Source organism: Flavobacterium gawalongense (assembly GCF_007097265.1).
Taxonomy (GTDB): Bacteria; Bacteroidota; Bacteroidia; order Flavobacteriales; family Flavobacteriaceae; genus Flavobacterium; species Flavobacterium gawalongense.
Window position 1 is genome coordinate 1 of sequence record NZ_VJZP01000008.1, and the last position, 57671, is coordinate 57671.

Annotated in this window: 53 protein-coding genes (1 of these 53 running past the window's edge); 20 read left to right on the plus strand and 33 right to left on the minus strand. The window is 32.9% G+C overall.

Annotated features, from left to right (window positions below; all coding sequences use genetic code 11):
• Positions 1 to 629: 629 nt before the first annotated feature.
• The 4 genes from FNW38_RS06175 to FNW38_RS06190 all read left to right on the plus strand — a co-directional run bounded on the left by FNW38_RS06175 (position 630) and on the right by FNW38_RS06190 (position 2886).
• Positions 630 to 1049: a hypothetical protein gene (locus tag FNW38_RS06175; protein WP_144064728.1), complete on the plus strand. Its 420-nt coding sequence runs from the start codon at positions 630 to 632 to the stop codon at positions 1047 to 1049.
• A gap of 157 nt (positions 1050 to 1206) precedes the next feature.
• The gene (locus FNW38_RS06180) at positions 1207 to 2148 is read left to right on the plus strand and encodes a phosphoadenosine phosphosulfate reductase domain-containing protein (RefSeq protein ID WP_144064729.1); all 942 of its coding nucleotides are present in this window, start codon (positions 1207 to 1209) and stop codon (positions 2146 to 2148) included.
• A gap of 181 nt (positions 2149 to 2329) precedes the next feature.
• Positions 2330 to 2545: a hypothetical protein gene (locus FNW38_RS06185; protein WP_144064730.1), complete on the plus strand. Its 216-nt coding sequence runs from the start codon at positions 2330 to 2332 to the stop codon at positions 2543 to 2545.
• Positions 2546 to 2706: 161 nt separating this feature from the next.
• Positions 2707 to 2886 (plus strand): hypothetical protein, encoded by a 180-nt coding sequence (locus FNW38_RS06190; RefSeq protein ID WP_144064731.1) that lies wholly within the window; start codon positions 2707 to 2709, stop codon positions 2884 to 2886.
• Positions 2887 to 3027: 141 nt separating this feature from the next.
• Here FNW38_RS06190 and FNW38_RS06195 read toward each other — a convergent pair whose 3' ends face one another.
• A complete protein-coding gene (locus tag FNW38_RS06195; RefSeq protein ID WP_144066641.1) occupies positions 3028 to 3519 on the minus strand; it encodes a thermonuclease family protein in 492 nt (163 codons plus the stop codon).
• Between the two features lie 97 nt (positions 3520 to 3616).
• Between FNW38_RS06195 and FNW38_RS06200 the strand changes: the two genes are divergently transcribed.
• The 4 genes from FNW38_RS06200 to FNW38_RS06215 all read left to right on the plus strand — a co-directional run bounded on the left by FNW38_RS06200 (position 3617) and on the right by FNW38_RS06215 (position 5449).
• Positions 3617 to 4420 (plus strand): hypothetical protein, encoded by an 804-nt coding sequence (locus FNW38_RS06200; RefSeq protein WP_144066642.1) that lies wholly within the window; start codon positions 3617 to 3619, stop codon positions 4418 to 4420.
• Between the two features lie 68 nt (positions 4421 to 4488).
• Positions 4489 to 4941 carry a DUF5675 family protein gene (locus FNW38_RS06205; protein WP_144066643.1) on the plus strand — a complete coding sequence of 151 codons (453 nt, stop codon included), beginning with the start codon at positions 4489 to 4491 and terminating at the stop codon, positions 4939 to 4941.
• A gap of 12 nt (positions 4942 to 4953) precedes the next feature.
• Positions 4954 to 5217 (plus strand): hypothetical protein, encoded by a 264-nt coding sequence (locus FNW38_RS06210; RefSeq protein WP_144066644.1) that lies wholly within the window; start codon positions 4954 to 4956, stop codon positions 5215 to 5217.
• Entirely contained in the window at positions 5207 to 5449 is a 243-nt protein-coding gene (locus FNW38_RS06215) for a hypothetical protein (RefSeq protein ID WP_144066645.1), read from the plus strand. Before FNW38_RS06210 ends, FNW38_RS06215 begins: the two co-directional genes overlap by 11 nt.
• Positions 5450 to 5634: 185 nt before the next feature.
• Here FNW38_RS06215 and FNW38_RS17970 read toward each other — a convergent pair whose 3' ends face one another.
• The 16 genes from FNW38_RS17970 to FNW38_RS06290 all read right to left on the minus strand — a co-directional run bounded on the left by FNW38_RS17970 (position 5635) and on the right by FNW38_RS06290 (position 29012).
• Complete coding sequence (locus tag FNW38_RS17970; RefSeq protein ID WP_394344748.1) at positions 5635 to 5844, minus strand: DUF6943 family protein; 210 nt, start codon at positions 5842 to 5844, stop codon at positions 5635 to 5637.
• Positions 5792 to 6058 (minus strand): DUF6943 family protein, encoded by a 267-nt coding sequence (locus tag FNW38_RS17730; RefSeq protein ID WP_235890159.1) that lies wholly within the window; start codon positions 6056 to 6058, stop codon positions 5792 to 5794. Before FNW38_RS17730 ends, FNW38_RS17970 begins: the two co-directional genes overlap by 53 nt.
• 1443 nt (positions 6059 to 7501) lie before the next feature.
• Positions 7502 to 9466, minus strand: a complete 1965-nt coding sequence (locus tag FNW38_RS06225) for a DUF2779 domain-containing protein (protein ID WP_144066646.1) — start codon at positions 9464 to 9466, stop codon at positions 7502 to 7504.
• Positions 9467 to 9758: 292 nt separating this feature from the next.
• Positions 9759 to 11951, minus strand: coding sequence for an antiviral reverse transcriptase Drt3b (drt3b, locus tag FNW38_RS06230; protein ID WP_144066647.1), 2193 nt, complete (start codon positions 11949 to 11951; stop codon positions 9759 to 9761).
• Complete coding sequence (drt3a, locus tag FNW38_RS06235) at positions 11951 to 13399, minus strand: antiviral reverse transcriptase Drt3a (RefSeq protein WP_185963096.1); 1449 nt, start codon at positions 13397 to 13399, stop codon at positions 11951 to 11953. Before drt3a ends, drt3b begins: the two co-directional genes overlap by 1 nt.
• 38 nt (positions 13400 to 13437) lie before the next feature.
• The gene (locus FNW38_RS06240) at positions 13438 to 14286 is read right to left on the minus strand and encodes a hypothetical protein (RefSeq protein WP_144066649.1); all 849 of its coding nucleotides are present in this window, start codon (positions 14284 to 14286) and stop codon (positions 13438 to 13440) included.
• Between the two features lie 43 nt (positions 14287 to 14329).
• Complete coding sequence (locus tag FNW38_RS06245; protein ID WP_144066650.1) at positions 14330 to 15529, minus strand: GIY-YIG nuclease family protein; 1200 nt, start codon at positions 15527 to 15529, stop codon at positions 14330 to 14332.
• Positions 15522 to 17459 carry a DEAD/DEAH box helicase gene (locus FNW38_RS06250; RefSeq protein WP_144066651.1) on the minus strand — a complete coding sequence of 646 codons (1938 nt, stop codon included), beginning with the start codon at positions 17457 to 17459 and terminating at the stop codon, positions 15522 to 15524. The genes FNW38_RS06245 and FNW38_RS06250 overlap by 8 nt, the downstream gene beginning before the upstream one ends.
• Before the next feature lie 85 nt (positions 17460 to 17544).
• On the minus strand, positions 17545 to 17739 hold the full coding sequence (locus FNW38_RS06255) for a hypothetical protein (protein WP_144066652.1): 195 nt from the start codon (positions 17737 to 17739) through the stop codon (positions 17545 to 17547).
• 76 nt (positions 17740 to 17815) lie between these two features.
• Complete coding sequence (locus FNW38_RS06260; protein ID WP_144066653.1) at positions 17816 to 19477, minus strand: RNA-binding domain-containing protein; 1662 nt, start codon at positions 19475 to 19477, stop codon at positions 17816 to 17818.
• A complete protein-coding gene (locus FNW38_RS06265; protein WP_144066654.1) occupies positions 19474 to 22173 on the minus strand; it encodes a class I SAM-dependent DNA methyltransferase in 2700 nt (899 codons plus the stop codon). Before FNW38_RS06265 ends, FNW38_RS06260 begins: the two co-directional genes overlap by 4 nt.
• A 483-nt stretch (positions 22174 to 22656) precedes the next feature.
• Positions 22657 to 24750 carry a VapE domain-containing protein gene (locus FNW38_RS06270; protein WP_144066655.1) on the minus strand — a complete coding sequence of 698 codons (2094 nt, stop codon included), beginning with the start codon at positions 24748 to 24750 and terminating at the stop codon, positions 22657 to 22659.
• Positions 24751 to 24847: 97 nt separating this feature from the next.
• The gene (locus FNW38_RS06275; protein WP_011964270.1) at positions 24848 to 25129 is read right to left on the minus strand and encodes a helix-turn-helix domain-containing protein; all 282 of its coding nucleotides are present in this window, start codon (positions 25127 to 25129) and stop codon (positions 24848 to 24850) included.
• A gap of 89 nt (positions 25130 to 25218) precedes the next feature.
• Positions 25219 to 26118 carry a hypothetical protein gene (locus FNW38_RS17450; RefSeq protein WP_185963097.1) on the minus strand — a complete coding sequence of 300 codons (900 nt, stop codon included), beginning with the start codon at positions 26116 to 26118 and terminating at the stop codon, positions 25219 to 25221.
• Between the two features lie 291 nt (positions 26119 to 26409).
• The gene (locus tag FNW38_RS06285) at positions 26410 to 27627 is read right to left on the minus strand and encodes a site-specific integrase (protein WP_144066656.1); all 1218 of its coding nucleotides are present in this window, start codon (positions 27625 to 27627) and stop codon (positions 26410 to 26412) included.
• 341 nt (positions 27628 to 27968) lie between these two features.
• Positions 27969 to 29012 (minus strand): tyrosine-type recombinase/integrase, encoded by a 1044-nt coding sequence (locus FNW38_RS06290; RefSeq protein ID WP_144064732.1) that lies wholly within the window; start codon positions 29010 to 29012, stop codon positions 27969 to 27971.
• A 312-nt stretch (positions 29013 to 29324) separates the two neighbouring features.
• Between FNW38_RS06290 and FNW38_RS06295 the strand changes: the two genes are divergently transcribed.
• Positions 29325 to 30746, plus strand: coding sequence for an APC family permease (locus FNW38_RS06295; protein ID WP_144064733.1), 1422 nt, complete (start codon positions 29325 to 29327; stop codon positions 30744 to 30746).
• 838 nt (positions 30747 to 31584) lie between these two features.
• On the opposite strand, the gene ald is transcribed toward FNW38_RS06295, so the two are convergent.
• A complete protein-coding gene (gene ald / locus FNW38_RS06300; protein WP_143388973.1) occupies positions 31585 to 32709 on the minus strand; it encodes an alanine dehydrogenase in 1125 nt (374 codons plus the stop codon).
• A gap of 200 nt (positions 32710 to 32909) precedes the next feature.
• On the opposite strand from ald, the gene FNW38_RS06305 reads away from it, so the two are divergent.
• Positions 32910 to 33368, plus strand: coding sequence for an Lrp/AsnC family transcriptional regulator (locus FNW38_RS06305; protein WP_143388972.1), 459 nt, complete (start codon positions 32910 to 32912; stop codon positions 33366 to 33368).
• Between the two features lie 699 nt (positions 33369 to 34067).
• Here FNW38_RS06305 and FNW38_RS06310 read toward each other — a convergent pair.
• Positions 34068 to 35510 carry a glyceraldehyde-3-phosphate dehydrogenase gene (locus FNW38_RS06310; RefSeq protein ID WP_143388428.1) on the minus strand — a complete coding sequence of 481 codons (1443 nt, stop codon included), beginning with the start codon at positions 35508 to 35510 and terminating at the stop codon, positions 34068 to 34070.
• A gap of 154 nt (positions 35511 to 35664) precedes the next feature.
• Positions 35665 to 37065, minus strand: coding sequence for a S1C family serine protease (locus FNW38_RS06315; RefSeq protein ID WP_144064734.1), 1401 nt, complete (start codon positions 37063 to 37065; stop codon positions 35665 to 35667).
• A 135-nt stretch (positions 37066 to 37200) separates the two neighbouring features.
• Here FNW38_RS06315 and dapF point away from each other — a divergent pair, with 135 nt between their 5' ends.
• From dapF to FNW38_RS06340, 5 genes are all read left to right on the plus strand, one after another.
• Positions 37201 to 37983 carry a diaminopimelate epimerase gene (gene dapF / locus FNW38_RS06320; RefSeq protein WP_143388429.1) on the plus strand — a complete coding sequence of 261 codons (783 nt, stop codon included), beginning with the start codon at positions 37201 to 37203 and terminating at the stop codon, positions 37981 to 37983.
• A gap of 171 nt (positions 37984 to 38154) precedes the next feature.
• Positions 38155 to 38706 carry a GNAT family N-acetyltransferase gene (locus FNW38_RS06325; protein ID WP_144064735.1) on the plus strand — a complete coding sequence of 184 codons (552 nt, stop codon included), beginning with the start codon at positions 38155 to 38157 and terminating at the stop codon, positions 38704 to 38706.
• 22 nt (positions 38707 to 38728) lie between these two features.
• Complete coding sequence (gene mltG / locus FNW38_RS06330; RefSeq protein ID WP_144064736.1) at positions 38729 to 39769, plus strand: endolytic transglycosylase MltG; 1041 nt, start codon at positions 38729 to 38731, stop codon at positions 39767 to 39769.
• Between the two features lie 2 nt (positions 39770 to 39771).
• Positions 39772 to 40689: a DUF2279 domain-containing protein gene (locus FNW38_RS06335; protein ID WP_144064737.1), complete on the plus strand. Its 918-nt coding sequence runs from the start codon at positions 39772 to 39774 to the stop codon at positions 40687 to 40689.
• Between the two features lie 97 nt (positions 40690 to 40786).
• Positions 40787 to 41428, plus strand: a complete 642-nt coding sequence (locus FNW38_RS06340; RefSeq protein ID WP_143388433.1) for a peptidoglycan-binding protein LysM — start codon at positions 40787 to 40789, stop codon at positions 41426 to 41428.
• Positions 41429 to 41506: 78 nt separating this feature from the next.
• On the opposite strand, the gene FNW38_RS06345 is transcribed toward FNW38_RS06340, so the two are convergent.
• The 5 genes from FNW38_RS06345 to udk form a co-directional block, all read right to left on the minus strand.
• Complete coding sequence (locus tag FNW38_RS06345) at positions 41507 to 42022, minus strand: hypothetical protein (protein ID WP_143388434.1); 516 nt, start codon at positions 42020 to 42022, stop codon at positions 41507 to 41509.
• 360 nt (positions 42023 to 42382) lie between these two features.
• Entirely contained in the window at positions 42383 to 44521 is a 2139-nt protein-coding gene (scpA, locus tag FNW38_RS06350; RefSeq protein ID WP_144064738.1) for a methylmalonyl-CoA mutase, read from the minus strand.
• 57 nt (positions 44522 to 44578) lie between these two features.
• A complete protein-coding gene (locus FNW38_RS06355) occupies positions 44579 to 45946 on the minus strand; it encodes a methylmalonyl-CoA mutase subunit beta (protein WP_144064739.1) in 1368 nt (455 codons plus the stop codon).
• Positions 45947 to 46072: 126 nt separating this feature from the next.
• Positions 46073 to 46393 carry an FtsB family cell division protein gene (locus FNW38_RS06360; protein ID WP_185963098.1) on the minus strand — a complete coding sequence of 107 codons (321 nt, stop codon included), beginning with the start codon at positions 46391 to 46393 and terminating at the stop codon, positions 46073 to 46075.
• Between the two features lie 172 nt (positions 46394 to 46565).
• Positions 46566 to 47174, minus strand: coding sequence for a uridine kinase (gene udk, locus FNW38_RS06365; RefSeq protein WP_143388438.1), 609 nt, complete (start codon positions 47172 to 47174; stop codon positions 46566 to 46568).
• Positions 47175 to 47327: 153 nt separating this feature from the next.
• Here udk and FNW38_RS06370 point away from each other — a divergent pair, with 153 nt between their 5' ends.
• From FNW38_RS06370 to FNW38_RS06385, 4 genes are all read left to right on the plus strand, one after another.
• Positions 47328 to 47909: a Crp/Fnr family transcriptional regulator gene (locus FNW38_RS06370; protein WP_143388439.1), complete on the plus strand. Its 582-nt coding sequence runs from the start codon at positions 47328 to 47330 to the stop codon at positions 47907 to 47909.
• Positions 47910 to 47999: 90 nt separating this feature from the next.
• Positions 48000 to 48752: a pirin family protein gene (locus FNW38_RS06375; RefSeq protein WP_143388440.1), complete on the plus strand. Its 753-nt coding sequence runs from the start codon at positions 48000 to 48002 to the stop codon at positions 48750 to 48752.
• 36 nt (positions 48753 to 48788) lie between these two features.
• Complete coding sequence (locus tag FNW38_RS06380; RefSeq protein WP_143388441.1) at positions 48789 to 49319, plus strand: YceI family protein; 531 nt, start codon at positions 48789 to 48791, stop codon at positions 49317 to 49319.
• A gap of 76 nt (positions 49320 to 49395) precedes the next feature.
• Entirely contained in the window at positions 49396 to 49707 is a 312-nt protein-coding gene (locus FNW38_RS06385) for a hypothetical protein (RefSeq protein WP_235890160.1), read from the plus strand.
• Between the two features lie 239 nt (positions 49708 to 49946).
• Here the strand turns inward: FNW38_RS06385 and FNW38_RS06390 are convergent, their stop codons facing one another.
• The 6 genes from FNW38_RS06390 to dnaA form a co-directional block, all read right to left on the minus strand.
• Positions 49947 to 50828, minus strand: coding sequence for an SDR family oxidoreductase (locus FNW38_RS06390; RefSeq protein WP_185963099.1), 882 nt, complete (start codon positions 50826 to 50828; stop codon positions 49947 to 49949).
• Between the two features lie 78 nt (positions 50829 to 50906).
• A complete protein-coding gene (locus tag FNW38_RS06395; protein WP_143388443.1) occupies positions 50907 to 52034 on the minus strand; it encodes a methionine aminotransferase in 1128 nt (375 codons plus the stop codon).
• A gap of 198 nt (positions 52035 to 52232) precedes the next feature.
• Entirely contained in the window at positions 52233 to 52751 is a 519-nt protein-coding gene (locus FNW38_RS06400; RefSeq protein ID WP_143388444.1) for a hypothetical protein, read from the minus strand.
• A gap of 518 nt (positions 52752 to 53269) precedes the next feature.
• Positions 53270 to 53992 carry an SAM-dependent methyltransferase gene (locus FNW38_RS06405; RefSeq protein ID WP_143388445.1) on the minus strand — a complete coding sequence of 241 codons (723 nt, stop codon included), beginning with the start codon at positions 53990 to 53992 and terminating at the stop codon, positions 53270 to 53272.
• 114 nt (positions 53993 to 54106) lie between these two features.
• Complete coding sequence (locus tag FNW38_RS06410) at positions 54107 to 54574, minus strand: low molecular weight protein-tyrosine-phosphatase (protein WP_143388446.1); 468 nt, start codon at positions 54572 to 54574, stop codon at positions 54107 to 54109.
• A gap of 8 nt (positions 54575 to 54582) precedes the next feature.
• Positions 54583 to 56010, minus strand: a complete 1428-nt coding sequence (gene dnaA / locus FNW38_RS06415) for a chromosomal replication initiator protein DnaA (RefSeq protein WP_035674283.1) — start codon at positions 56008 to 56010, stop codon at positions 54583 to 54585.
• A gap of 184 nt (positions 56011 to 56194) precedes the next feature.
• Here dnaA and FNW38_RS06420 point away from each other — a divergent pair, with 184 nt between their 5' ends.
• Entirely contained in the window at positions 56195 to 56599 is a 405-nt protein-coding gene (locus FNW38_RS06420) for an acyl-CoA thioesterase (protein ID WP_143388447.1), read from the plus strand.
• Between the two features lie 29 nt (positions 56600 to 56628).
• Here FNW38_RS06420 and FNW38_RS06425 read toward each other — a convergent pair whose 3' ends face one another.
• The gene (locus tag FNW38_RS06425; protein WP_143388448.1) at positions 56629 to 57258 is read right to left on the minus strand and encodes an IMPACT family protein; all 630 of its coding nucleotides are present in this window, start codon (positions 57256 to 57258) and stop codon (positions 56629 to 56631) included.
• Between the two features lie 6 nt (positions 57259 to 57264).
• On the minus strand, positions 57265 to 57671 hold the 3' portion of the coding sequence (locus FNW38_RS06430; RefSeq protein WP_143388449.1) for an HAD family hydrolase. Its footprint extends 196 nt past the window's final position; only the last 407 of its 603 coding nucleotides appear in the window; its start codon lies off the right edge, out of view; it ends in the stop codon at positions 57265 to 57267.

Below are 57671 nucleotides of genomic sequence, written 5' to 3' on the forward strand. Positions count from 1 at the left end.
GCCGTATACGAGACCCGTACGTACGGTGGTGTGAGAGGCGCACTCCGTTAGTTTCTGGCGGAGCCGTCTACTCGATTATGCTGGGTTGTGACACACATGCTGAGCACGAATGTATATCGATTTCAATTATCTATTCCAATTGCGAACGCCATTCCGCCTTCCAATTATCGATTCCAATTGCGAATGAATTTCCGCCCTCCAATTTTCCGCTTCAAATAGTTTCCGTATTACAAGTCCAACTTTGAAAAGCTTCAATTAAACCTCAAAAAAATCGACAAAAAAATTCCGCCCTCGGTTGTCCGAAAAGCGGTTTACGTTTGTTTGTCCGCAACAATTAAACATCGAGTTTCGGTTCAGATTTCGGTCAGCACGGTTTCTGCTTCGTTAAATCATTTTTCCGCTAAAACGCCCGATTAAAATCAGCTGTTTCTCGTTAACGGAACAATCCGGCATAACGTCTCGCAGCTACAAGAAGTGGCAAATTTCGTAACTGGATATTTTCGGTTACTACAAAAGTTATTGCGAAACGTAAACGTGAATTTACCACATATTTTGCCACTTCTTGTAGCTGCTGTTATGCGATGGTGCTTATTTTTCAAAGTAATATTAATCAATTAAAAATAAATGAAATGAAAATACAAGAAAATTACTTCTACAAATTAGATAACTCAAAAGAGGTAAAAGTTATTTGGAAAAAATACGACAAAGCTTGTATTTTAGAAATTGGAATTGATTACCCAACAGCAATAGTTGATATTGATAGATTGACTGGTATAGAATTAACCGAAAAACATTTAGAAAATTTAGGATTCAAAAAAGAAGATGATGCTTTTTGGTTAAAACTAAATGAATCGTGGCAATATTTAGAACTTAATCATAATGCTGATGATACTGATAATTTATTTGTTGGATATATCACAACAGAACAAATTGAAAAAAACAAAATAGATCCTATATTTTTAAATCATATAAATTTCATACACGAAATTCAAAGTTTATTTTATTCTTTGAGAGGAAATGATTTAGTATTTTCTTATGCGGTTTTATAGCATCTCGCATAACGTATGGTGCTATGTGCAGTATTGCCATAGAAAAAAGTTGTCGTGTAGCACTAAACGTTATTGGCAATATTGCTCATAGCACGTGTTAGCGATAGTTGTGGTTTGATACCGAAAAATTTGTTTTAATCCTATAGCCAATAAAATAATGAGTAAATATTTAAGTGATGATAGACGTGTTGGATTAATATCATTTTCAGGTGGAGAAACTTCTGCTTTTATGCTTTGGTGGTTGCTTAATAACAAAAAAAGTGAGTATAGATTTAAAATAGTTTTTGCAAATACAGGACGTGAAAATAATGAAACATTAGATTTTATTAAAAAATGTGCTGAACATTTTGGAGTTGAAATAATTTGGATTGAAAGCAATATTTGGGGTAACGTAAGAGAAAAAACAAAACACGTTGTTGTAAATTACGAAACTGCAACACGGAACCAAGACTGGAAAAAAAGAGATAATACGCCTTATGAAGAAATGGTTAAAAAATACGGACTTCCAAACATTGCAAATCGTTTTTCTACTCGTGAATTAAAAGATAGACCAATTCAAAGCTATATGCGAAGTTTAGGCTTTAAAGATTTAGACTATGATATTTTCATTGGAATACGTTACGATGAATTAGATAGAATGATTGATGAAACTAAAAATCCAAGAAACTTTATTTATCCATTAATAAAATGGATGAAATGGACAAAAAAACACATTAATTTTTGGTGGTCACAAATGCCATTTAGATTACCATTAAAAGGATGGGAAGGAAATTGTTGTGATTGCTACAAAAAAGTTCTTGAAAAATTAATGCAGATAATGATTGATGATGCTTGGAAATTTGAGTTTCCTGAATATTTGGAATGGAAATATGAATATTATATTCCTGAAAGCAGAATTGAAAAAATGGTTTCAAACTTAAAACCTATTCCATCTGGACCATTCCGATTATTTCGAGATAATCATTCAGTAAATGATATACGTCAAAAAGCAAAAAAACTAAAAAAGAAAATTAAAGATGATACAGTTGATGTTTCATTTCAGATTAAATTATTTGAAGAATCCGAAAGTTGCGAGGTTTTTTCAAAATGTGGCTCTTAAAGTTCTTATGAAAAGGATTCGAGCAATTATCGCTAACGTTTCGCTACTACAAGCTGAACGGGACAAGAAAGCATATTTTTTCGGTTGTCACGGAACAACCAAACACAAAACAATAATAACCAAAAGACCGATGCCCGATTAGCTTGTAGTAGCTGTTATGTGAGGTTTAAATTTAGACAAAATGAGCTTATTAAAAGAAATTATTGAAAAAAGAAGCGAATTAGAAATTTTAGAAAGACAGTATCTTGAAGAAACGCCACCTTGTTGCAATAAAAAATGTGGATTTTGGAGAGAGAAGCAAACTGGGAATTGTTCTTGGTCTGTTTTATTAGAAGATTGCCGAGATTATAAATATGAGTTTGAAAATGCAGATTCCGAAGACGGTAGTTCTGAATAAATCTCACATAACGTTCATTATTGTATCAGTTAAGGAAAAACACACCTTATGCTTCGGATAATAAAAATTTTTAAAAGTACAAAACAGTAAATAAATTAATAACTAAAGCCTTAATTGCTACAATATATTGTTGTAGGTAGGTTTTTTAAACATCACGAATTATGATAGTATCAGACCAAAATTTTCATTTAATTCAGAATAATAAGCCTGTTTGTTTAGTAGGTATTTATCGTTTTCAAGATGGAGTTTTTACAAATAAAAACGCACCAAACATTAAGGTAAAAGTAAGATGTACTAGCACTTGGGGCAATATGAGCAGTTTTGAAAAAATAAAAAACTAAAAACTACCTGCGTAACTTTGGCTACAAAGTTGAGCAAACTTACCTACAACTTGTTTATATCCTCCTAACGCCTGTAAGGTATTATATTTATTGGTACTACCTAATTTTTAAAATCCTATAGTACAACATAAGTACAACAAATCAAAACCTTTTTACAAAGCTATAAATCCCTACTTCATTAAGCTGCGCTTGGCGATTCAAATCTTGGAACTCTGCCAACCTTCCACAATAGTATTGGTGTGTTGCTTTTGCATAACCATTTTGTAAAAGTAATTCATTTAAGCATTCACCACTTGGCAAAATCACATATCCTAGTTGCCTGTTCCAGTAGTCAAAGTAATTTTCTTGTTCTGTAATAATGGTTACAGTCGTTTTTGGCGGTGCAACCGATAAAACGAAGTGCAACGATTGTAAACCAAATTGCATCAATAATTGAGCAGGTAAATGGCTTTTCTCCTCGTCCTCTTTCATCTTTCTATTAATCTTCACTTCTGGCGCATCTAAACCATAAAGACGAATCTCTTTTCTCATTTTAGTGAAACGATGGCGAATGATGATGCTATCTCCATCAAGGACTTCTTCAATTTGCCAATGGGTTTCCACTGTGTACGGTGCTTTTGCGTTGTATTGCATTGTCTTTCAGTTTTTTAGGTTAGTGTTATTCAAAGATAATATTTGAACTTTGTTTAAGCAATTGCAAGCAATTATTAACTTTTAAAAATTAGAAAAAATGGCAAGACAGAAAGGTGTTATTAAGTATGTTGGAACTCTTGGAGATATCCGACATTTTAAAATTAAAGGACAGGAAGGCTACTTCGCCGGTATGGTTGGCGGACCAACAGGCGACCAAGTTTTAACTGCTCCTGAATTTGAGAGAACCCGTGAGAATATGAACGAATTTGGCGCTTGTGCCAAAGCCGGAAAAGCGGTTCGTACTGGTTTATCTCAAGTGATGAAACAAATGTCGGATTCCCAAGTAACAGGAAGATTAACTTCTATTATGAAGAAAATCAACTTGGAAGACCAAACCGAAGCGAGAGGGTATCGAAAAATTGAAATCACTACACAACGTAGTTACCTAAAAGGTTTTGAGTTTAACAAAAACACTTCTTTCAATGGGATTTTCAACGCTCCTTACTCCTTAACTCATACGGTTGATAGAGAAAGTGGTGATTTAGTAGTTCCTGATTTTAACCCTGCGAATTTGGTGAATGCTCCCGCTGGTGCAACGCATTTTCGATTGATTACTTCGCTTTCAGTTGTGAGTGATTTTGAATACAACGCTACCACAAACAGCTATGATCCAATGGATGCCGATTTGAATGAGGTAAACAACATTCAATACAGTGACTTTTTAGACTTGTACGCTCCAGTTCCTGCCACTACAATTACTGCTACTTTACCTGGTGGAGTTCTTCCAACAGTTAATACTTCAGTATTGCAATGCATCGGAATTGAGTTTTACCAACAAGTTGGTGCAAATTTCTACTTGTTTTCAAGTGGTAACTGCTTGAAAGTTGAGGATGTTTTTTAGAAAAGCATTTTACAAATCCCTCAACTCGTTTGGGGGATTTTTTGTTTAACCTCAAATCTATTAATCCAATGGAAACCAAAATAATCAGAGTTGCCCAGGGCAAAGAAAGCACATTAAGCCAGTTATACATTAACGGAATTTTCCAATGTTATTTGTTAGAAGACAAAATTAGAGAAGTGAAAATTGCTTCGGAAACTGCCATTCCAAAAGGTGTTTTTAGTTTGAAGTTGAACACTTACGGAACTAAAAATGTACAATACAAAAAAGCATTAGGAAAGCTGCACGAGGGAATGATTGAAATTACCGGAATACCCAATTTCAATTTTGTGTATATCCATACCGGAAACACCAAAAAAGAAACTGCCGGCTGTCCGCTTTGCGGTTTTGGATTTGTTTTTATTGATGGTGATTATGAAGTTTCTCAAAGTGTTGCTGCTTACAAAATGATTTATCCAAAATTGGTTGCATTGGCAAAAGAAGCTTCAAACAAAATTAGCATTGAAAATAATTTTCAATTTTAAAAACTCCTATCAATGGAAAACATCAATAATATAACAGTCCTTTTTGGCACACTAATCACTTTATTACTCTCGGTTGTGGCTTATTTTATCAAGCAATTACACACTGATTTTAAGAGTATGGAGAAAGATTTGATTGAAGTCAAAACAATGGCTCTAATCATCAAAACCGAATTCAAAAGCGGTAACGATTTACTGAACCAAAAAGTGGAATACATAGAAAAAAGGGTACACAATTTAGAATTAACAATCATTAAAAATCAAGATTATGAAAAATAACAATTTGAATTTAGCAGAAAGAGTGTTGGCACCAACTCCGAAATGGTTTAAAATCCTTCGGACTGTCGGAATTGCTTTGGCATCCGTTGGCGGAATTATCATTGCTTCGCCTGTTGCGTTGCCTGTCGGATTGGTTTCGGCTGCTGGATATTTGGTTTTAGGCGGTAGTATTATTTCGGTGGTTTCTCAAACTGCTGTAAAATCGGAAGAAGTACCAGAACCAAGCAAGTAAAAAAACTCAAAATCAGTTTTGAATGCTCCGTATTTCGGGGCATTTTTTGTTTATAACAGTTGATTAAAGTGAATTGCTTTGCTTTTCTTCTATTTATTTAAGTGGGGCAATCGTATTGCCCTTATGTATTGGTTTGCTTGGGAATGAGGTGCAAACAATCCTAGTCCATTTGGACCAGGTTTGATTTATTTTCTGCAATAACGGTATAAAATTACTCTTCGTAAGTCGTTTATGAGGTTGATATTTTCGTGAAATTGCTTTTCCTTTTGTTCCAAAAGTTTGAGAGCCGCAACATTTTTTTGGTGCTGCTCGTGTTCCTCCATCATCAAATTGACCTTTGGATTAAACTCTTTTTTGAAATCTGGAAGGCGTAAAAACGGAATAACCGAACCCACCTAAATACTGATGCCAGAATTTTGTTTGCCAAAGGCTGTACGCCACAAAATAAATGTTTTCGCAATCTTGTTCTCTTTCAAAAATGATTACAAAGCTGTTTGTGAATGGCTCTTTTTGTGGTTTACCGCTGTTCATTCCCTTGTTAAGCAGGAATAAATGGGGTTTTATGTAAACCGTGTCTTTTCGGTGGGTTTTGATGATGAAATTTAACATACTTTCGGTTTTAAGATGATGTGGCTCGTCGAACTCGCCTCACATATAATTTTTTAAAAGAAAAAAAAGAAAAAAAAAGAAAGTCGTCTATCAAGTGGAGGTTTCAAAAAAAGCAAGTTTTTTAAAAAAAATACTACCCGAGTGTTTCTTCAAAATCGGAAACATCATCGTATAATCAAAAGTTGTTATGGAACGATAAGGGTGGAGATTTTTTTTAAAACCGAAGGCTTGAACTTTCTTTTTTTGAAACTGGAGCTTACCTTTACTTTCTTTTTATTTATTTTTTTATTTTTCTTTTAACCGAAATAGTCCTTGATAAGAAAATTTTAAAAAGTGTTGATGAGATAGATAATGTTCTTGGAAAGGGTATGAAATTTTAAAGCAGGAACAATGACAGCATCCATTCAATAAAAATGCTTTGTTCCTGCTTTAAAATTTTATACTCTTTCTTGGATTTGATTTTGTGTGTGCTTCAAATATGATTGAAATCAGCTATTTCAATTTTATTCCGATGTTCATTGAAACTGCAAAAGCACTCACAAAAATAATGAAAAAACTTTCGTAGTGCGGTGGCAGTCGCTCGGGTAAGTGTATAGTTTTTTTATTTGCTTACCGGAATGTTTCTGATTGCTTTCGTGATGGCTTGATGCTTTTATTCAGTCGAAAGTCGGAATGTCGAATGTCCGAAAGTGGGTTGTTATGAAAACGCCAAAGCATCTGGCCATCGTGGAAGCAATGACTACTATGTTACTGGCAAATGAAAAAAAAATACTCTTGCCGGCTCTTTTGGTTTTGTGGGTGCTGAAAATAGCTTGTACCGATGCTTGTGAATTTTAGAAATAGTTTCTCAAGCTATTTACAGCACTTACAAAAGCAATGCAACTACTTTCTATGTCAACGCAACACTGATAAAACCATTGTAAAGTTTCTGCGAAACCAATACTTTGTTTTAAAGAAAAAGCTTCTTACGGAGCAGTATTAGTGGTTTGTGAAGGACGGTTTTTTGAGCGGCTGGGTGATGCGATGGGAGCTGCTCAAAAAGTTGTCCTGGAACAAACCACAAGCGCGTTGGCAGGAGCGGCTGTTTTACATAAATGATATTATAGCTTCATTGCAAAAACCAAAAAAACAATATTAACGCTTTGTGATGAACTATAATACTCAATTATGTAACACAGCTTTGGGAAAAGTTTTTGTTACCCTTATCGGATATTTTCTTTTGAAACGGAAACGTTCTAGGGCATACAAAAACTTTTGGAGCATTGGCAAGGAGTGGCAATTGGAATGTAAAACGTCCTTTTTAAACGAAATTAGCGAAATGAAGCAAACAAAGATGTGAGTTTAGGAATACTTGGACTAAACGAGGATTTTGTGCAGCTGAATGAGATAATTACAAATTATTATTGATAAATAAATCAAGCTTTATAATAGAAAATATAATATTTATTTTTCAATTATATCAAATTTAAAATGCTCATAAATCATAACCATTGCTAGGGTATCTAATTCACAATATTTTAGTAGTCCTTGTGTGATTTCATTTCGTTCTTTGGGTGTCATATCAACGTATTGCAATTTTGCATAAGCTGTTAATGCCGATCCGCCATCTGCAATATTTTCTATATCGGAAATATTTTCTTCCAGGTCTGTTTCGCTCCAATTGTCAAATAATGTAGGTAGGGTTTTGTATGGATTAATTACTTTATCTCCATCCATTTGTAACCAAATATGATTTGTTGGAAAGTTCTGACTGCTCAATAATATATTACCAATTGGTTGACTGTATTTCTTTTTTAAGAATTCACTTGAGTTTAAACTTGCTGGTAAAACCGCCTTGATGGAGTTGGATCCATTTGTATATGGATTGTAATAATAGTCTTTGACCACTTTACATAAATCAACCATATTTCTATGACCTTCCCATTGTTTTACTTGGTTTTTGGTAGATTTAGAGATTGTTTTCAGGAAAGCAATTAAATTTTCTTTGTCTGCTTCATCACTTTCTTCCAATTGAGTAATTATAGCATTGATAATAGTATTTTCGTGGGTAGCAAATTTGAAAACTGTGCCGTCATCATTTCCAATAGCTGCTTGTAAAGCTCTGGCAAAAATAAAATTAGGAAATTCACCTGCTGTATTATTAATATATTGGCTTTGGTGTTGTATAGTGCCATCTTCATTGTATCTATGATGTGAAAACTGGAATGCTACTTGCTCATAAGGTTTACGACCAGCAGTAAAAGGTAAGGCTACTGTACTTGTTTCAAAGTCTATAAAATGTAGAGGAAACATCCATTGATTCATTTCCTGTTTTAATGCTTCTTTTTCTACATAAATTGAATTGTCGTTTTTTACAGCTTTTTCTACTTGAATCCATTGTCTTTCTGATGGAGCTATCCTTCCTGTTTCGGTTTTAATATTGAAATCTTCCTCTGTTAATTGTTCCATCAGCATACGGTTTTCTACCATAATATTTTTGCTTCTGAAGTTCCATATTTGTAAAGCGTTGGGTTTGTTAAAATCTGAAGGAGACCAATTTAATTGTTTGGTAAAGCAATGTTTAAAACCGGAAAGCAACCCCTCTTCTTCTTGTTCGGAACTTGCTTTAAATTCACAATTTTTACAAGCACTGAATTGTGTTGGCCAATTTAGATATTTGTCTTCTTGATAGGCTTTCTTGAAGGTGGTTATGGCTTCTTCAAAATTGAGATTTTCGTAATACTTATATTTGTCGTTGATAATTTCATTTATGATAGCATCAACATTTGCTTCTGACAACACTGAATTACCAATTTCCTTAAGAGAATGCACTCTTTTTATAATATCTGTTCTTGGATTGCCATTATTTGGAATTCGGAATAATTGATTTAAACCATCAATACTTGCTTTCTTAGTTTTATCTGCCATTAACAAATAGGCATCAAACTTGAATTGAGGAAACATTTTTTGAGCCACATATTTTTGAAAAGCTAAATCAAATAAGTAAGGCTTCCACGAACTTACTAAACCACCGCGAGTACCTACAAAATTATTTTCTTCGTTTGGATTAAAAGACTTAGCTTTTACTTCAATTAATTTAATAATATTTCCGTTTTTAACAATAATATCTGTTCTTATAAAAAGTCCATCAAACTGAAAAGCAGCTTCATAAATTACCACATTGTCATTCTGTAACGCTTCTTGTGTTAGTTGAGCTGCTTTTTCATATTCATAGTTTTCTGTATTTATGAAAATACCGTTTGGATAATGAAGTCTTGCTAATTCTTCTACTTGGAAGCCACCATTTGCTAATGCTTTCAAAAAAGGGTCTTCATTTTTATTATTTGCATATTCTTTTTTGGAAGTATAAAAAAGTTTGTTAGAACACTCTAACGCTATTTTGAAACGGGATTTTGTTAGTAGTTTCATTGTTATTGGGTTGCTATTAATTAGATTATAAATCAAACCTTTACATATCGATTCAAACAAAAAAGGCAGCCCAGTCAGACTACCTTTAATTCTTCATTAAAACGGACAAGTCCATTTCAAATTAGATCACCTTTTAAAGTGTAATTGTTTTGCTTGTGTGTGGCGGTTAAAAATTATCCTTCAAACAAAAAAACTTATCATAATCGACAAAAAGCCAAATAATTAAAATTCCAATATTTAATTTTTAAACTTAAATCCGCATTCAATTTGACTGGTTGCAAAACTTTATATTTTAGTCGTAAACTTCTAACGATTTTTTTGCTGTTAATTCTTTTGATAAATTAAAATTATCCCATTTTGTGAACCAATACTTTTTTTCTTTTTTAAAATTAAGTATATCAAAATGTAAATGTACTGGAATATCGAATAAATCCATAATATCTCTTTTAAATTTATTATCAACGAATGGACAAACCAGCATATCAAAAAAAAGCAAAACTAACTCTGCCGATTTCTTTCTTTTATCTTCATCAACATTTTTAATCTTATTTATAATTGCAGTTTTGATTGCTTTTTTAACTTCTTCAAAACCGTGTGTATTTCTTATGTAAAACAACAATACTGTAATTACAAAATAATTTGGCTCAAAGTCAAATTCTAAAGAATTTGTGTTTTTGCTCCTTTTTAACTTAAAATATTCTATTAAATCCGTTTGTGTTAATTTATAATTTTTACCTAACTCACGTAAAATTATAAATAGGTATAAGGTTTCAATTTGGATATGTTTTTCCGATTTATTATTCAACAGTATTAAATTAATTTCATCGGAAATTTTCTTGAATATTAATTCTCTATTGGAATTTTGATCATCGAATCTTGAAAAAAGTTTATATTCTTTTGGATTTAGAGGATTCCCAGTATTAAACTTATATTTTCCCTTGTAATAAAGCATTACAGCCGATAATATATTTGAAAGCTTAATGGTTGAATTAACTCTTGGAGCAACCGTATATAGAAAAAAAGTAAAATCTAATATTTCTATTATGAAGTCGGTAAATGCTTTTTCCTGCTTTACCATTTTCTTTAACTGTTCCTCTGTTAATTCTTCCTTACTTTTTAGATTTACCAAGCCAGAATAGTAATTTTCAAATTTATTTATACTTCTTTCAACCCTTTTATTGATGATTGCCAATGTATAATTCATAATGTCTTTATATTCAACCTTAGATTCTTTTACCAAGATTTTAAATCTAGTAATCAAATGATTTGAATCACATTCAAAGTTTAATTTTTTTAGGACACCATCATCTTCAGTATAATCCTCAATTGAGAATTTAATTTTTTTGCTAAATAAATCCCCCATTTTTTCTTTGGCAATGGTAAGCTCTGTAATTAGCGGTTTATTATAATAATGGGTTTTAGATTCGCTAATTGACATTTTATATTCCTTCAGATTGAGTTTGTATCGTGAAAGAATTTTGTCTTTAGTGTTATCATCATTATAAAACACAAAGAAATCATCTACATATCTGTAAACTTCATAATCTGTTTTATAAAACAATTTATCATCTTTTCGCAAATCAATTTCTACAGATTTGTCAATTTGTTGCAATATTAACTCCGCAAATATTCGTGAAAATTCCGGACCAATAATAGTCCCGTTAGTTTCCCCGTAATTAACACTTTGCATAAAATTATCGAATTGTCCTGAGAAAGTTTTTTTTGAAGAATCCAGATTATCCTTTACAATTTCTTTGTTAAAAATAGCCCAACTTATTGAATGTGTGTAAATGCTGTCAAAGCATTTAGCAATATCAAATTTGAACATTTTATTGTATTTTTTTTCCGAACGATGGTAATGATAATCTTCGTAAAATTGATAAATATTAGAATACTTCTTGTATGTAAAAAAGTTTTTTAAGTTTTCATATTCTTTACCATCACTTTCAATAAAATCGTTTTCATCTCCTGCGTTCCTCTTGTTAAGTTTGTCATTATTAAAAATGAATTTAGCAACAGAAAATGGTTTACGAATAGAAAATTTACTTTCTTTAGAATAATACAATATCAGTTCTTTATATTTTTCATAGAATGTAACTAATTCAACCTGGCTTTTAGGGTGCGGAATAGCTAATTCTCTATAATCTTTTTCTTTATGAGTTATTCTATAAACAAATGGAATTTTTCGATTTTCTGATTTTTTCGGATCCCTATCAATAGTAATTACATTATTTACACTTCCATTTGACAAATCAAACAAAATTTTCATAAACTGCTCTATAACTGACTCTTTTTTAATATTATCTTGTTTTGCGAATGAAAATTTTTCACTCCCTTCTTTTATGAAATTCACCTCATATTGATCCAAAAAATTATAAAAATGTCTATTTGAAAAGGTTAATGGTGTTTCATAAGGTAACGTATCTGAAAGCACTACTCTATTTTTAGAGTATTTTAAACTTTTTTTAATTCTCTTTTTTTTCATTATTTCCAGGCTTCAACAATTCTTTCGAAATTATTCGTTAATATTTTTGCCGTTTTATATTTTGCCGAACGCAAGTCGGGAATGTTTTTCTTTTTTCCATTTATGTTATAAAAACTCTTTTCGTTAAAGCCTTTTAAAAAACTAAATTTTTTTAATCTTTTATTTAAATTTGAAAATTCCATAATTGGTAATTTAGTATCAACTACTGTATGAAGCATTTGATCTAACCTATTCAAACTAACGCAGTCGTTTTCAAGTAAACTATTGGAATAATAAACACCTATCAATCCTTTCTTTGGTTGGTGAAGTTTTGAGTTTTTTGTTAAATAATTAAATCTATGAATTAACAACTTTCTCGCCTCTATGCTATTGTGTGGATATTCATTCAGGTATTTATCAATTGATTTTGTTATGCGTTCTTTGTATTTTCTTTTCTTATTTTCAGATAACTCAACATCCTTAAATTCAGAATTAGCTATTTTAAATTTATATCCTAAAAGGCTAATATCTTTAGTGGTTGTGTTATTATTCAATAAATCTACTTCTTGAGTCTTAGGGTATTTACCCGGAATAATATCATCATTTATATTTAGTCCTTTGTCTTCAATTATTTTTTTTACCTTATTTAAATAATTATCGGAGGAATATTTTGATTTTGGTGTAAAGAAAATAATAATGTCATCAACATATCTTCCATAAAAAGTGACACTTTCAATATTTTTAATTTCTTCATCAATCTTTCTCATATATAATTCCGCCAAGAATGGACTAACGCCAATACCTCTGGGAATACCCTTTCTTAGTTTTTCTTTTACCCCTAATTGATTTGTTAAAATATTATAGTTATAAAGTAAGTTTTTAATTAATGAGACTGATTTTGGACTTAATAAAGAATTGTTTTCTATTAGTTTTAACAACTCGTATTGTGGAACATTTTCATAAAATGATTTGATGTCGGTTCTAATAATAAATTTTGGAAATTTATCTTGAAGCAGAATTTTAACCTGTTTTACTATTTGATACCTGTTAGCTTGTTTTACTTTGAAAGTTCTAAAAATATTATACTGAAGTTGTTTCATAGCAAAGAATGACACAGCATCTTTGCTAGTGGTATAAATTGTTTTAGAACCAGGTTCCGGAATAAAAGGTGTTAGCTTAAAATTAAAATCACTTCTATTGACTTCATTTGAGAATTTATTTAAGTCGTTTTCTAAATGATTTTCCTTTAAATCTTCAAGTGCTTCTTTCTGCTCAAAAGCTAAAGTATAAGCTGCTTCATCTCTTATTGCTTTATTTTTTTCTGCTTTAAAATCTCTTCTTTTTGCTTTAAGAAGTGTAGAAGCAAGATGATACTCATCTGAATAGAAATCTTTATAATAATTTCCTTTTCGATTTTCAATCTCGTGAATAATCTTAAAATTTTCAAAAGAAAATGATTGATTTAACATATGCCTCTTTTTAATTTTTAACATTAATTAGTCCGTACTTATTTTTTTGACAACTGTATCATAGCTACTTTTAATACATTCCAACATAGCTTTGCAGTATGAATATCTGGATTAAAATTTTTACTAATTTGTTCATACGGATGGATGTAATTTCTAAAATCTCTAACGGTATGGCTAAACTTTTTTACATCTTCTTTTAAAAGACCTATTTCATTAGCGGCATCAATAAAATTACTCAATGACCATTCGTGGAAAGACTTTACTTTACCTTCTTTATCTTTTGGAGCCACATTTGTCTGATTGAAATCTTTTGGATTTTTAGATGCAAATCCTAATAATATCCCCTCTAATGAACTTCCTATAATTACAATTGCCGACAAAGGAGCATTTCCTTTTATGTTTGCTTTTATCTCTTGAATTCTTGAGTTTAATATATCACTTATTATTCCGTCTAAATTTAATTCATAAACTGATACTTCATCAAACTCTTGATTAATGAAATCTTCTTCATTTACTTCCTTTTTAACATCAAAATTTATTTTATCAGCCTTGCTAAAAGAAATATCTTTTCCGTTTCTAATCACTTTCAAATCATCGAAAGCTAGATATTCATTAAAAGAATTGATATGGTTATCCAACACATCATAATTTCCAATAAAATTAACAGGAGCAAAAACCATTTTAATGCACTTGTCTATCTCTGGTGTTCCATTTATTTCTTCTAATTTATCATCAGTATATTTCCACCTTGACGGAAAACCTTGCCCGTAAAATTCTTTATACCCTAATTGATTAAAGAAACTTACTAAATTTGAACCCGAACGATATTCAGTTTCTTCGTTTATCAACTCCCTTAATTTCTCTGAAGACTTTTTACTTAACACCATTCCTTAAATTATTTATTAATTAATTTCGATATTATTAGTAATCTTATTTTGGGATAATTATTTTATTATCTGAATCATATCTATAATTTACAATATCCTCTGAAAGTATTAAATCAATTGCTTCATTAATTATTGGTAACGGAACAACAAACCATTCTCGCGGTGTTAATCGCCTTCCTTTGTTATCGTGTATATCAATATTTAAACAAACCTCTCCAAAGAAACGATGTATTAACAGTTCAAACTTTTGTGGGTTAAAATTGTAACATTTGATAGAAGAAATTAAATGCACCTCTGCCATTAAATAAGTAGCTTCCTTAGCAGCATTTTTTATCCTTTCTTTTACATCTGTTTTTGAATACCCAATTTTGTAAAGGTTTTCAATACTAGCAATATCTTTATGAGTTGATTTTGATTTTAGAATATAAATCCAGCCAGTTTCTACATCAGCTTCATTTACAATATTGGCATTTTTGAATAACTCATTTTCTATTGTTTTATCGCTATCCGTTACAATTTTTCCGTTGTTGTACAGTGCTTTAGCTAATGAACGATACAACATATTACTTTCTGTGCCGTTTTCAAAAATTATCCTTGTTCTACCGTCTTTTCTAACTCTATTTCCCGATGGAATTTTTCTTTCTTTATTTTCAATATCGGCTTCTTTAAGATATAGTAAAATACCATCTAATACATAAAATTTGTTTTCCTCAAGATTTTTCTCTGCATTTTCAAATTCTCCTAATTTTCGTTTTCCCGATTTTAATTCATTTTGAACTTGGTTAAATAAATGCTCATACTTATCAAAATCTTCACATTTTTTTCTTCTTGCTACAAAATCAGCCTCTTCACGATCTTTCGAACTAGTAACATTTTTTAATTTGAAAATATCTAATGAATCATCCATATCGAGAATCCCTAAATCATCATCAGCTAAAATATCGTTCACTGAATTTATTTCAACTGGTTTATTGCTCAAAAGATTAAACTGGTCATATTCTCTTAACGATTCTGTTTTTTTACTATCAGCTCTTAAATTTTTTAATCTCGATAACAACTTAAATTCAGTAACATTATTAGCCGAAGGTTCTCTTTTGTTCTTTTCAAAAAAAGCATTAATTTCTTGGAACGATTCGATAAGTCGCTCGTCCTCTGTTTTGATACTTGATACTTTTTCTTTAGAATCTAAAATTCCGAAATCATCATCATCAAAAATATCTTTCAATGTTTGCTTCTTACTCATTTGCTTTTGCTTTACGCTTTTGCTCTTTTAAAAATAGTATTGCCTCTGCTAATCTTCTTTCTTGTGGGTCGAATGATTGTATACTTGGATGTTCGTTTGTTCGTGCTACCCAGTTTTTTACTTTAGGCCATAGAATTATGGCTTCATCTTCCGTCATTTGAATTCTACCCGCATCAATAGTTTCTTGTATTGCTTTAAAAACAGATGCTGTAACCGATTTAGAAAGTATTTCGAATGCTTTTTGAAACGGATTTATTGTGTCAATCAAATCAATATCAATGTCGTCAATATTGACAAAACTATCTGCCATACGGATAAAACGCTTGTCTCCTTGTGTTTCAATATTGGCATTTTTTATTACAGAATCTACCACTACATACTGACGGACTTCTTCTACTTGTTCGTCTGTTAAATCGGGATAGGTTTCTCTAATAATTTTTGGAATCAACACTTTATTTATTACTTCGGGATCAACATTACCAGGTAATGCTTTTATCATTGTCTCGTTTTGTAATATGGTCGCTTTTAAATCAGTAATATCCGATTCTATTATTGCTTTTACACGACTTGAACTCGCTACTTTAAATCCATTTATTCTAATGGTATTTTCATCATCTTCCGAATCTTCTTCATCATCTTCGGGAAATTTAGGTTTGAATTTGAAATTTGGTGCAAGAACTTGTTCCATCAACAATGAAGCTGTTATCGCTTTTAGCATATTATTAACTGACAATTTTACTTCGCCATCTTCTGCATCGGGTTGAGCAATTAGATTGGTAAATTGAGCGTGTGATTTATTATTACTATCTCTAGTACAACGACCAATAATTTGGATAATTTCGGTTAATGAACCTCTGTAACCAATTGTTAATGCGTGTTCACAATATGGCCAGTCAAAGCCTTCTTTTGCCATACCTAACGCTATGATAATATCTATATCATCTGGACCACTAATGGTGCGTAAAAATCCTTGAATTTTGTCTCGTTCTTTTTGATTGTCGTTAACTAAATCGGCAACTTTTAATATTTTATCCGATTTCTTACTTTTTATGAATAAAACTCCAGTTTCGGGATCTTGATATTCTAATTCCCCCAAACTATCAATAATTCTGCTTACTTCTTCTGTTTTATCTTTGGTTGATTCGCCAGAATTAACACTTGGAATGTGAATGATTGTTTTTAGATTTTCGTTTAATATTTCATCAATTGCCGATGTATATCGTCCTTGATAGAAATGATAACCAATACCTAATGTTTTAAGGTATTCATAACCATTTAACTGTTCGTAATAATCATATTTAACTCTTGTGAATTTTTCCTCTAATTCAGGTAATAAAATTGGTACGCTATCTCCACGAAAGTAGGAACCAGTCATTGCCACAATATGTGCTGATGATTTAGCCATAATGTTTCGCAAAACCTCGCCTAGTCTGTTTTCTCCATCTACAGAAACGTGATGAAATTCATCGATTGCAAGTACGGTTTCGTTAAAAACTTTTTCATCAATACCATCACAAGCAAAGCGAAGCGTTGCGTGTGTGCATATTAGAATTTTTTCATCACTTTCAAGGAATTTTTTAAAAGCGCCTACTTTACTTTTTTCGCCTCCAGGTGTGCAAAGATTGTATATTGGATTTGGTTCCCAATCTGCAAAGAAACCATATTGAGATAGTTGGGTTTTACTAAAAGAACTACCAATAGATTTTTCGGGAACAGCAACAATTACTTTTTTTAAACCTTGATTCATTAATTTATCTAACCCAATAAACATTAACGCTCTTGATTTTCCTGATGCTGGTGGTGCTTTTATGAGTAAATGTTGTGCTGAACGAGCTTCAAAAGCACGTTCCTGCATTTCTCGCATACCAAACGCATTAGTGCTTTTGCTCTTTCCTGTATGGTTATATGAAACGTGAACTATATCCGGCATACTTTATTTTTTAAATAATTATTAAAATAAACAAACAAACCCTTGATATTGCTGTGTTTATGAATTTTATTTCTCGTTTTATTTTTTATTTATTTATTTTTGGAATTGAATATGTCCAATTTTCTTTTACTCCTTCAGTTAAAATATCATTATTTTCGAGCAGTTTATAAATCGCTTTTGTAACATCTTTTGCTGGGGTTTGCAATTCTTTTTTATATGTATTTTTTATTTTGTTTGCTAATTTTTTTAATTTGTTTGCTAATTTTTTTAATTTTAGCAAAGTGTAAATGCAGTAAAATCAGTGCTTTAAGATGGAATAAATATAATTTTTCTTTGCTAAGTATAATTTTTCTTTGCTAAATTTTTAATAAAACCCATTTTGATTTTGCTCTACTACCGTTATTAACTATTGAGACACCTGACATTTCTTGTAAAAGATTATGAATTTTCTTTTTCCTTTGCTTTTCAGTCATATAATCGGGTAGGTTACTCAATAGTAGTGTGTCTATTTCTTCGCGCGTTGCAAAGCCGTGATTTTTTATATGTTGTAGAATAAAACCTTTATAAACATCTTTGTCTAATCCTTTGTTTTTAGTATAACTGGCTTTTTGCCCTGTAAGTTCTGCTATTGATGCTGATATATAATAATTTGGTTTTCTTCCCTCAATAAGTCCTTTTTTCTTTAAGAGTTTAGCGGCATCATCATTTATGTCTAAATCTTTTTGTACTTTATCTAGCAATATTACTTCGGTTAAGCTTAAATCATCTTTTTTCTCAATTAAAAGTTTAGAATAATTTTCATCTATTGTATGTCCGTAAATCTCTAAAACAACATTATCTCTAGTGGATTTTGTATAATCAGGCAAAGGAAAGTATCTTTTGCGCTGACTTTTATACATTTTATGAATACCATATCCCAAACTGTCTATCATATTAAGGTTTACCATAGCTTCGGCTAACCATTTGTTACGGTATTTTTTTGGGGTTTTCTCTCCTGCGGTATAATCTTCGGCAGTACCCTCGAAGAAACTACCTTCACTACTAAAAATCAATTTATTGATTTGTTCTGTCAATAAAATACGAGAATGTCTGCTATAATCTTGGTGTGCAATACAGTTATTTAATGCCTCTAAAATTACTTCGGAATCATATTTCATTACCTCTGCCGCTACTAACTGATTGTCGGGAAAGAATTTGTATTTTACATTTCTTATTTTAGACAAAATCATATTTACTTCGGTAAACAAAGGCATACCAAAGTGTTCGTAGGCTTTCTCTTGGGTGTCTAGTTTCCAAGTAATTTGTGCTACCGCAGGCGAAATGAAATGAGCTGTTTCTGGTTTTCCTAATAATATAATTGCGGTATTGGTAATTTTACCACTAATGGTAATTTTGAGTTTGTCAAGAAATATTTTGTTTGACCAATTGTCTATATCATCATAGAAAGTGGCATTGGTATTTTTTTCTTTATATTTTTCACGTGCTATTTTTATAGCTATTGGTTCTAAATCATCAATAGTTGCTTTCTCGATAATTTGGGCAGACCAATCTGTTTGAGAGTTATAAATGGCTCTTAAATAATGAGGGTATTTTTTTAAATCGGTTAAGCTACTATCAAAACGAATATAGGGATGGTTTTTGAAATTAGTAGGTTCACCAATTGCAGCAGGAATTCTAAATAATTCGATATGATTTGAATTGTAATCACAAATGAAATGGTCGAATTTTATTGAAGGACTTAAAAACCGTCTTATCCATAGTTCTAATTCTTCGTTGCCTTCTTTACGGTTTTTAAATCTATAATTAGTGCCTTCTACATTGTGCGTATCATCATTAATACCAAAAACTAAATAAGCATACGATTGATTGGCAATACAAGCCGCATTAGACAAACCCGACAGGTATTGCCCAAGTTTGTCGTTTGTTGTAACGTTTCCGGTTTTGAACTCTACCCATTCGTTCTCTTTGGGCAAAGCGCATAACTCATCAATAAGTTCTATAAGTTCGGTAGTATTCATTTTAGTTTCACTTTTACTTTCTTCTCTGGCGAAAACAAATTCATTTTTATTGTCATTTTTTCATACTCATTGAAAAGAAATTCTAACCGCTCAACATCACTTTCAAACGGTTTTAACCTATAACAACGCTCAATTGCTATATCCAGTTCGTGATGTGCTTCTTTCAACCCTTTTGGCATTTTATCTGGGTCGTATAACTGTGCAATATTTTTTTCGGGATATTTCTCTCTTTCTTCTAAAACGGCAAAAACGTGAAGATTAATGTTTTCTTTTTGTTTTTTTGAAATTTCTATTAATGGGAAAGTATTGTAGCATAAACTTGATGAATATCTCAAACGATCTTCAAGCTTACCGCTTACTGCCCTAACCCAAGTCATATGCATTGTTGATGAAATTACACCAAAAATCCAAGGTTCAGAATTATAAATAGAGAAATTAGGAGCAACAATAACTGAATCTGAATTTAAAAATCCAATAGGAATATATTTTCTTTTTTCAGAAGAAACACTTGGAATTATTATAGAATCTGTTGGTAAATATCTAACTTCTGCAAATTTATATGGGATTCCTGCAAGTTCTTGTGTAATTTTTCTTTTACTATTTGTCCTTGATAATTGAGTTGCATCAATTCGTTTTCTAATTTCATCAATTGAATAGGCAAAATCTCTGTTTTCATCATCAATCCAAATACAATACTTTTCTATACCACGAATAAATTCTAGTGCTCCTATTAATTTTTTTATTAATGGTTTTGCTTCTGGAGCAATTAATAATATTTTATTTTTTTCATCTTCTGATAATAATAAATTACCCCCATCATTTGCCATACTTCCAAAATTTATTTCAGGTAGATTTGACAATGGCTTACTTCTTTTGGTTACAATTATTTGACTTCCATCAATTAAATAAGCATTTATATTATTTACTTTCTTCTCAATATTGTTAATGTATAGATATTTCTGATTTTTAGAAACGTTTCTTAAACCAACAATAATTACTGTAACTCCAGCATTTCCTTTTGCATTGTTAGTCCATTTGAATGATTGAACTGCAAAATCAATTTCAATTGTTTCAGAAAGAATATTATTCCATATTAACGACACTTGCTCTCCTTGACATATTGAATTTGTTGATACAAAAGCACATTTAGCATTTATACCGTCAATGTATTTTGAACCAAGATAAAACCAACTGGCTATATAATCCATATTGTTATATCCATTGATGTTTTTAAACACAATCGACATATCAATTTTTTGTTGAGAATCTTGTAATCTTGCTCCTAAATATGGTGGATTTCCCAGAATATAAATTTCATCATTCTTACCTTTTGGACAAATAATTTCCCATTTTTCGTGAGTCGCATTACCTTGTTTAATGTGTCCCGCTTCTTTGAGTGGAAGGATTGGTTTTGCTTTTCCAAAATCGTGCAGCTCGTCAATAAATACTTTATTCATTTGATGTTCCGCTAACCAAAGGGATAAAATTGCCATTTCGTGAGCAAAATCGTCTAACTCTATTCCGTAAAATTGAGATAGTTTTATTTGTGTAAAAACAATAGAAACCTGCGATTCTAGTTCGTGTATTTGTTGTAGAATTCTAATTTCTAATCGTCTTAATTCTTTGTAAGAAATAATCAAGAAATTACCGCTGCCACAGGCAGGATCAAATATTTTTAATTTGGATATTCGATATAATAGTTTTTTGAGTTTTGCTGGACTGTCTTTGCTTTTTTCGAATTCTTCATTTAATTCGTTTAGAAACAAAGGTTCTATTACTTTCATAATATTGGGTACCGAAGTATAGTGCATTCCTAAACCGCTACGGTATTCCGGGTTTACAACTGCCTGAATCATTGAACCAAAAATATCTGGATTGATTTCGCCCCAGTTTAAATTACCACATTCTAAAATTATCTTCCTTGCTTTTGAAGAAAATTTAGGCGATTTGATAGTACCACTAAACAAGTCTCCATTTACATACGGAAACTCTTTAAGAAAGGCAGGTGCATCATTATCAAATTCAGTATTTAATTTTAAAAATAATCGGTCTAAAAAAGAATCAACATCGTTTCCGTTCGCATTTGTATGTTGTGCTAGTGTATCGGTAAACATTCCCTCTACAGGAAATATATTCGTGTCTTCAGCGAAAAAACAAAATAGAATTCTTGATAGAAAAATGTTTAAATTATGTCCGCCATCGTCATAAATATTTGGATTTTCGTGAACCAAAATATCATACAGTTTCGCCATTTCATAAGAGGCGTTTCTGTCGGCGGTTGTATCATTTTTAGATTTGTAAATCTCACTATTAGCCCAAGGCAAGAAGAAATGATAGTGTTTATCAATTTCAAGAATTGGAATATCCAGCGTTAAACCAGTTCTTGTGTCTTTCGCTAAAAGTGTTATAAAATCGGTAACAATAACAAAACGAGGATTGTGTTTTAGGGATTCTTCGTTTTTGGTAATTTCATCTATTGTTGTAAGCAATGAATCTGAGAGGACTTCTTTGAATAAAACTTTCTTTTTATACAATACTTCGCCTGGAACTTTTGAGAGGTTAAAATCGCCTTTCTTTAATCTAGTTACAGTTGTTCTTGATATGCCATAAGCTACTAATAATTCATAAATAAAGGTTTCTTTATCAAATGTGCTTATTAGGTTTTTAAGATTTGTTTCTACTTGAAAGCTATTCATACAACATTATTGATCTAATTATTTTACCTCTATTTTTGCTATCATTCATTTTTTTCAATATCCTCGAAATAGGTTTTTAGCAATAGGATGTAAATGTATGAAAAAGCAATTGAAAGAAAAATGAGGAAAGCCGTAAACGGATGAAAAAAACAGAAATTTAAGGCAAAAAAAATTAGGGCAAGGAGGGTAACCAAATTTAGAGTAAAAGATATTTTATTTTTTCACAAAATAAAAAACAGATTTATATGGCTGTTTGAGTGCTAACTGGAACGACTACTTTACCAATTTGCGTTGTTATGTTCTGATATTACCCAATTGTTTGAGAAGAAAAAAAACAAAAAATGTTTCTTGCGTTTTTTGGTTACCTTGCTTGCCCTATTAAAATAATGTAAATCGAAGTAATACAAAGTAGAAAAAACAAAAAAAGTGGAAACGCTAGTTTTCCACTTTAAAATTGATTTTATTTTACTGATAATTAACTATTTATTCTTCAATAACTTTGTTTCTGTTATCTACATCTTCCCAAGTATTTTCTATTAAAGCGTAAACTGCTATTCCGTTCTTTTTCAATCTTATGAAGTTGTGTTTTTTGAGTGCTTTTCCTAACTTGTTGATTGTACCATCGGTAATGTTTATTTTAGCTTTTTCAGCCAGTTTTGCTGCTATTTGAGAAGCATTGAGATACGTATTTGCCTTTTCCTTTTCACAAGGTTCAAACCACGTTAAAAGCAGTTCTTCCTCTGGGCTGTGCAATTGGTATTGTTCGTTATTCTCGGTAATGGATTTTATTTCTTCTTGGTCGAACCAAAATCTAAAACCGCTTTTGAAAAGAAACAATGCTTGTGAAAATGCTAGATTAATATCTACGTTGTGTTGGTATTGTATGTCTTCTAATTCAAAACAAAGAAAACGCCTGCTTCCTGTACTATCGTTTAAGAACTGTGCTGTATTGACACTTCCTGCAAACGATGCCCTGCGGGGCATTGTTTCGTTGTTGTGTCCGTAGGCTTTCCGCATTCTGATTTGGGTTTTTGTGATGATTTCTTTGAGCGATCCTATTTCGGAACGGTTTAAATTTTCCAACTCATCCAAGTTGATTAACATACATTCTGCTAGTTGAACCAAAGTATCTTTATTGTTTGGGTTGATAGTTCCAGAAAATAAATACTCTTTCAATTGTTTGGGAACGAGTCTTTCAACCCAAGTTGTTTTTCCTAATCCTTGTTTGCCACTGAATACAATTACTGTGTGATTAATCACTTTATCATCCAGTACACATCCGACCATTGCAACCAACCATTTTTTAAAGCATTGCTGCCAAAGGTCTTGTTTTGTTGTTGTTATGGTATTTGCTAATTCTGTAATGTAATCGGTCTTTTCATCGTAAGTAGGTAAATTAAAAAAGTAATCCTCAAATGGATTGAACAACTCACAAAAATCAGAATAAAGCAAGTTTCGTAATGAAGATAAATTGGTTTTAATCCGACCTTTTAAACACTCCCGAAGCATTGAATTTTCAATAAAATCATTCATCACATTCCACTTCTTTTTTCCAAAATATTGAAATTCTAACTTACCTGAAACGATATTGTGTCGAAATACATATCTCGTTGATAAAAATAGCTCTAAACGGTCTATTTGGGTTGGTTTTGGTTTGTCATCATCGTCATCCTCATAATCGGAAGTTGTCGGTTGTCGGTTTTCAGTTGTCGGTTTCTTTGGTTTGTGGATAGTTTCGTTTTTAGCGAATTCGTGCAAATTTCCATAGGCGCTATTTACTGCTTGTGTTACTTCTTTTTCGTCATAGCCAAAATCGGTTAGAATATACCCCAAGGCTTCTTGCAATGCAACTCCCTTTCGGTTTAGGTTACACGCTAATTGATGGACAAATACATTCCGGCTACCATTCGCATATTGCACTTTTTTTTCTGTAAATTTTATGCAGTGGTTGTAAATAGCATAGTAGTCTGTTGGTGGTTCTGGTTGAGTTCCCTCGATTGCGCTCGGGATAACAAGCTCGGGAATTTCGAATGGAATTGATGTAACAAAAAAGGAAGCGTTCTCATTGATATATAAATTTTCATCAAAAGAATAAAAACATAGCCTAGTTACATCTTTACCTGATTTGTCTATTTCCAGTTTTAAAACACCTTCATAATGTGCCTGAACTAATAGAAACGCTTCTTTGTGATTGGCTTTTTCTGAATTGATTTTTACTAGAATTTTTAATCCGTTTCCTGATGGACTAATAAAACTGGCGTAAGTAAATTCACTTTGATTGGCCAAATGCGAAGCATTTTGCAAATCGGTTATACTTAATTTGTCAATGTCAAGAATAATACAATTTGAATATTCCGCTAAATACTCCAATTTTCGACCTCCAACAAACTTACCTGAAGGTGTGAATGCTGGAAGTGATTTTTTGGCTTTGTTATAAGCTTCTTCTTTTTTTTCTGATAAAGATTTTCGGAGATAAACAATAGCGTGTTTGTACTTTCCTGTTTTAATTTCTTCTAAAATTGTTGAAATTGTTTTGTGTTCTACAACTTCATTAAAGTTTTTAAAGACTGTTACCATTGTTTACGTTTTAAAATTAATTTTCAAGATTAGAAGTTTTCCCTTTGTGATTGGCTTGCAATCACAACTCTCGCAGGTTCCGTTGCAGCTACTCATCTTATCTTCCTTTAAAAGATTTGTTGTAATGCTCCGTTAGGAGTTTTTCAACATCAGAAAGTTTGTAGTAGATTTTGTTACCCACTTGACTAAATGAAATTTTACCTTCGTCTCTCCAGGTTTGTGCGGTACGTTTTGAAATTTTCATCAGTAAAAGAAATTCTTGATTGTCAAGAAACGTTTCTTTCTTTGGGTCAGCCTTGATAGAAATTTGACTTTGAATTGTGTCTAATTTGCTCATTAGATCCGTGAACTGGTCTTTTGTGAAGATAATTGCATCCATTTTTAAAAGTTTTAAATTGTTATGGTGCAAATGTGGGAAGAGTAAAAAAGTCCAAAAGTCCTGAAATGGTCTTTCAGGACTATTTTGTTTTAGAGCATTTTGTCAATGTCTATTCTTTTATGGGGTTTCGGACGTTTTTCTGTTCTTGAAGGTGTGAGTATTGTTTTGACTGTTTCAGGACTTATTTCTTTTCCGTCCTTGTCAAGATAAGAATTTACGATAATTGCAACCAAATCATTAACTGAACCATCAATGATTGATTTACCATCTACAAATAATTCTCTAGAAAACTGATAATGAATATCAATAAACTGATTTAAATTACAGTTGATTTGCATTTTTTTGAATGGTAACTGATTGGTGAATACATTTTTTCTGGATTGCTCTAAATCCAATTTTAACTTTCTCAACGCATAAATTTGCTCAATCTCCCTATCGCATTGTTTACTGTATTTTGGAATATTTGGATTTCGATTTTCAATTATGCTTTGATCATAAATATATTTTTCTTTGGTTAAAAACAATATTTTTTCATCATCATTAGTAATGTTCTCCAACTGATTTTTTATTTCATAAAAAGAGAAGTATCTACTTTCACTTTCAGCATTGATATGCTTTTTAGGTGTTTTCACAACTGGCTCTTTTATGCTCGAAGATTGCACTTCTTTTCGTTTTAATTCGATAAGATTAAAAAGTTTATTGTAGCGACTTAAAGCACATTTCCCAGTAAATAACACTTCATTACTTGCAATGAGTTTTTCCAGTTTGTTGAGCCAAAAAGTAGGTTCTTTGACCAAATTAGTTTGATAGTTTATAAATGCCGGTAATTCGGATTGTGGAAGTTCAAAAATCTTATTGATTATTGCATCGCAATAGTTTTGTAATGTAATTTCATTATCAAGAATAATATCAAAATCAAGGTTGGCAACTTGTGCAGAATTCATTACTACCTTTTCGACAAACGAAGCTGTTTGAATGTTTTGTTTCATAGAATTTTGATGCTACTATTATTTTAAGATTTTGCATACTTTTTGAAATGGTAATTTTATTCTCTTCCATTACTCTTCATAAATTTTAATCTCCTTGTTTACAAGTTGCTTACTCCTTTATTTCAATTCTATTGCGTTTGAAAATTCTTCCTCCGTTTGCGCTAAATTAGAAATAAAAAAAAATCCTTTTACAAAGGATTTCATAAATATTTACTAATATTTTAATACGATTTTAATTACTTTACTATAAGTATATTTTTTAGGTTTTTATATACTTTGAGTAGATAAAAATCAGTAAATGTAATTATCAACTGCCTTGTCCAGTTCTTCGCTGATGATTTTTGCATATACTTGAGTGGTGCTGATGTCTCGGTGGTCCATTAACTTACTCACGTGTTCTATTCTCATTCCATTATTTAAAGCATTTGTTGCAAAACTGTGTCTAGATAAATGGAAAGAAAGGTCGAAAGGTAATTTTATTTTTTCTCCCATTTTTTTAAGATGCCAGTTTGCCAATTTATTGAAAGCTGCTGTTTGAAAATAACGTTTTGCTTCGCTGTTCAAATAGCCTTCTTTATCAACCAAAACCGGAAAGATAAAATCGTCGTGATTGGCGTTTACTTTTTTGTATTTTTCTAAAATATCTATTGCCACTTTGCCAATTTTGAACTGGTGTACTCTTCCGGTTTTGCGGATAAGTTTTTGAATTTTATGTTCTGCTTCATTGTAATTGGAATATTGCATTTCGATAACATCGCTAAAACGCAAACCACCTGCATAGATAGAGAAAAGGAATAAATCTCTCCATAGTATTGCTTTTTTGCCTTCTATTAGCTTTATTTTGGTTAAATCATCAATCTGTTCTTTGTTTAGGAAAAGTCTTTTAGAAGGACTAATTTTAAGTGTGATTTTACTAAAAGGAAACATCGTTTCGGGAATTATTTCTTCTCTAATAGCATCTCTGAAAATGGTTCCCAGTACTATTATCGTTAGGCGTTGCGTTGTTGCACCGTTTTTTAAACTGTTTCCCAAATAGAATTTATAGTCGTTTAGAAGCGCAACGGTAATTTCATCAAAATAAACATCCTTAGTCCCCATATATTTTTCAAACTTTCCAACCTGTGATGAATAGGCTCTGTATGTGGAGTAGGAGACGGTGCTTTTTATTTTTTCTAATCGTTTGTAGGCATATTCAAAAAAGTTTGGCACTTCTTTTCCCTTTATGGCTTCTTTGAGTTTTTTAACCGATACGGTTTTTATTTTACGTTCCATATCTGCAACCTGACCTTCGGCATCAGCAATCTTTTGAGATAATGCAGCATTCATCCTAGCACTGTTGGAATGGTTCTTTTTTACTTTCTGCTTTACTTCATCCCACTCGTTCTCTTTTAACTTCACTCCAGCAGTGATAAATTTCGTTTTTCTATCTTTTATAATTCGGATATACAAAGGGCTGTGTCCTGTTTGATCTACCTGATGTGTTCTAAGGATTAATTTTATTGAAGCCATAATACAGTGAATTTTGAAGTGTTATACTATATATGTAAACCGATGCAAAGGAGTGAAAGTATTGTAAATACTAGGTTTTCAATCGGGTGCATCGTGATACGAAGGTACAACAAAGGGTACAACAAAACAAGTATTTCGTTGCTTTTTTATGCTTTATTATGCTTTTGTGAAATTCACAAAGTCAATGTTTACAGTACTTTAAGTGCAAATCGGAGGGTTGAAAGAAAAGTTGTAGATAACTTGTATATAGGCGAAACAAACCTTCGTATATACACCCAAATATGGGTGGATTTGCGAAGGTTTGTTTCGCTTTATGTTCCTTCAAATATATTAAAATTTTCTTACAAATCGTCAAAAGGGCTTTTTATTTGTTGAATGCTTTTTGTACTTACGTGGGTATATATTTCTGTGGTTTTACTACTATTATGCCCTAATAATTCTTGAATGTAGCGTAAATCAGTACCGCTTTCTAATAAATGAGTGGCATAGCTGTGGCGCAACCAGTGCAAAGTAGCTGGTTTTGTGATTCCCGCTTTTTGTAATGCTTGTTTCAATATTAGTTGCAAACTTCGAGCATCATATTGTATTCCGATAGTTTGTCCTTCAAACAGCCAAGTCTTGGGTTTATACACTTTATAATAGTCACGTAGCATTTCTAATATCTTAGAACTCAAAGGCACTATTCTATCTTTTTTACCTTTTGAATTTTTAAGTAATACAATGTTTCTTTTGGAATCAATATGAACGGGCTGGAGTGCCAATAATTCGCCACAGCGCAAACCACAACTGTAAATTAAGCTTAACATCATTTTGTGTTTGGTATTGGAATGTGCGTTTAATATCAATTTTACCTCTTCTTTGCTCAATACATTAGGTAATACTTTGGCGCGTTTAGGGCGGTGTATGGTACCGATAATTATTTGTTTATCTTGTATTGTTTTGAAAAATAGTTTTAGGGCATTAACGATTTGGTTCTGGTACGAAGCCGAAAGATTATTTTTTAAAATATACTCGTTATTATAGATAACCACATCCTCGTTTGTAATTTCCGCAATTTGCTTTTCACGGTAAAATATTAAAAATGATTTTAGCGCTTCGCTATAGGTTTTTATGGTGCTGGGACTGTATCTTTTTGACGATAGCCATTGTATGAATTTTGTAATGTGTTCAATTCCTTCTTTAGAGGGGAAAGAATGGGAGAGTGGTTCTATTTTAAATCGTTCTCTGTTTTCAATTGTATCCGGAATGTGCCAAACGGTTTTTTGCTGGCTCCATTTGGCACCTTCTACTTGCTTGATGCGGGTAATTAGTACTGTATTTTTTTCAAAGTAAACAGCAATTCTATTTTCGCCTTTGTGTTTTATCAGTTTTGCTGTCCAAGCCATATAGCGTTGATTTTGTGATTGAAAGATACTGATTATTTTAACAAATGCTGTTTTATTATAGCAACGGTTCTTGTGGTATTGAAGCTGTTGTTTTGCGTGAGTGATGGAAGCGGCATCCTTTATTTTCTTTCTTTAAGAAAATAAAGATACAGCGCACAGCACGACCCAAAGTTTTTACGGAGGGTCACGCCCAAATAAATAGTTTTCGTTCTCAATCATCTATTTATTTGTCATCTCTTCGTCTATTTTCTTAAATTTCCAAAAAAAGTATATCTTTAGCCAACTAAAACCAAAACCCCAAAACCAAAAAATATGGAAGACCAAAAACCAGAAGATTTTAAAAGAGAATTAGGATTGCTCGATGGAACCATGCTTGTGGTGGGTTCTATGATAGGTTCTGGGATATTTATTGTAAGTGCTGATATAGCCAGACAAGTGGGATCAGCGGGTTGGCTGATTTTGATTTGGCTGATATCGGGATTGATTACCATGATTGCAGCTATAAGTTATGGCGAATTGAGTGCGATGTTTCCAAAAGCGGGTGGGCAGTACGTATATCTTAAAGAAGCGTACAATAAACTGATTGCTTTCTTGTATGGTTGGAGTTTCTTTGCTGTGATTCAAACGGGGACAATTGCGGCGGTTGGTGTTGGGTTTTCAAAATTTGCTGCTTATTTGGTTCCTCCATTAAGTGACGAAAATATTTTGTATGAAATAGGTTCTTTCAAGCTCAATGCAGCGCAAATTGTTTCTATAATCACGATTATTTTATTAACCTACATCAACAGTCGCGGGGTGAAGAACAGTAAAATAATGCAAACAGTTTTGACGGTGATTAAAATTTTATCATTGTTTGGTTTAATAGTTTTTGGTTTTATTCTTGCTGCCAAAGCAGAAATTTGGAATGCCAATTGGGCGAATGCATTTAGTTCCAGAGCTTTCAACACCGAAAGTGGTTCTTGGATGCCAATAGGCGGAACAGCTTTGTTGACCGGAATTTCGGCAGCTATGGTGGGTTCACTGTTTTCAAGTGATGCTTGGGTGGGAGTGACTTTTATAGCGGGTGAAATTAAAAATCCAAAACGAAATGTTGGTTTGAGTTTGTTCTTGGGAACTTTCATCGTAACTATTATTTATGTTCTTACGAATTTGATGTACCTCGCCGTAATTCCTTTGGACGAAATTGCTACTGCAAAATCAGATAGGGTAGCGGTTGTGGCTTCGCAATATACTTTTGGTGATATGGGAACTATTATCATTGCGGTGATGATTATGATTTCGACTTTTGCCTGTAACAACGGATTGATTATGGCAGGAGCCAGAGTCTATTATACAATGGCAAAAGACGGTTTGTTTTTTAAGAAAGCAGCAGTGCTTAACGATGCCAGTGTTCCGGCATGGGCTTTATGGATACAGTGTATTTGGGCTTCATTATTATGTTTGACAGGGAAATATGGTGATTTATTGGATTTTGTAATTATTATTGTATTGATTTTTTACATTCTGACTATCTATGGAATTTTTATTCTTCGCAAGAAAATGCCGGACGTTGAACGACCTTACAAAGCTTTTGGTTATCCTTTTCTACCATTTTTATACATAATTATTGCTTCGGCAGTATGTGTTTCTTTGTTGCTTACTAAATTTTCTACTTGCGGTTGGGGTGTGTTGATTATGCTGACAGGAATTCCTGTGTATTATTTGACCAAACCTAAAGAAAATAGTGTTCAGTAATCAGTATTGAGTGCTCAGTCTCAGTTTGCAGGTTTCAGTCTATAAAAAGATGCTATTGCGAATTGTTTGTGAGCAGTTTGTTGCTCGTGAAATGTCATTAGGTTAAGCTTTTTTATTCCAATTGTAACTGATGTTTTTCTCGCAAAGGCGCAAAGGCACCAAGTTTAATTTCTTTGCGACTTAGCGCCTTTGCGAGAGATTTTTCCGCTTAGCATTGCATATAATTTCTTAACTTAATGACATCGGCTCGCGCGCAATGTCATTAAGTTAAGAAAAAAAGAATTGAATTTACTAGGATTGTCGAGCTAATTGTATGATCTCTTCCGCCGCGGCGGATCGAGATGACAAACTTTCTTGATAAAACATACTAATCCACGCACGTTTTGTCATTCCGACGAAGGAGGAATCTCATTATATTAGAACACTAGTAACTCTTGAAAATCGATAAAAACCAGAAAAAATCCTTAACTTAATGGCATTGCCTGCGTGAGGGATAGCAGCGGAAATCCTTTTATGAAGCGTAGCGGAATAAAAGATTGCAGCAAATAGCCCGACCCGAAGTTTTTACGGAGGGTCACGCCCAAAATACTTTAATTTATATGACTATCTGTAAATAATACTAAAGAAAAATTTAGCCACAAATTTCACGAATTTGTCACGAATTTTTATCCTTAAAAGAAAAATTAAACACTAATTCGTGAAATTTGTGGAAATTCGTGGCTAAAAAAATAATTATAGTCCGCTAAGCGGACAGTCATATTAATTTAGACTATAAAAAACAGAAAACCCGCCTTGTGACAAGACGGGTTTTTCTAGTGTAGTAAGCACTTGTTTAATGTTAGTTAACTGCGTTTTCTAACACTAACTCTTCATGAAAAGGGAGATTCCAAGCTTCGGCAACTCCTTTGTAAAGAATTTTTCCATTAGCAATGTTTAATCCTTTTTTCAATTCTTCATTTTCAGCACACGCTTTTTGCCATCCTTTGTTTGCTAATTGCAACGCGTAAGGTAAAGTAGCATTTGTAAGGGCCAATGTAGAAGTATAAGGAACGGCACCTGGCATGTTAGCCACGCAGTAATGTACGATATCGTCTATTATAAATGTTGGGTTTTCGTGAGTGGTTGGAGTACAAGTTTCGATACAACCTCCTTGATCAACAGCTACGTCAACTACTACCGTTCCCGGGCTCATTAATTTCAACATATCACGAGTGATTAAATGCGGTGCTTTGGCTCCTGGAATTAAAACAGCTCCAATAACTAAATCGGCTGTAGCAATTGCTTCACGGATATTATAATGATTTGAGATTATAGTGGTAACATTAGCCGGCATAACATCAGATAAATAACGTAAACGTGGTAAGCTTACATCCATAATTGTTACTTGCGCACCAAAACCTGCTGCCATTTTTGCTGCTTGTGTTCCTACGATTCCACCACCTAAAACTAATACTTTAGCAGGAGGAACTCCCGGAACTCCACCTAAAAGGATTCCTTTTCCTTTTAATGGTTTCTCTAAATATTTAGCACCTTCCTGAATTGACATACGACCCGCCACTTCTGACATTGGCACTAATAAAGGCAAGCTACGGTCTGCTTTTTCAACAGTTTCATACGCCAAACATACTGCGCCACGCTCAATCATAGCATGCGTCAATGGTTCAGATGAGGCGAAATGAAAATAGGTAAATAATAATTGGTCTTTTTTGATCAAAGGATATTCAGAAGCGATAGGCTCTTTTACTTTGATGATCATTTCAGCAATGCTGTAAACGTCTTCAATTGTTGGCAATAACTCCGCTCCAGCCTCAGCATATGCTTTGTCGCTAAAACCACTGTTTTCACCAGCACTTGCTTGTACATAAACGATATGGCCCTGTTTTTTGAATTCGGCAGCACCTGCAGGTGTAAGTGCTACACGATTTTCGTTATTTTTGATTTCTTTAGGAATTCCGATTATCATAGTGATGTGTTTAAATGTTTGAGTTTAATTGCATTACAAATTTATATATAAAGAAAATATTATTGCTATATGGTATTAAATTAAGAAAATATTAATTTTATTTAGTAATTTAGCATGAAATATTTCTGATACAGCCTTTTTTTATATTTCTAAAAAGAAAAAAAAACTGCTTTTATATCTTAAAAAAGAATCAACAAATTATGATACTGGACGAAACCGACAAAAAAATCTTACGTCTTCTTCAGGAAGATGCGCATTTGACCCTGAAAGATATTGCCAATCAAATCAATCTTTCGCTGACACCGGTTCATGACAGGGTAAAGCGTTTGGAAAAAGAAGGCATTATTGAGAAGTATGTTTCGATTTTGAATAAAAAGAAACTAGGTAAAAACCTGACGGTATATTGCCAGGTGACACTCGTAAAACAGAATTATGATATTTCAGAAGGATTTAATCAGGCGATTCTGAATTTACCCGAAGTGGTAGAATGTAATTTTGTTTCTGGGAATTTTGATTATATGTTGAAAATCGTATTGCCAGATATGGAAAGTTACCATTATTTTCATCAGAAAAAATTGTCGGTTTTGCCGGAGGTTTCTTTAATTAATAGCTTTTTTATTATTTCGGAAGTAAAGAGTACCACTGTTTTGCCGATTTAACTCACTAAAAGAAATCATTAAATCCTACCGTGTGGGTACAATTTTTTATACATTAGAATAGAACACGGATTTGACAGATTAGACGGATTGTCACAGAATTTTTTGATTATAACATGAAAAAGCCAACATGATTATGGCACTTCGGGACACGACTTTTTTAATTAGAATAGAAAAGAACAAATTTAAATCAGTGTTAATTTGTTCGATCCGTGTTATCTGTGTTCTATTTTCAGATGTGTCCAGACGGTAGCCATTAAATGGCATTTTTTGTTTTAAATGACAACATGATTTTAAAACATATAAGAAATTAAAGTTCATTTAAGCGGTTTGGAGTGATAGGCATAATTGATTTGAATAAAAAAAATCCGTCCTGATTTATCGAGGGCACTGAAAAAGTCCCTCTTTCCAAAAAACTATTAAAAAAGCGACTAAATAAGGCTTTGATTTTATTTAATCTCCGTATTTTATTCAAATTTAATTTTATGAGATCAGAAGGTCTTTATAATAACTAAAAGGAGCGAAACCATAGTATTTTCGCTCCTTTTTTAGTATTTTCATTTTCCGTATTTCAGGTAGTTTTTCAGTGCCCTCGATTTATCGGGACGGATTTTCTATTTAATTCAGGTTGGGTTGCTTTTATCTAAAAAAAAAACTAAAACTAAAACTAAAAACGGCAACGTACAACCTGTAATCTAAATGCTAGTAATACGTAAAACGTCTTACTTTAGCAATATATTTTGCCAATCGGATGACTTGGTGACTGTAGCCATATTCGTTGTCATACCAAATGTACAAGACGATATTTTTTCCGTCATTGGAAACAATCGTTGCATTGCTGTCATAAATTGATGGCGCCGAAGTACCCACAATATCCGAAGAAACCAACTCGTTATTCAACGAATATTTGATTTGCTCGACCAGTTCCCCTTCCAAAGCATATTTTTTCATGATGGCATTAATTTCCTGAATCGAAGTTGTTCTTGAAATTTCAAGATTCAGAACTACCAGTGAACCGTTAGGAACCGGCACCCGAATCGCATTGGACGTTAATTTCCCTTCAAGCGATGGTAATGCTTTTGCAACAGCACTTCCTGCACCCGTTTCGGTAATTACCATGTTTAATGCAGCGGCTCTACCACGACGGTATTTTTTATGCATGTTATCGACCAAATTCTGGTCGTTAGTATACGCATGAATGGTTTCTAAATGTCCTTTTACAACGCCTAAAGTGTCTTCGACAGCTTTTAGGATTGGTGTTATCGCATTCGTTGTACATGACGCAGCTGAAAAAATGTTTATTTCATCCGGATTGTATTCATTTTGGTTGACGCCATGAACGATATTTGGAACACCTTTTCCAGGGGCGGTAAGCAAGACTTTATCTACTCCTTTTGAAACTAAATGCCTTCTTAAAGCTTCATGGGTAGTGAAAGCGCCAGTATTATCAATAACCAAAGCATTGTCAATTCCATATGAGGTATAATCAATTTCTTCAGGTCCGTTTGCAGTGATAATGTGAACGGTTGTGCCATTAATTATCAAAGCATTATTTTTTGTGTCAGCTATTACAGAACCTTGAAAATCGCCGTGAATAGAATCATAACGCAATAATGAAGCTCTTTTTTCTAGCGAAGTGGCGTCATTTTTATCACGAGTTACAATGGCTCTCAATCGCAATTGATTTCCTTTTCCTGTTTTCGAAAGTAACTCACGTGCTAATAATCTTCCAATTCTACCAAAACCATACAATACTACATCTTTAGGTTGAATTTCCTCAGAGTTTTTAGCGTCTTTTAATTTGTCTATTACAAAATGCCTTGTGTCAGGATATTTTTCATCTTCCAAACGATATTCATAGGTAAGTTTACCAATATCCAGTTTTGAAGGCGGTAAATCCAATTCTAAAACAGCTCTGGCAATTTCTACTGAATCAAATACAGAAATTGGTTTGCCCACAAATTCACCCGCATAATCATGCAAGTTGATGATTTCGCTTACGTTTTTGTCAATTAGTTGATTTCTAAATAAAACCATTTCAATTGATTTGTCATACCATAAATCACTGATGATTTTGATCAATTCTACTCCTGCACGTCGTCTGTCGGCTTGAAAAGAAACTTCTTTTTCGTATGTAATACTCATGTTGAAAATTTGTAAAATAAATTAATGATTTTTTTAAATTTTGCGCAAAATTACCCATTTCAATCGATTTCGTAATCTATTTTGTGATTTATTTTTAAAATAAAAAAGCCACCTTGGTTTTACAAGATGGCTTCCATTTTTGAGATTATAAATATTAGATAATAATTTTTATAATTTCTCCGTTTTTATTTATCATTTCAATTCGGATACTTTGACTTTCCTCTTTTTTGTCCAAAAGTTTAGACACTGTTTCGATATCTTTTGCTTTTACATTATCAATGCTCAAAACAATATTTCCTTTGAGTTCTTCTTCATATTGTTTCAGGTTTTCATTGGTAATGGATCTAATTCTTACCCCATAGTCCAGATTGAATTTCTTTTTGTCAGCTGCATCTATGTTTTCTAATTCCAATCCTTTGAATTCGGTACTGAAAAATTCATTTTTACTCAAAATTACGGGCACAATTCTATTTTTTCCGTCTCTTAAAATAGTTACTTGAACCTTATCATTCGGTCTTTTGGTATTTATATAACCCGATAGATCGGCAAAAGTTGCCACATTTTGGTCATCTAATCGTACGATGATATCTCCTTTTTGAAGCCCTGATCTTTCGGCACCGGAATTTTTGGTAACTCTATTGATGTAAAATCCTTGTGTTTGGGAAATGCCCAATTCTTTCGAAGCAGTTCCGTTTAATTCGCCTCCTTCAACCCCAAGAATACCTCTTTGTACATTACCAAACTCCATAATATCCTCAATTATTTTTCGAGCTATATTTGATGGAACCGCAAAAGAATAACCAACATAAGAACCTGTCATGGAAGAAATCATCGTATTGATGCCAATTAGTTCTCCGCGGGTGTTTACCAATGCGCCACCACTATTTCCTGGATTTACGGCAGCATCCGTTTGTATGAAAGATTGGATTCCACTAGTGTCAAGATTTCTGGCTTTAGCCGAAACAATTCCCGCGGTTACCGTAGAGGTTAAGTTATACGGATTTCCTACTGCCAAAACCCATTCCCCAATTTTCACCGAATCAGAATTGGCGAAAGCGGTATAAGGTAATTTTTCATCAGCATCGATTTTCAATAGCGCGATGTCCATTTTAGAATCGGTTCCAATGAGTTTGGCTTTGTATGATTTTTTATTATTTAAGGTGATTTCAATTTCCGAAGCATCTTTTATCACGTGATTGTTAGTCACGATATAACCATCTTCAGAAATAATTACACCGGAACCCGTTCCAACTTGTTCTTGTTGCTGTTGGCCGCCATAACCATAGAAATATTCAAGCATTGGGTTGGTGACAGTTTTACGGGATACATTTTTTACGTGAACTACTGTGTGGATGGTCTTTTCGGCAGCTTCGGTAAAATCAACATTCTCAGCGGATAGTCCTACGCTTTTTCCATACGAATCTGAGGCAGCGGTTACGATTGGGTTTTTGTTGCCCGAAAAATAGCCGTCATTGTCAAATAATAATTTATAAGAGCCTAATGTCACGGCTCCGCTCAGTAATGATATTGAAAACAGTGTTGAAAATCGTTTCATATTAGAATTCATTTTAAATTATTTTAAGGTAAAAATAGGGTTAAATTGTTTTTTTGAAAAACAGTTTAACGCTCTTTAACAATGATTAACATTTCATTAATAGTTCGTACTTTTGTATCTCTCAATTCAAAGAAAATGCAAATAGAATTTTATAAATACCAAGGAACAGGAAATGATTTCGTGATGATTGATAACCGTCAGGGGATTTTTCCAAAAGACAATATTCAACTCATAGCCCACTTATGCGACAGACGTTTTGGAATAGGCGGAGACGGACTTATTTTATTAGAAAATGATCCTGAAACCGATTTCAAAATGGTGTATTACAACTCGGATGGGAATCAAAGTTCCATGTGTGGGAACGGTGGAAGATGTTTAGTGGCTTTCGCCAAAAAGCTAAACGTAATTCAAAATAGCACTACTTTTATTGCTACGGATGGTTTGCATCACGCAACAATAGCGGATGATGGGCTAGTTTCTTTACAAATGATAGATGTTGCGGATGTAAAAATCACTCCAGATCATGTTTTTCTAAATACCGGTTCGCCACATCATGTGCAATTGGTGGAAGATTTAGAACATTATAATGTCAAAGAAAACGGAGCTAGTATTCGATATGGTGAATTGTATGGAAAACAAGGAAGCAATATCAATTTTGTAAAACAAGTTGATGCAACTACCTTTTCATTGAGAACCTATGAAAGAGGCGTAGAGGATGAAACACTTTCATGCGGAACCGGTGCTACAGCAGCTGCAATTGCGATGAATGCATTAGGAAAAACTGAAGCTAACTCCATTGATTTGAATGTTGAGGGAGGTAAATTAGTCGTTTCTTTTGATAAAAAGGACGGACAGTTTACCAATGTTTTCTTGAAAGGACCCGCAGAATTTGTTTTTAAAGGAAGTATAGAGATTTAAGATTTTAGTCCCGAAGCTTCGGGATTGATTTTCATATTAATTCAGAAATTGTCGGTCTATAATTTAAGAGAATTCCATAATTGGACTTAATCAATCCGAGTTTGATAACTTGAGGAGTCAATTTGGCACCTCAAGCCTTTAACTCCTAACCTATAACTTCTAACCTCAAGAATGATAACATTAAAAGGCGATAACATTTACATCCGAGCATTAGAACCCAATGATTTGGAGTTTGTGTATGCCATAGAAAATGACCAGAGTATTTGGGAAGTGAGCAATACACATACACCTTACAGTCGTTTTTTGGTGAAACAATATCTGGAAAATGCGCATCAGGATATTTATGAAGCCAAGCAATTGCGATTGGCTATTTGTCAGGATCAGGATTTCCCGGCTCTGGGATTAATTGATTTATTTGATTTTGATCCAAAGAATAATAGGGCAGGAGTTGGGATTGTAATTCAGGGGAATGAAAATCGCAATCAGAATATTGGTTCGGAGGCTTTGGGGCTATTAATTCAATATGCTTTTCATCATCTTAATTTGCATCAATTGTATGCAAATATTGGCACCGAAAATGAAGCTAGTAAAGCTCTTTTTACTAAATTTGGTTTCCAAAGTATAGGAATAAAGAAAGATTGGAATTTAGTCAATGGCGTTTACAAAGACGAAGCTGTTTTTCAATTAGTTAATAATCACACGAGCGTCAGCGAACTGACGTAGCAATTTTAAAAAAATAATTATTTTGAACTTAAAGAAAATCATAACAATCGTATCTGTTGTTTTAATATCAGTATTAATGATTTACGGATTTATTTTGTTGCGTCAGATTTTTTCGGCTAATACAAAATTTGCAGACAAAGAGGTTTATGTATTCATTCCAACAGATTCTGAATATGAAGATGTCAAAAAAATAATTGCTCCTTATATCGAAAATATGGATCGTTTTGAAACGGTTGTAAACAAAAGAGATTATGCTGAAAATGTAAAACCAGGTCGTTTTTTATTCACAAAAGGAATGAACAGTTATGAACTGGTGAAGGCTTTGAGAATCAATGTGCCGGTGAATTTGGCTTTCAATAACCAGGAACGATTGGAGAATTTTGCAGGGCGTGTGGGTTCCCAAATTGAAGCCGACAGTTTATCATTGTTGACTTCATTTAAAGATTCTGTTTTTTTGAAAGAAAATGGTTTTACCGAAGAAAATGTTTTGGCGATGTTCATTCCTAATACTTATGAAATTTATTGGAATACCTCGGCTGAAAAATTCCGAGATAAAATGATTAAAGAGTATAGAAATTTTTGGAATAAGGAACGTGTAGAAAAAGCTAAAGAACAGGGATTAACCCCAATTGAAGCAACTATTCTCGCTTCCATAGTGCACAAAGAATCGGTAAAAAAAGATGAAAGACCTCGAATTGCGGGTGTTTATTTGAATCGTTTAAGAGCTTTAATGCCGCTTCAGGCTGATCCAACAGTTATTTATGCGATAAAAAAGAAATCAAATGATTTTGATCAGGTCATCAAAAGAGTCTTTTATAATGATTTAACAATGAGTTCTCCTTATAACACCTATGTGAATTTAGGACTTCCTCCGGGACCTATCGCGATGCCTGATATCACGGCACTTGAAGCAGTTTTAAATCCGGAGAAAAATAATTTTATTTATTTCTGTGCCAGTGTGGATCGTTTTGGGTATCATGAATTTGCCGCTACTTTAGAAGAACATAACAAAAACGCCAAAAAATATTCGGATTGGATCAACAGCCAAGGTGTAAAAAGATAGTTTTGAAATTTAAAAAACTGCTTTTTTTATTCTTGCTTCTGATTGGGTATCAAACTGGTTTTTCGCAAAATACAATTGATGATTTTCTTACACCATCGGATTCTTTAAATAAAAAAAGGCAACAAACCGTTGTGATTTCTGAGGCGGTATTTGCATCAGGGATTTTGGTAGGCTTAAACCAACTTTGGTATGCCGATTATCCCAAGTCTGAATTTCATTTTATAAATGATAATTCCGAATGGCTTCAAATGGATAAACTGGGACATTCTTTTTCTTCGTACCATTTAGGCAGGTTTGGTGCCGAAATGTTACAATGGAGTGGAGCCGGTAAAAAGGACCAACTGGTTTACGGAGCTGGTTTGGGATTTGCTTTTTTGACGGCTGTTGAGGTTATGGATGGATATTCTTCTGAATGGGGTGCTTCATCCGGCGATTTAATCGCAAATGCTTCTGGAATGGCTTTATATGTTTCACAGGAATTACTATGGAAAGAACAACGCATAACTCCCAAATTTTCTTTTCATACCACCCAATATGCGAATCAAAGACCGGAAGTTTTAGGAAGTTCATTTACAGAACAAATTCTAAAAGATTATAACGGACAAACCTATTGGCTTTTGATCAATTTACATTCCTTTGCTAAAGGCTCAAAAATACCAAAATGGTTGAATCTTGCATTGGGTTGTGGAGCCGAAGGAATGATAACCGGAAAGAGACAAAATGAGGCTCCATTTTCGACTCTAAATACACAAAGATACAGACAATTTTACCTGAGTTTTGATGTCGATTTGACTAAAATTAACACCAAATCACACTTTTTAAAGACTCTTTTTTCAGTTTTAAATACAGTAAAAATACCTGCTCCAACGATTGAAATGGCGCACTTCAACGATGTTAAAGTACACTTAATCTATTTTTAGCAAACTTTAACGTATTGATTATCAGTGTAATTATTTTTTACGTATATTTGCACGTAGAAATTTCTTAACGGGACAGCGTTTTGAAGAAAAACAATTTATGATAAAGAAATGGTATTTTTATACAAGTTTGACAATTATTATTGCCTTTTTAAGCTCGGGTTTTAAACCCTTTAATTTAGACACCAACTCTTGGTTTCTAGTACATGAAGAAGATGGATCACACTACTTATTTCCATCTGAAAAACAAGAAGATTACACCAGTTTGAATATCCCTTTTACAGGAAATTTCTTTATTGGTTTCAAAGAAGCAATCGGATACAGAGAATCTGAAAGCAAATACAAAAAAATTAATTCACTCGGATATTTAGGTAAATACCAGTTTGGTATAGAAACTCTAAAAACAGTTGGCGTACACAATAGTTCCGCTTTTTTGAATAGCCCTGAAATGCAGGAAAAAGCTTTTATTGCTCTTTTGGCAAAAAACAAGTGGGAGTTAAAAAAAGAAATTGAAAAATATGCGGGTACAATAATGAACGGAATTCACATAACAGAATCCGGAATATTGGCTGCTGCACACCTTGGAGGTGCAGGTTCTGTAAGGAAATATTTCAAAAATAAAGGTAAAAGATATTTTAGGGATGCTTATGGTACATCCATAAGAAGTTACATGAAAGCGTTTGGAGGCTATGATACGTCATTTATCGTTGCTGATATCAATGCAACTGTGAAAAATATATAAGCTGATAATTCACTAATTAAACAGGCTGTCAGAAATTACTATCCTGACAGCCTGTTTTTTTTGTTACCCTAAATCGGATTATTTTGATTTTATAATTTCGCCATCAGGACGAACTACTAATTTAACAGTTTCGTTGTCTTTTTTAATCTTAACATTATACTGTTTCTTAATAACATCCCCTTCCGATTGGGTATATAGGAATTGATCATTTACAATTGCCCATCCTGGATAAGTTCTGTAAATGGAATAAATTACCTCACTGGGAAGTCTTACATTTTTATATTCTTCAACTACACGTATTAATTTCCCATTCTCATCATAAGTTGCAGATAAAGTTCCTTTTTTGGTACTCATAACCAAAAGGTATTCTTCAAATCCTTCATTGTCTTTCCCTAGGTCATAGGCGATAAATTTTTCTTCTACCGCTCTAACGGTTTGATCTGGGTTATTATCCGGGAGATAGACTGAAAAATCTTTTCCCGCACTTTTGATTACAACACCCGGTAATTCTTCGATTTTCATTTTTCCCTCATCTTGTGAATAAGACGGTACAGCTAAACCGAGAAACAACAAAATAATAATTAATGATTTCATGATATTTGGTTTTAAATTAATATTAAATAGATGTAATTTTAATGAACAAATAAACGCTAAGGCTTACTGTTTTTCTTTTTCTTTTTATTATTGTAATTAATTATATATCAATATTTTAAATAAAAAATTATTTAAATTTTTATTTGTTAAAATCAGATATCTCTTGTAAAATTAGCTCATTTATTTAGCTCTTTAGGTTAATTTTTTCTATAAATTATGTTAAAATAAACTGCTATGCAATGCCAGTTTTTAATAGGAATAGTTATATGTAATTTGGATCAAAAAGGATCATATTTTTGAAAAAAACACACCAACCTTTCGATTGATGTTTCTAAAATTTGGTGTTAAAGTAGGATTCGTCTACTCGAAACTTTCCATCAAAATCTCTAATATCTTAATGGCTGCTTCACTGATTTTTGTACCGGGTCCAAAAACGGCAACCGCACCCGCATCAAATAAAAATTGGTAATCCTGTGTAGGAATTACTCCGCCTACTACCACCATGATATCTTCTCGACCGTATTTTTTAAGTTCTTCGATTACTTGAGGCACAAGAGTTTTATGACCTGCCGCTAGAGAAGAAACGCCCAGAATATGCACATCGTTTTCAACGGCTTGTTTGGCCGCTTCGGCTGGTGTTTGAAAAAGAGGACCAATGTCAACATCAAAACCAACATCGGCATATCCTGTAGCCACCACTTTTGCGCCACGATCGTGTCCGTCTTGCCCCATTTTTGCAATCATAATTCGAGGGCGACGTCCTTCTATTTTAGCGAAGGCATCAGCCATTTGTTTTGCTTTTTCAAAACTTTTGTCGTCTTTTATTTCTTTACTATACACACCGCTAAAGGATTTAATTTGTGCTTTGTATCTTCCAAAAACCGTTTCCAGCGCATCACTAATCTCTCCTAATGTTGTTCTGTTTCTGGCAGCTTCAACGGCAATTTCCAATAAATTGCCTTCTCCAGTTTGAGCACAAAGAATTAATTTTTTTAGAGAGTCTTGTACTTTTTCAGTATCTCGAGTTGCTTTAATTCGGTCCAATTGTTCCAATTGTTGTTTGCGTACCATTTGGTTATCCACATCCAAAATCTGCAAAGGATCTTCTTTTTCTAATCGGTATTTATTAACACCAACAATGATATCCTGCCCGCTGTCTATTCTCGCTTGTTTTCTGGCCGCCGCTTCTTCTATTCGAAGTTTTGGAATTCCAGATTCAATGGCTTTGGTCATTCCGCCTAGTTCTTCCACTTCTTCAATAAGTTTCCAAGCATTTTCGGCGATTTCATTGGTTAGGCTTTCCACATAATAACTCCCAGCCCAAGGATCTACAGTTTTAGTGATTTTAGTTTCTTCTTGTAAATAAAGCTGCGTGTTTCTGGCAATTCTTGCAGAGAAGTCCGTTGGTAAGGCTATAGCTTCATCTAAAGCATTCGTATGTAAAGATTGCGTTCCTCCAAAAACGGCGGCTGCTGCTTCAATACAGGTTCGAGCCACATTATTAAAAGGATCTTGCTCTGTTAAACTCCAACCCGAAGTTTGGCAATGGGTTCTCAACGCTAATGATTTATCGTCTTTTGTTTCAAATTGTTTTACCAGTTTTGCCCAGATCATTCTTCCTGCACGCATTTTGGCAATTTCCATAAAATGGTTCATCCCAATGGCCCAGAAAAATGATAATCTTGGAGCGAATTCATCTATTTTCATTCCGGTGGCTAATCCCGTTCTAATGTATTCCAATCCATCGGCTAACGTATAAGCCAATTCAATATCAGCAGTAGCTCCTGCTTCTTGCATATGATATCCCGAAATAGAAATCGAATTGAATTTGGGCATTTTTTTACTGGTGAATTCAAAAATATCAGCAATGATTTTCATCGAAGGAGTTGGCGGATAAATATAGGTGTTACGCACCATAAACTCTTTCAGAATGTCATTTTGTATCGTTCCTGAAAGTAATTCGGGTTTTACGCCTTGTTCTTCAGCAGCGACAATATAGAAAGCCATAATGGGTAAAACAGCACCATTCATTGTCATGGAAACTGACATTTCGTCCAGCGGAATTTGGTCGAATAATACTTTCATATCTTCCACGGAATCAATCGCTACTCCCGCTTTTCCTACGTCACCCACTACGCGTTCGTGATCCGAATCATACCCGCGATGTGTAGGTAAATCAAAAGCGATTGAAAGTCCTTTTTGACCTGCAGCCAGATTTCGTCTGTAAAAAGCATTGCTTTCTTCAGCAGTGGAAAATCCGGCATATTGTCGCACGGTCCAAGGCCGGCGAACATACATTGTAGCGTATGGTCCGCGTAAATTTGGTGCAAAACCAGCCCCAAAATCAAGATGCTTGAGATTCTCAATATCTTGTTCTGTGTAGGTTTCTTTAAGTTCGATTCCTTCGGCTGTGAGAAATGCATTAGTCAATAAATTTTCACTTTCGACTTTTGACTTTTGACTTTTTAATTGAATATGTTGAAGATTTTTTCTTTTCATTTTTTTAGCAACGAATTATAATATTTTGTAAATATTTTTTAACGGAACACTAAACTCTTAGCACTCTTTCTCCAATCTTTCCTGTTCCATTTTTTCAGCCAAACGTTTTTCAATTATTGGTGTAATCAAGGTTTTTCTCGGTTTGACTTTTACAAAAGGAAACAATTCTAGATCGTGTTTCATTTTGTCCTCTTTGTTTGGATGTTTGTTTGTTCCAAGTAAAATTTCCTTACCGCTATCAAATAATTCTTGCGCCGTGTCAGCACTTTCCTGAATCTTTCGTTTGATAATTCCATCATTAAGTTGTTTCAGGAAACCACCATTGGACTCCATATCCTTGAATAAAGCCAAAGATTTTTCGGCTAATTGATTGGTAAGGTTTTCTATATAATAACTTCCGTCAGCCGGATTATTCACTTTGTCAAAATAACATTCGTTTTTGAGAATTAATAATTGATTTCGGGCAATCCGATCTCCAAATTCATTGTCTTTGTGATACAACGCATCGTAAGGTAAATTCGCAATACTATCCGCTCCACCAATAATTGCTGACATACATTCAGTTGTGGTACGCAACAAGTTTACGTTATAATCGTATAAGGTTTTGTTGCGTTTTGTAGGTGAAACGATGATGTTGCAATCCAGATTATAGTTGTATTCTTTGGCAATTAGATTAAAAAGTAATCGTAAAGCGCGTAGTTTTGCAATTTCAAAAAAGTAATTAGTCCCAACTGCAACTTCGAAAACGATAGGTCGGTTTATAGATTCAATTCGGTTGAAATATTCATTGGCATGTCCTAAACTATAGGCAATTTGCTGCACCATGTTCGCACCTGCATTTTGGTACAAAGCAGCATTAATGCTTAATAAAGAAACTGTTGTTGTCTCTTTTGAAAGTAAATTCAGCGTTTCAAAATTATTTTTTTCTTTGGTTACAAACCAGTTTCCGTCTTTGGCTAATTGTCCAATTGGATCCAGATTGCATAAAATTAGCGTATTATTTTTCTTTGCAAATGCATCAATTTTTTTTACGAAATCGATTGAGATAAAACTCAAATGAAAGTAAACGGTAACTTTTTCTAAAGGTAATTTCTCCAGTAGTTTTGTGATATCAATCGATTCATTTTCTATTGTAAACCGAAGGCTGTCCGCACCACGTTTTAACGAATCTAACGCTCTTTCGATTGATTTTTCAAAATCATAAACAAATATGTTTTGGCAAATTTTGAATTGAGTTGCTTTTGTAGTAACCGGAAAAGCTTTCTTGAATTCATCTTTGTGGTAAAATGGTTTTACTTGAATGTCTTCGGGGGAGTTCCAAACTAAGATTTCATTATAATCAGCTCCATTGAGTTCAAATTGGATTTTTTGTTTCCATTGTTTGGAAGAAATGGGATTGAAATCATCGAAAAGGTTTGTTGTCATTTTGTTTATTGTTTTCCTCACCCCAGCCCTCTCCAAAGGAGAGGGAGCCGAAACTTGGTGTTTTATTTTCAATAATTACTATTAATTTTATCTCCCTTCCCTTTGGGAAGGGTTGGGGATGGGATTTTATTTTTTAATCGTGTCGCCTTCGAATTCAATGATATAAATATCTTCACTATCTTTTTTCATATAGTATTTTTCGCGGGCGTATTTTTCTATTTGTTCTGAATTTTTTAATTGTTTGATATTCTCCTGGTCTTTTTTTATTTCTTCCTGATAATAAGTGGCATTGTCCTCAAGTTCAATAATTTGCTTGTCCAGAAAACGATGGTCGAAATACGAATAGTTATCCAGAAAAATCATCCAGGTAGCAAAAAATAACAATACCCAAACGTATTTGTTACTCAAAAATTTAAACCAAGATTTGTCTTTATACGGATTTGTCATTTTTATTTTTTTAGCCCCGATTACTTGACTTAATTTCTATTTTTCATCGGAGTTCAGTGAACTTCGTTTGTAGTGAAAATCCTTTTTATCCGCCTTTTCGGCGGATAAAAAGATTGAAACGGAAAGCGGGAAATAGCTCCTAATAATTGATTAGATTAAAATTACAACTAAATTATAGAATTTTTTGATTTATTACCGCACGGACAACGTCTATAGCCACAGTATTGTACTTGTCATTAGGAATAATAATATCCGCAAATGCTTTTGTAGGTTCTATAAATTGCTCATGCATAGGTTTTAATGTGGTTTGGTAGCGATTGATAACTTCATGCATATCTCGGCCACGTTCCGCAATATCGCGCTTCATACGGCGGATTAATCGTTCGTCAGAATCTGCGTGAACGTATATTTTTACGTCAAATAAATCTCTTAATTCAGGATTTGCCAAAATTAAAATACCTTCCACAATCATCACTTTTCTGGGATGCGTGAAAACGGTATCGTCCGTTCTATTGTGCGTTACAAAGGAATAAACGGGTTGATTAATGTTATTTCCTTCTTTTAATTCTTTAAGATGTGCTACCAATAACTCAAAATCAATAGCGCGTGGATGATCAAAATTGATGAGTGCTCTTTCATCGAATGACAGTCCATGATTTCCTTTGTAATATGAGTCTTGTGAAATAATACCTACTTCGGTTTCCGGTAATTCATTCATAATTTGATGAACTACGGTTGTTTTTCCGCTTCCTGTTCCACCTGCAATTCCTATAATGAGCATAAAATATGTATTATTTATTTATCAAAGCAAAAATAGGAATTTAATTGCGAGTGGTTTTTGTTTTTTGAGGAAATGTTGCTAATTTAATATATTTATGGGCCGTTATTAATTAGCATTTTTTTCTACCTTTAGTTTTCTAAAAATAGAAGAACTTTGTATTCACAAATCAATAAAAATATCAGTCGGTATGTCACTTTTGAACCAGAAGAACTGGAAATTTTCAATTCTTTATTGGAATACAAAACCGTTCCCAAGAAAACCATTCTGCTTCATGAAGGGGAGATGTGCAATTTTGAAGCTTTTGTTATCAAAGGCTGCGTACGGAAATATTATATTGATGCCAATGGTTTTGAAGTTATTCTTCAATTTGCCATTGAAAATGCTTGGATAAGTGATATTTCTTTTAGTATTTATGAAGATAAACCGAGCCGTGTGTTTATCGAAACATTGGAAGATTGTGAATTTTTTATGTTTAGTCCTGAAACAAAAGAAGCTTTATTTATAAAAGCACCAAAGTTTGAACGCGCTTTCCGGATATTAATGCAACGCAATCTAGCAGTTACTCAAGACCGCTTATTTAACACTATTTCTAAAACCGCCACAGAGAAATATCTAGAATTTTTAGAACACTATCCTACACTTTCACAACGTGTTGCCCAGCATTACATTGCTTCCTATCTTGGTATTTCTGCTGAGTTTTTAAGCAAAATTAGAACTAAAATCGCCAAACAGTAAATTCTCATTATTTTTCATTTCTTGTCCCAGTTCAATGCGCAAGGTTGTTTTTTGACGCAACTTTGTATCATAATAGTAAAGAACACGAAAATGGAAAATAAAGATAGTACAAAAGAAGAAGTAATTACTAATTACATTTTGCACAAAGCCAATACCCGAGGTCATGCGAACCACGGTTGGTTGGAATCCTATCACACTTTTAGCTTTGCTAATTATCACAATCCAGAGCGCATGAATTTTGGTGTTTTGCGAGTTTTGAATGATGACAGGGTAAATCAGGGAATGGGTTTTGGGAAACATCCGCATGATGACATGGAAATTATTTCCATTCCGCTAGAAGGTGATTTAGAACATCAAGACAGTATGGGAAATACTACCGTGATTAAAGAAGGAGATATTCAAGTCATGAGTGCCGGTACCGGAATTTTTCACAGCGAATACAATAAGAATAAAGATCAGTTGGTTAAATTTTTACAAATTTGGATTTATCCGAATCAAAAAAATGTAACGCCTCGTTACGACCAAATTACTTTGGACTTGAAGGATCGCCACAATAAATTACAACAAATTTTATCACCAAATCCAGAAGACGCAGGTGTTTGGATTCATCAGGATGCCTGGTTTCATATTGGGAAATTAGACAACGGTTTTTCTACTTCGTATCAATTGAAAAAAGCTGGAAACGGAATTTATGCTTTTGTTTTGAAAGGCGATTTCACCATTGGAACCATCGCTTTAAATGAACGTGACGGATTAGGAATTTGGGATACAAATGAAATCACAATCACTGCTAATTCTGCTGATGCCGAAATCCTTTTGATGGAAGTACCAATGAAATTGTAATCAGATAAATGAATAATAGAAATAACTAATAATAATATGTCAACAACTAAATGGGTAATAGACCCAACACACTCAGAAATTGGTTTTAAAGTGAAACACATGATGTTTACCAATGTCTCAGGAAAATTTTTAAAATTCGATGCTTCAATTGAATCAGAAAACAATGATTTTGAAAACGCAAAAATTGAATTTACCGGAGCAATCGATTCTATCACAACAGGAAATGCAGATAGAGATACCCATTTATTAAGTCCAGATTTTTTTGATGCTGCCCAGTTTCCAGAAATTAAATTCAAAGCAACTTCGTTTACTAAAATTAATGAAGGTGAATACGAACTGGTTGGAGATTTAACTTTACACGGTGTTACTAAATCAGTAAAATTAGCAACAGAATATGGAGGATTAATGAAAGACCCGTGGGGAAATACCAAAATGGCGCTTTCATTAGAAGGAAAAATTAATAGAAAAGATTGGGGATTGAATTGGAATTCAGCTCTTGAAACAGGAGGAGTTTTGGTTAGCGAAGAAGTTCGATTGAATATTGAATTGCAATTTATCAAACAATAAATTTCAGATAACAAGAAATACAATGCCTCAAAGGATTATAAATCTTTGAGGCATTGTATTTTATAAAAGTTGAATGATGGAAACCACAAATATTCTTTACATAGGAAAGCATCTCGAAATTTTGGCAACTGTTGTCCGATTAATAAATTCTAATAATAACTGGAATGGAGTAGGTGCTATGAATGATGAGGTGGCTAAAGAAATTTTTCAAAAGAGAGATTTCTCCATTGTGTTGTTGGGTTCCGGAATTCAGAGAGAAAGTGAAACCAATTTGTGTTCTTTTTTCAAAATACGGAAGCCAAATATAATTATTGTGCAGCATTATGGAGGCGGAAGTGGTTTGCTGAAAAGCGAAATTCTACTTGCCTTGGAATGTAATAGAAATTAACAGAAACAAAAAAGAGAGCCTCTTTATTGGAGGCCACTGAAAAAGTATCTCTTTTTAGTAATTAGACATTTTAAGGCAATTAAGGAAAATTCGAGTTTTGCTTAAGTATTTCATTTTCAGGATGAAAAAAAGAGTAGAAAATCTTATTTTTCTACTCTTTTAATGAAATCTAATTCTTTAAGGACTTTTTCAGTGCCCTCCTTTATTGAACTCTCTTTTTTTTAGTTTATGCAAAACTATTATTTATTTTTCTTTGCCTTAATCATCATTTCTAGCTGATCCCAAAGTTCTTCAGGAATAGCTTCCAGAATATTAAATTGTCCGGCACCTTTTAACCATTCGCCACCATCAATAACAACCACTTCACCATTTATATAAGCGGAGAAATCAGAAACTAAATAAGCTGCTAAATTGGCTAATTCCTGATGATCTCCCACACGTTTTAACGGCACTTTTTTTGCCATATCAAATTTTTCGGCTAAATCTCCTGGTAATAATCGGTCCCATGCCCCTTTGGTTGGGAAAGGTCCCGGTGCAATCGCATTAGAACGAATACCATATTTAGCCCATTCTACAGCGAGGCTTCTCGTCATAGCCAGAACTCCTGCTTTTGCAGTAGCGCTAGGCACGACATAAGCAGAACCAGTCCATGCATAAGTTGTTACGATATTCAAAATCGTGGACGATTTTTGTTTGGTGTCAATCCAGTGTTTCCCAAAAGCAAGGGTACAGTTTTTTGTGCCTTTTAAAACAATATCAATTACGGTGTCAAAAGCATTAGCAGATAATCTTTCGGTTGGTGAAATGAAATTTCCAGCAGCATTGTTAAGCAAAACATCTACTTTACCAAAAGCTTTCAAAACTTCTTGCAGCATGTTTTCCACTTCGGTGTAATGACGCACATCACATTGAATCGGAAGACATGTTCCGCCTGTTTCAGCTTCCAGTTCCGCAGCTGTATTTTTTAGTTTTTCTAAATCTCTTGATGTGATGGCAACTTGCGCACCCAATTCCAAGAAATATTTAGTCATTGCTTTTCCTAAACCACTTCCGCCTCCAGTCACGACAATCACTTTGCCTTTTAAGGCATTGTCACGCAACATTTTATCTGTATAACTCATATTTTTGATATTTTTTTATTGTAAATATAATAAAATTAAATAGTATGCATGCATAATAAAAAAATAAAATCAATGCTTTCAAATGGCGCACAATCTTTTAGTGGCTTCTTCCAGAGTTGTATTGTCTTTGGCAAAGCAAAAACGAATTAATTTCAGGTCTTTCCCATCGGCATAAAAAGTAGAAATAGGGATAGCAGCCACACCATGTTCAATGATGAGACGTTTGCAAAAATCAACATCATTCTCATTTGAAATAGCAGCATAGGAAGCAACCTGAAAATAAGTTCCTTCACAAGGCATGAGTTCAAAGCGACTCTCTTTTAATAATTGTCTAAAATAATCTCGTTTTTCCTGATATAGTTTTCCGATTTCATCTACCGAAACCAAATCCAAATAGTCACTAATGGCTACTTGACAAATACTATTGACGCTAAAAACTAAAAATTGATGAACTTTTTTGATTTCCTTCATTAGGTTTTCGGGAGCAACCAGATAGCCCACTTTCCATCCGGTAACATGGAACGATTTTCCAAAAGAGGAAACTATCACACAACGATGGAGTAGTTTTTCCCGTGTATGTGCTGAAATATGTTTTTCCTCGAAAGTGATGTATTCATATACTTCATCCGAAAGAAGTAGGATATCAGGATATTTCTCCAGTAGGATTTCCAAAGCTTCAAAATCTGATTTCGTTAAAATTTTCCCCGTTGGATTGTGCGGATTATTAATAATAATCATTTTGGTCTTAGAAGAGCATACTTTTTCTATAGTTGCCCAATTTGGAGTGTAATCATCGTTTAGCGCCACCCGAACTGGATTTGCGTTGCATAATAATACAGGTGCTTCATAACAATCATAACTTGGATCCAGAATAATCACTTCATCATTGGTTTTTACCAAAGTCAGTATGGTAGTGAAAATTCCCTGAGTTGCACCGGCAGTTACCAGTATTTCTGTTTCAGCTTGAATTATTCTGCCGTATGAGTCATCGACAAGTGTAGCTATTTTTGATAATAGCGGTGGATATCCCGACATAGGCAGGTATTGGTGTACATTTTCTTTAGCGAGTTTGGCGACAATGTCAGTTAATCTTTCATTAACAGGAAAGTTTGGGAAACCTTGTGATAGGTTGATTGCGTTATGCTCGGTTGCCATTTTAGACATTACAGTAAAAATACTCGTGCTGATATTTGGTAGTTTACTCATAAAATAATTTTATTTATTATGTTATAAATGTACTGGTTTAATCATAATTTTGATTTTTTTGAATTATTATTATTATTATTATCAAAGAAAAATAGTTGTTTACTGTTTAGATTTCTCTAAACTTCAAGATAAATATTTGGATATGTTCCAAAAAAAAAGCTACCCGAATGATAGCTTTTAATTTATAGTTATTTGTGATTAGATTCCTTTTACAATATCCCCATTTGCATTGACAACTAATTTTCGAATTTCTTTATCTTTTTTTATTCTGAGGTTATATTCTTTTTTAATTACGTCACCTTCTTTTTGAGAATATAAATATTTATCATTTACAATTTTCCATCCTGGAAAAGCTTTGTAAACAGAGTAAATTACACTACTGGGAAGTCTTACATTTTTATAATTTTCTACAACACTAGTTAATTTTCCATTTTCATTGTAAGTAGCTGATAAAGAGCCTTTACTGGTTTCCATAACCACTAAATATGTTTCATATCCTTCGTAATCTTTCCCCAAATCATAAGCTATAAACTGTTCTTCTAGAGCTCTTACATCTTTATCAGGGTTTTTATCTGGTAGATATATAGAAAAGTCTTTTCCAGCACTTTTAATTACAACTCCTGGTAATTCTTCCATTCTTATATTTCCATCCATATCTTGCGAATAAGATGCAGTGGTTATGCTTAAAAATAACAAAACAATAATAAAACGTTTCATGACATTAGTTTTTAAATTATAATCAAGTCAGGCTACTATTATGATTAAAATATATTTGTCAAGGTTTATAATTTTCTTCCCCTTTTTTTGTTTTTTTTTGTAGGTTATTTAAATCATAATAGTTTAAAACATTAGAGGTTTTGTTTTTTTGAATTTTAAATCAAAAAAGGATATTGGGCACTAGTAAAATTAGTGTTTTTTTCAAAGTGATGCAGTTAATTTTTTCTATAAATAAAGTTAATATGAGTGGAGTTTTGTGCCTGTTTTTAGCAAGAAAATCCACTTGTAACCATAAATAAAAGGGAGAACTGTGATTTTTTGTTCAATGAAAAAATAATTTTTCAACAATCAACATTTTGTAAATTCACTTACTATTTTAATCTGTTGGCAAAAGGAGGTAAGACTATAGTTAGAAAGAATTTTTTCTAGTTTTTTTAAATTACCTATTATAAGCGGAAGTTTTTTTAATCTAATACCAAAGCTATTTTGTTCTGATTTTAAATTCAAAAATCAGGATGCTACATTTTATGAATTATAAAAATAGTAGGGCGGTTGTGCAAATCCACTTGTGTTTTTTTCCAATCAGAAGCTCGCATAGTTTTGATATATTCTGTTGGCAAAGTAATATCCGTTGCTATACAAAGATATGTTGCGGGATTTAAAGCCTGTAAAATATCCTCTAACATTTTATTATTTCTATAAGGTGTTTCTATAAAAATTTGAGATTGGTTTTTGTCCTGAGATAGTTTTTCCAGGTTTTTCAGAGCCGTTTTCTTTTCGCCTTTTTCAATTGGTAAATAGCCGTTGAAAGTAAAACTTTGCCCGTTCATTCCTGAAGCCATCATCGCCAAAAGGATTGAAGAAGGGCCTACTAGAGGTACAACTTGTATTCCTTTTTCATGTGCCAGCTTTACAATTACTGCGCCGGGATCAGCAACGCCAGGACAACCTGCTTCGCTCATTAAGCCCATATTTTTTCCTTCTAATAAAGGTTTTATGAAGTCTAAATGTTCTTTGGTTTCAGTATGTTTGTTTAAAACAAAAAGGTTCAGTTCCGATTGTTTCTTTTCAGGATTAACACCTTTGATGGATTTTCGTGCTGTTTTTTCGTTTTCAACGATGTAATAATCAATAAAATCAATACTTCTTTTTATGGTTTGTGGTAAGACATCCATAGGATCACTATCTCCCAATGTAGTTGGTATTAAATAGAGTTTTCCTAAAAAAGGGGTTGGTTTCATTGGTGTGATTTTATGTTTCTAAAGTAAATTGTGCGCTAAATTTTACTTGTAAGGAATAGAATTGCTTTTTTTAATGAACAATAAGTTCCTCGAAAATAAATTTTAACCGAAAGTTTATTGGTGTTTTGCTATTAATTTTTTTGCAATTACTTCACAAACTTCGTCAAGCATATTGTAAACTATTTCAAATCCGTTGGGTAAACCAAAATAAGGATCTGGTACATCTACATTTTCATTTGGAAATAATTCATTCAAAATAAGTTGTACTTTTTCTTTTTGATCTTGAGTTTCAGCTAGCTCAATTACGTTCTCATAATTAGAATTATCCATTACAAAAATATAATCATAAGAGTCAAAATCAGATTTGCTAAATTGTCGCCCTTTTTGATTTGAAATATTTATTTTATTGTTTTTTGCAACCGCAATAGAACGAACATCAGGCGAATGTCCAATGTGCCAAGAACCTGTTCCTGCAGAATCAACTGCAAATTTATTTTTAGGGAGTTTTGAAGCTAATATGCCTTCGGCCAAGGGAGACCGACAAATATTTCCTAAACAAACCATTAAAATTTTTATGGACATGATGCTTTTTATAGCGTTAATTTTTTATTGATATCTTCAACAAATTTTTTGAATTGTTTGTCGGTAGCAACTAAATTGTCAACGGTTTTGCATGCGTGTAATACTGTAGCGTGATCTCTATCTCCAATTTGTGAACCAATGTTCGCCAAAGATGCTTTTGTAAATTTTTTAGCAAAAAACATTGCTAATTGCCTCGCTTGTACAACATGCCTCTTTCGAGTTTTTGATTGAAGTGTTTCTAAATCCAATTGGAAATAATCTGAAACAATTTTTTGAATGTAATCGATAGAAATTTCTCTTTTTACATTTTTCACAAATTTTTCAACAACACTTTTAGCAAGTTCTAAAGTAACTTCTTTTTTATTAAAAGACGATTGTGCAATCAAGGAAATAATAGCTCCTTCCAATTCTCTCACATTCGATTTGATGTTACGGGCTACATATTCAATTATTTCTTCAGGTATTTCTACACCGTCTCTATACAATATGTTTTTAAGTATTGAAATTCTGGTTTCATAATCCGGTTGGTGCAATTCTGCAGACAATCCCCATTTGAAACGTGATAACAATCTTTGTTCAATATCTTGCATGTCAACTGGAGCCTTATCCGAAGTTAAGATAACCTGTTTGCCATTTTGATGCAAATAATTGAAAATATGGAAAAATACATCCTGAGTTCCTGATTTTCCAGAAAGGAATTGAACATCATCAATAATTAAAACATCAATTAATTGATAGAAGTGGATGAAATCATTTCGGTTATTTTTTTTTACCGAGTCAATATATTGTTGAGTGAAAATCTCTGCCGAAATATATAAAACAGTTTTTTCGGGATATTTATCTTTTATTTCCACACCAATAGCATGCGCTAAGTGTGTTTTGCCAAGACCAACTCCTCCAAAAATTAATAATGGATTAAATGAAGTTCCACCAGGTTTATTGGCAACAGCCATACCAGCAGAACGAGCTAATCTATTGGAGTCTCCTTCAAGAAAATTGTCAAAACTGTAATTTGCGTTAAGTTGAGATTCAATTTTTAAATTACGAATTCCTGGAATTACAAATGGATTTTTTAATTCCGGGTTTAAGTTTTTAAATGGAGCATCAACTTCTTGTGGCTTCATAGGAACTCTATTAGCACTTGGCAATTGTTCCGTAAACGGTTGTTTGTTGCCATAAGTGTTTTCCATTCTGATTTTATAGAGTAACTTTGCGTTTTTTCCGAGTTCTTTGGTAAGTGCCACTTTTAATAATTTTACATAGTGTTCTTCTAGCCATTCGTAGAAAAATTTACTTGGAACTTGAATATATAATGCATTGTCGGTTAGCTCAACTGATTTGATTGGTTCGAACCAAGTTTTGTAAGCTTGATCCTGAATGTTGTCTTTTATAAAAGACAAACAGTTTTCCCATACTGATTGAGCAGTTTTGTTCATATATTCTGTTAAATTATTTTTATTCGGTAATTATTATCTTACTAAAAAAAGAGTGAAATTTTATTGTTTTTCGGGGTAACAAATATGTGAACAAATTTCTGTAAAAAAAAATATATTGGGTAATAATTTTACAAATTATTGTTGTAAGGAACTTTTTAAATTTTAAATTTTTAATACATAATTAATGAAAGATCATAAAATAGACGTTAGGGTACGATACTCAGAAACAGACCAAATGGGAGTAGTTTATCATGGTAATTACGTTCCCTATTTTGAGATAGGTAGGGTGGAATGGCTTAGAAACAAAGGGATTTCATATAAAAGCATGGAAGAAAGTGGTATCGCGTTGCCGATTGTTTCTATGAATATAAATTATAAAAAATCGGCTCGTTATGATGAGTTGCTTACCGTTCATACTACTTTCAAAAGTCAGAGTTCAGTGAAGATAGAATTTGATTGTGTTATTTATAATGAATCTGATGAGTTATTAACAACTGCCCAATTTATTTTGGTTTTTGTGTCCTTAAAAACGGGTCGTCCAACAGCTCCTCCAGATTATATTTTAGATTTGTTAAAAACGATAGAATAAATTATAAAAACAGCAATTTTGAGTAAAAATTAGAGTCGTTTTATATCGATTTCAAACATCGGATTAAAAATGTCGAACACCATTTCGGCATTTTTTTTTCGGGTTTTCAGCTCTATTTTGCCAATAGGAAGTCCTGAATCTTCGTTTATTTCCATTTCTTGAGTCACAATTTCCAATCTTTTCTCCTTAATTACTCGCATTACTTTATTCATGTTTTTATAATCAAATGTGATTGAATAATGAATATTTATGGTTTTTTCGACTATCTCACAAGTTTCAAGAACCATTTGTGCGGTCGTTTTATAAGCGGATATCAATCCGCCAACACCTAATTTCACGCCACCAAAAATCCGAACCACTACTATTAATACATTGGTGATAGAAAACGACTGAATTTGTCCATAAATTGGCATTCCAGCGCTGTTGCTTGGTTCTCCGTCGTCATTAGCTCTGTAGGTTATTGTGTCAGTTCCTAATTGATAGGCGTAACAAAAATGCCCTGCATTGGGATGTTGTTTTTTTAAACTATCAATGATGGGTTTTACTTCATCTTCAGATTGAATAGGGTAAGCATAACCAAAGAATTTGCTGTTTTTTTCTTTGAATAGTATTTCTGAAGAGGGAAATTCAATGGTATTGTACGTGTCTTTAAATTCCAAAAGGTTCTAAATTATTTTTTTGTCAAATAAATTAACGACATCTTCTTTTCCAACTTGTAAATTCCAAACTTGAAATCCTAATGCAAGTGCAGCATCCGTATTTTCTTTTTTATCGTCAATAAATAAAGTACGCTTTGGAGCTAAATCATGCTTGTTTGCCAAGTAATTGAAAATTTCTGGGTTTGGTTTTCTCATTTCCACTTCAAACGAAAAATATACTTTCTCAAAACATTGATAAAAATCACTGTAAAATGAAATTCCGTTTTTTTGTTCGAAAGTTTCTATGTGAATGGAATCAGTATTGGACAAGAGAAACAATCGGTATTTTTTGGAAAGCATTTGAAGAAATTCAAGCCGGTACAATGGGAAATCAAGAAGAATGGCATTCCATGCAGCTAAAATTTCTTTTATAG

Coding starts and splice junctions, on each gene's coding strand:
- FNW38_RS06175 (WP_144064728.1), top strand. CDS start 630: ATGAAAATACAAGAAAATTACTTCTACAAATTAGATAACTCAAAAGAG.
- FNW38_RS06180 (WP_144064729.1), top strand. CDS start 1,207: ATGAGTAAATATTTAAGTGATGATAGACGTGTTGGATTAATATCATTT.
- FNW38_RS06185 (WP_144064730.1), top strand. CDS start 2,330: ATGAGCTTATTAAAAGAAATTATTGAAAAAAGAAGCGAATTAGAAATT.
- FNW38_RS06190 (WP_144064731.1), top strand. CDS start 2,707: ATGATAGTATCAGACCAAAATTTTCATTTAATTCAGAATAATAAGCCT.
- FNW38_RS06195 (WP_144066641.1), bottom strand. CDS start 3,519: ATGCAATACAACGCAAAAGCACCGTACACAGTGGAAACCCATTGGCAA.
- FNW38_RS06200 (WP_144066642.1), top strand. CDS start 3,617: ATGGCAAGACAGAAAGGTGTTATTAAGTATGTTGGAACTCTTGGAGAT.
- FNW38_RS06205 (WP_144066643.1), top strand. CDS start 4,489: ATGGAAACCAAAATAATCAGAGTTGCCCAGGGCAAAGAAAGCACATTA.
- FNW38_RS06210 (WP_144066644.1), top strand. CDS start 4,954: ATGGAAAACATCAATAATATAACAGTCCTTTTTGGCACACTAATCACT.
- FNW38_RS06215 (WP_144066645.1), top strand. CDS start 5,207: ATGAAAAATAACAATTTGAATTTAGCAGAAAGAGTGTTGGCACCAACT.
- FNW38_RS17730 (WP_235890159.1), bottom strand. CDS start 6,058: ATGTTAAATTTCATCATCAAAACCCACCGAAAAGACACGGTTTACATA.
- FNW38_RS06225 (WP_144066646.1), bottom strand. CDS start 9,466: ATGAAACTACTAACAAAATCCCGTTTCAAAATAGCGTTAGAGTGTTCT.
- drt3b (WP_144066647.1), bottom strand. CDS start 11,951: ATGAAAAAAAAGAGAATTAAAAAAAGTTTAAAATACTCTAAAAATAGA.
- drt3a (WP_185963096.1), bottom strand. CDS start 13,399: ATGTTAAATCAATCATTTTCTTTTGAAAATTTTAAGATTATTCACGAG.
- FNW38_RS06240 (WP_144066649.1), bottom strand. CDS start 14,286: ATGGTGTTAAGTAAAAAGTCTTCAGAGAAATTAAGGGAGTTGATAAAC.
- FNW38_RS06245 (WP_144066650.1), bottom strand. CDS start 15,529: ATGAGTAAGAAGCAAACATTGAAAGATATTTTTGATGATGATGATTTC.
- FNW38_RS06250 (WP_144066651.1), bottom strand. CDS start 17,459: ATGCCGGATATAGTTCACGTTTCATATAACCATACAGGAAAGAGCAAA.
- FNW38_RS06260 (WP_144066653.1), bottom strand. CDS start 19,477: ATGAATACTACCGAACTTATAGAACTTATTGATGAGTTATGCGCTTTG.
- FNW38_RS06265 (WP_144066654.1), bottom strand. CDS start 22,173: ATGAATAGCTTTCAAGTAGAAACAAATCTTAAAAACCTAATAAGCACA.
- FNW38_RS06270 (WP_144066655.1), bottom strand. CDS start 24,750: ATGGTAACAGTCTTTAAAAACTTTAATGAAGTTGTAGAACACAAAACA.
- FNW38_RS06275 (WP_011964270.1), bottom strand. CDS start 25,129: ATGGATGCAATTATCTTCACAAAAGACCAGTTCACGGATCTAATGAGC.
- FNW38_RS17450 (WP_185963097.1), bottom strand. CDS start 26,118: ATGAAACAAAACATTCAAACAGCTTCGTTTGTCGAAAAGGTAGTAATG.
- FNW38_RS06285 (WP_144066656.1), bottom strand. CDS start 27,627: ATGGCTTCAATAAAATTAATCCTTAGAACACATCAGGTAGATCAAACA.
- FNW38_RS06290 (WP_144064732.1), bottom strand. CDS start 29,012: ATGGCTTGGACAGCAAAACTGATAAAACACAAAGGCGAAAATAGAATT.
- FNW38_RS06295 (WP_144064733.1), top strand. CDS start 29,325: ATGGAAGACCAAAAACCAGAAGATTTTAAAAGAGAATTAGGATTGCTC.
- ald (WP_143388973.1), bottom strand. CDS start 32,709: ATGATAATCGGAATTCCTAAAGAAATCAAAAATAACGAAAATCGTGTA.
- FNW38_RS06305 (WP_143388972.1), top strand. CDS start 32,910: ATGATACTGGACGAAACCGACAAAAAAATCTTACGTCTTCTTCAGGAA.
- FNW38_RS06310 (WP_143388428.1), bottom strand. CDS start 35,510: ATGAGTATTACATACGAAAAAGAAGTTTCTTTTCAAGCCGACAGACGA.
- FNW38_RS06315 (WP_144064734.1), bottom strand. CDS start 37,065: ATGAAACGATTTTCAACACTGTTTTCAATATCATTACTGAGCGGAGCC.
- dapF (WP_143388429.1), top strand. CDS start 37,201: ATGCAAATAGAATTTTATAAATACCAAGGAACAGGAAATGATTTCGTG.
- FNW38_RS06325 (WP_144064735.1), top strand. CDS start 38,155: ATGATAACATTAAAAGGCGATAACATTTACATCCGAGCATTAGAACCC.
- FNW38_RS06340 (WP_143388433.1), top strand. CDS start 40,787: ATGATAAAGAAATGGTATTTTTATACAAGTTTGACAATTATTATTGCC.
- FNW38_RS06345 (WP_143388434.1), bottom strand. CDS start 42,022: ATGAAATCATTAATTATTATTTTGTTGTTTCTCGGTTTAGCTGTACCG.
- scpA (WP_144064738.1), bottom strand. CDS start 44,521: ATGAAAAGAAAAAATCTTCAACATATTCAATTAAAAAGTCAAAAGTCA.
- FNW38_RS06355 (WP_144064739.1), bottom strand. CDS start 45,946: ATGACAACAAACCTTTTCGATGATTTCAATCCCATTTCTTCCAAACAA.
- FNW38_RS06360 (WP_185963098.1), bottom strand. CDS start 46,393: ATGACAAATCCGTATAAAGACAAATCTTGGTTTAAATTTTTGAGTAAC.
- udk (WP_143388438.1), bottom strand. CDS start 47,174: ATGCTCATTATAGGAATTGCAGGTGGAACAGGAAGCGGAAAAACAACC.
- FNW38_RS06375 (WP_143388440.1), top strand. CDS start 48,000: ATGGAAAATAAAGATAGTACAAAAGAAGAAGTAATTACTAATTACATT.
- FNW38_RS06380 (WP_143388441.1), top strand. CDS start 48,789: ATGTCAACAACTAAATGGGTAATAGACCCAACACACTCAGAAATTGGT.
- FNW38_RS06385 (WP_235890160.1), top strand. CDS start 49,396: ATGGAAACCACAAATATTCTTTACATAGGAAAGCATCTCGAAATTTTG.
- FNW38_RS06390 (WP_185963099.1), bottom strand. CDS start 50,828: ATGAGTTATACAGATAAAATGTTGCGTGACAATGCCTTAAAAGGCAAA.
- FNW38_RS06395 (WP_143388443.1), bottom strand. CDS start 52,034: ATGAGTAAACTACCAAATATCAGCACGAGTATTTTTACTGTAATGTCT.
- FNW38_RS06400 (WP_143388444.1), bottom strand. CDS start 52,751: ATGAAACGTTTTATTATTGTTTTGTTATTTTTAAGCATAACCACTGCA.
- FNW38_RS06405 (WP_143388445.1), bottom strand. CDS start 53,992: ATGAAACCAACCCCTTTTTTAGGAAAACTCTATTTAATACCAACTACA.
- FNW38_RS06410 (WP_143388446.1), bottom strand. CDS start 54,574: ATGTCCATAAAAATTTTAATGGTTTGTTTAGGAAATATTTGTCGGTCT.
- dnaA (WP_035674283.1), bottom strand. CDS start 56,010: ATGAACAAAACTGCTCAATCAGTATGGGAAAACTGTTTGTCTTTTATA.
- FNW38_RS06420 (WP_143388447.1), top strand. CDS start 56,195: ATGAAAGATCATAAAATAGACGTTAGGGTACGATACTCAGAAACAGAC.